The 55,829-nt window shown below is 69.7% G+C and carries 57 protein-coding genes, 1 tRNA gene and 2 pseudogenes; 31 read left to right on the top strand and 29 right to left on the bottom strand.

What is annotated here, in order from left to right:
* Positions 1-51: 51 nt before the first annotated feature.
* The 6 genes from BJ971_RS31240 to BJ971_RS31215 form a co-directional block, all read right to left on the bottom strand.
* Positions 52-1,470: an acyl-CoA carboxylase subunit beta gene (locus BJ971_RS31240; RefSeq protein WP_203709720.1), complete on the bottom strand. Its 1,419-nt coding sequence runs from the start codon at positions 1,468-1,470 to the stop codon at positions 52-54.
* 25 nt (positions 1,471-1,495) lie between these two features.
* A complete protein-coding gene (gene fabF / locus BJ971_RS31235) occupies positions 1,496-2,722 on the bottom strand; it encodes a beta-ketoacyl-ACP synthase II (RefSeq protein ID WP_184996732.1) in 1,227 nt (408 codons plus the stop codon).
* Between the two features lies 1 nt (position 2,723).
* Positions 2,724-2,966 (bottom strand): acyl carrier protein, encoded by a 243-nt coding sequence (locus BJ971_RS31230; RefSeq protein ID WP_023359558.1) that lies wholly within the window; start codon positions 2,964-2,966, stop codon positions 2,724-2,726.
* Between the two features lie 52 nt (positions 2,967-3,018).
* The gene (locus BJ971_RS31225; RefSeq protein WP_184996731.1) at positions 3,019-3,969 is read right to left on the bottom strand and encodes a beta-ketoacyl-ACP synthase III; all 951 of its coding nucleotides are present in this window, start codon (positions 3,967-3,969) and stop codon (positions 3,019-3,021) included.
* A gap of 37 nt (positions 3,970-4,006) precedes the next feature.
* A complete protein-coding gene (locus BJ971_RS31220) occupies positions 4,007-5,179 on the bottom strand; it encodes an acyltransferase domain-containing protein (protein WP_184996730.1) in 1,173 nt (390 codons plus the stop codon).
* Between the two features lie 176 nt (positions 5,180-5,355).
* A complete protein-coding gene (locus BJ971_RS31215; protein WP_184996729.1) occupies positions 5,356-6,552 on the bottom strand; it encodes a PucR family transcriptional regulator in 1,197 nt (398 codons plus the stop codon).
* 264 nt (positions 6,553-6,816) lie between these two features.
* Here BJ971_RS31215 and BJ971_RS31210 point away from each other — a divergent pair, with 264 nt between their 5' ends.
* From BJ971_RS31210 to BJ971_RS31195, 4 genes are all read left to right on the top strand, one after another.
* Positions 6,817-7,035, top strand: coding sequence for a hypothetical protein (locus BJ971_RS31210; RefSeq protein ID WP_184999377.1), 219 nt, complete (start codon positions 6,817-6,819; stop codon positions 7,033-7,035).
* An 81-nt stretch (positions 7,036-7,116) separates the two neighbouring features.
* Complete coding sequence (locus BJ971_RS31205) at positions 7,117-7,680, top strand: TetR/AcrR family transcriptional regulator (RefSeq protein ID WP_184996728.1); 564 nt, start codon at positions 7,117-7,119, stop codon at positions 7,678-7,680.
* 45 nt (positions 7,681-7,725) lie between these two features.
* Positions 7,726-8,178: a sigma factor-like helix-turn-helix DNA-binding protein gene (locus BJ971_RS31200; RefSeq protein ID WP_184996727.1), complete on the top strand. Its 453-nt coding sequence runs from the start codon at positions 7,726-7,728 to the stop codon at positions 8,176-8,178.
* On the top strand, positions 8,175-8,942 hold the full coding sequence (locus tag BJ971_RS31195; RefSeq protein WP_184996726.1) for a hypothetical protein: 768 nt from the start codon (positions 8,175-8,177) through the stop codon (positions 8,940-8,942). The genes BJ971_RS31200 and BJ971_RS31195 overlap by 4 nt, the downstream gene beginning before the upstream one ends.
* 22 nt (positions 8,943-8,964) lie before the next feature.
* Here BJ971_RS31195 and BJ971_RS31190 read toward each other — a convergent pair whose 3' ends face one another.
* Together BJ971_RS31190 and gltX are read right to left on the bottom strand one after the other, a co-directional pair.
* Positions 8,965-9,615 carry a hypothetical protein gene (locus tag BJ971_RS31190; protein WP_239087844.1) on the bottom strand — a complete coding sequence of 217 codons (651 nt, stop codon included), beginning with the start codon at positions 9,613-9,615 and terminating at the stop codon, positions 8,965-8,967.
* Positions 9,616-9,997: 382 nt separating this feature from the next.
* Positions 9,998-11,407: a glutamate--tRNA ligase gene (gene gltX, locus BJ971_RS31185; protein WP_184996725.1), complete on the bottom strand. Its 1,410-nt coding sequence runs from the start codon at positions 11,405-11,407 to the stop codon at positions 9,998-10,000.
* Between the two features lie 147 nt (positions 11,408-11,554).
* Here gltX and BJ971_RS31180 point away from each other — a divergent pair, with 147 nt between their 5' ends.
* Positions 11,555-12,928 carry a glycosyl hydrolase family 18 protein gene (locus BJ971_RS31180; protein WP_184996724.1) on the top strand — a complete coding sequence of 458 codons (1,374 nt, stop codon included), beginning with the start codon at positions 11,555-11,557 and terminating at the stop codon, positions 12,926-12,928.
* Positions 12,929-12,953: 25 nt separating this feature from the next.
* Here BJ971_RS31180 and BJ971_RS31175 read toward each other — a convergent pair whose 3' ends face one another.
* The 3 genes from BJ971_RS31175 to BJ971_RS31165 all read right to left on the bottom strand — a co-directional run bounded on the left by BJ971_RS31175 (position 12,954) and on the right by BJ971_RS31165 (position 17,611).
* Positions 12,954-14,207, bottom strand: a complete 1,254-nt coding sequence (locus BJ971_RS31175; protein ID WP_184996723.1) for an MFS transporter — start codon at positions 14,205-14,207, stop codon at positions 12,954-12,956.
* Between the two features lie 98 nt (positions 14,208-14,305).
* Positions 14,306-17,044: a pyruvate dehydrogenase (acetyl-transferring), homodimeric type gene (gene aceE, locus BJ971_RS31170; protein WP_184996722.1), complete on the bottom strand. Its 2,739-nt coding sequence runs from the start codon at positions 17,042-17,044 to the stop codon at positions 14,306-14,308.
* A 162-nt stretch (positions 17,045-17,206) separates the two neighbouring features.
* Positions 17,207-17,611, bottom strand: a complete 405-nt coding sequence (locus BJ971_RS31165) for a YjbQ family protein (RefSeq protein WP_184996721.1) — start codon at positions 17,609-17,611, stop codon at positions 17,207-17,209.
* Between the two features lie 231 nt (positions 17,612-17,842).
* Between BJ971_RS31165 and BJ971_RS42715 the strand changes: the two are divergent.
* The 5 genes and pseudogenes from BJ971_RS42715 to BJ971_RS31145 form a co-directional block, all read left to right on the top strand.
* Positions 17,843-18,182 (top strand): annotated as a pseudogene (locus BJ971_RS42715) (MFS transporter); the annotation flags it as partial.
* Positions 18,183-18,223: 41 nt separating this feature from the next.
* Positions 18,224-20,125, top strand: a pseudogene (locus tag BJ971_RS31160) (thiamine pyrophosphate-dependent enzyme); the annotation flags it as partial.
* Positions 20,126-20,235: 110 nt separating this feature from the next.
* The gene (locus tag BJ971_RS31155) at positions 20,236-20,667 is read left to right on the top strand and encodes a DUF3052 domain-containing protein (RefSeq protein ID WP_184996719.1); all 432 of its coding nucleotides are present in this window, start codon (positions 20,236-20,238) and stop codon (positions 20,665-20,667) included.
* 76 nt (positions 20,668-20,743) lie between these two features.
* Positions 20,744-21,208, top strand: a complete 465-nt coding sequence (locus tag BJ971_RS31150; protein WP_184996718.1) for a peroxiredoxin — start codon at positions 20,744-20,746, stop codon at positions 21,206-21,208.
* A gap of 68 nt (positions 21,209-21,276) precedes the next feature.
* Positions 21,277-21,351, top strand: a tRNA-Val gene (locus BJ971_RS31145).
* Positions 21,352-21,416: 65 nt separating this feature from the next.
* Here BJ971_RS31145 and BJ971_RS31140 read toward each other — a convergent pair.
* From BJ971_RS31140 to BJ971_RS41750, 9 genes are all read right to left on the bottom strand, one after another.
* The gene (locus BJ971_RS31140) at positions 21,417-22,733 is read right to left on the bottom strand and encodes a tyrosine-type recombinase/integrase (protein ID WP_184996717.1); all 1,317 of its coding nucleotides are present in this window, start codon (positions 22,731-22,733) and stop codon (positions 21,417-21,419) included.
* A gap of 15 nt (positions 22,734-22,748) precedes the next feature.
* Positions 22,749-22,958: a helix-turn-helix domain-containing protein gene (locus BJ971_RS31135; protein ID WP_184996716.1), complete on the bottom strand. Its 210-nt coding sequence runs from the start codon at positions 22,956-22,958 to the stop codon at positions 22,749-22,751.
* Between the two features lie 294 nt (positions 22,959-23,252).
* Complete coding sequence (locus tag BJ971_RS31130; RefSeq protein WP_184999204.1) at positions 23,253-25,208, bottom strand: YfjI family protein; 1,956 nt, start codon at positions 25,206-25,208, stop codon at positions 23,253-23,255.
* Positions 25,209-25,234: 26 nt separating this feature from the next.
* Positions 25,235-25,570 carry a hypothetical protein gene (locus BJ971_RS31125; protein ID WP_184996715.1) on the bottom strand — a complete coding sequence of 112 codons (336 nt, stop codon included), beginning with the start codon at positions 25,568-25,570 and terminating at the stop codon, positions 25,235-25,237.
* Complete coding sequence (locus BJ971_RS31120) at positions 25,570-25,842, bottom strand: hypothetical protein (RefSeq protein ID WP_184996714.1); 273 nt, start codon at positions 25,840-25,842, stop codon at positions 25,570-25,572. Before BJ971_RS31120 ends, BJ971_RS31125 begins: the two co-directional genes overlap by 1 nt.
* A 135-nt stretch (positions 25,843-25,977) precedes the next feature.
* Positions 25,978-28,119 (bottom strand): cell division protein FtsK, encoded by a 2,142-nt coding sequence (locus tag BJ971_RS31115; RefSeq protein WP_184996713.1) that lies wholly within the window; start codon positions 28,117-28,119, stop codon positions 25,978-25,980.
* A gap of 91 nt (positions 28,120-28,210) precedes the next feature.
* Positions 28,211-28,372 carry a hypothetical protein gene (locus tag BJ971_RS31110; RefSeq protein ID WP_184996712.1) on the bottom strand — a complete coding sequence of 54 codons (162 nt, stop codon included), beginning with the start codon at positions 28,370-28,372 and terminating at the stop codon, positions 28,211-28,213.
* A gap of 44 nt (positions 28,373-28,416) precedes the next feature.
* On the bottom strand, positions 28,417-29,133 hold the full coding sequence (locus BJ971_RS31105) for a DUF2637 domain-containing protein (protein WP_307837428.1): 717 nt from the start codon (positions 29,131-29,133) through the stop codon (positions 28,417-28,419).
* Complete coding sequence (locus BJ971_RS41750; RefSeq protein ID WP_184999202.1) at positions 29,130-29,375, bottom strand: DUF6284 family protein; 246 nt, start codon at positions 29,373-29,375, stop codon at positions 29,130-29,132. The genes BJ971_RS31105 and BJ971_RS41750 overlap by 4 nt, the downstream gene beginning before the upstream one ends.
* 359 nt (positions 29,376-29,734) lie before the next feature.
* On the opposite strand from BJ971_RS41750, the gene BJ971_RS31095 reads away from it, so the two are divergent.
* Positions 29,735-30,601 carry a GntR family transcriptional regulator gene (locus BJ971_RS31095; RefSeq protein ID WP_184996711.1) on the top strand — a complete coding sequence of 289 codons (867 nt, stop codon included), beginning with the start codon at positions 29,735-29,737 and terminating at the stop codon, positions 30,599-30,601.
* Entirely contained in the window at positions 30,598-31,329 is a 732-nt protein-coding gene (locus BJ971_RS31090) for an HAD family hydrolase (RefSeq protein ID WP_184996710.1), read from the top strand. The genes BJ971_RS31095 and BJ971_RS31090 overlap by 4 nt, the downstream gene beginning before the upstream one ends.
* Here the strand turns inward: BJ971_RS31090 and BJ971_RS31085 are convergent.
* A complete protein-coding gene (locus BJ971_RS31085; protein WP_184996709.1) occupies positions 31,306-31,557 on the bottom strand; it encodes a GntR family transcriptional regulator in 252 nt (83 codons plus the stop codon). The genes BJ971_RS31090 and BJ971_RS31085 overlap by 24 nt on opposite strands.
* 114 nt (positions 31,558-31,671) lie before the next feature.
* On the opposite strand from BJ971_RS31085, the gene BJ971_RS31080 reads away from it, so the two are divergent.
* Both BJ971_RS31080 and BJ971_RS31075 read left to right on the top strand, forming a co-directional pair.
* Positions 31,672-31,896: a hypothetical protein gene (locus BJ971_RS31080; RefSeq protein WP_184996708.1), complete on the top strand. Its 225-nt coding sequence runs from the start codon at positions 31,672-31,674 to the stop codon at positions 31,894-31,896.
* The gene (locus BJ971_RS31075) at positions 31,893-32,144 is read left to right on the top strand and encodes a hypothetical protein (protein ID WP_184996707.1); all 252 of its coding nucleotides are present in this window, start codon (positions 31,893-31,895) and stop codon (positions 32,142-32,144) included. The genes BJ971_RS31080 and BJ971_RS31075 overlap by 4 nt, the downstream gene beginning before the upstream one ends.
* 33 nt (positions 32,145-32,177) lie before the next feature.
* On the opposite strand, the gene BJ971_RS31070 is transcribed toward BJ971_RS31075, so the two are convergent.
* The gene (locus BJ971_RS31070) at positions 32,178-32,786 is read right to left on the bottom strand and encodes a hypothetical protein (protein WP_221478877.1); all 609 of its coding nucleotides are present in this window, start codon (positions 32,784-32,786) and stop codon (positions 32,178-32,180) included.
* Positions 32,787-33,041: 255 nt separating this feature from the next.
* Here BJ971_RS31070 and BJ971_RS31065 point away from each other — a divergent pair, with 255 nt between their 5' ends.
* The 8 genes from BJ971_RS31065 to BJ971_RS31030 all read left to right on the top strand — a co-directional run bounded on the left by BJ971_RS31065 (position 33,042) and on the right by BJ971_RS31030 (position 42,333).
* Positions 33,042-33,353 (top strand): hypothetical protein, encoded by a 312-nt coding sequence (locus tag BJ971_RS31065; protein ID WP_184996706.1) that lies wholly within the window; start codon positions 33,042-33,044, stop codon positions 33,351-33,353.
* A gap of 3 nt (positions 33,354-33,356) precedes the next feature.
* Positions 33,357-33,689 carry a hypothetical protein gene (locus tag BJ971_RS31060; RefSeq protein WP_184996705.1) on the top strand — a complete coding sequence of 111 codons (333 nt, stop codon included), beginning with the start codon at positions 33,357-33,359 and terminating at the stop codon, positions 33,687-33,689.
* 15 nt (positions 33,690-33,704) lie between these two features.
* Positions 33,705-34,430, top strand: a complete 726-nt coding sequence (locus BJ971_RS31055) for a hypothetical protein (protein WP_184996704.1) — start codon at positions 33,705-33,707, stop codon at positions 34,428-34,430.
* Positions 34,427-34,741 (top strand): hypothetical protein, encoded by a 315-nt coding sequence (locus BJ971_RS31050; protein WP_184996703.1) that lies wholly within the window; start codon positions 34,427-34,429, stop codon positions 34,739-34,741. Before BJ971_RS31055 ends, BJ971_RS31050 begins: the two co-directional genes overlap by 4 nt.
* Before the next feature lie 191 nt (positions 34,742-34,932).
* Positions 34,933-37,380 (top strand): FAD-binding oxidoreductase, encoded by a 2,448-nt coding sequence (locus BJ971_RS31045; protein WP_184996702.1) that lies wholly within the window; start codon positions 34,933-34,935, stop codon positions 37,378-37,380.
* Positions 37,381-37,813: 433 nt separating this feature from the next.
* Positions 37,814-38,218 carry a Het-E N-terminal domain-containing protein gene (locus BJ971_RS31040; protein WP_184996701.1) on the top strand — a complete coding sequence of 135 codons (405 nt, stop codon included), beginning with the start codon at positions 37,814-37,816 and terminating at the stop codon, positions 38,216-38,218.
* Positions 38,219-38,355: 137 nt separating this feature from the next.
* Positions 38,356-40,623: a tetratricopeptide repeat protein gene (locus BJ971_RS31035; protein ID WP_221478876.1), complete on the top strand. Its 2,268-nt coding sequence runs from the start codon at positions 38,356-38,358 to the stop codon at positions 40,621-40,623.
* Positions 40,624-41,022: 399 nt separating this feature from the next.
* A complete protein-coding gene (locus tag BJ971_RS31030; protein WP_184996699.1) occupies positions 41,023-42,333 on the top strand; it encodes a hypothetical protein in 1,311 nt (436 codons plus the stop codon).
* 127 nt (positions 42,334-42,460) lie between these two features.
* On the opposite strand, the gene BJ971_RS31025 is transcribed toward BJ971_RS31030, so the two are convergent.
* Complete coding sequence (locus BJ971_RS31025; protein WP_184996698.1) at positions 42,461-43,270, bottom strand: hypothetical protein; 810 nt, start codon at positions 43,268-43,270, stop codon at positions 42,461-42,463.
* A gap of 556 nt (positions 43,271-43,826) precedes the next feature.
* Between BJ971_RS31025 and BJ971_RS41745 the strand changes: the two genes are divergently transcribed.
* The 3 genes from BJ971_RS41745 (at position 43,827) to BJ971_RS31015 (ending at position 44,932) form a co-directional block, all read left to right on the top strand.
* On the top strand, positions 43,827-43,955 hold the full coding sequence (locus BJ971_RS41745; RefSeq protein ID WP_260415186.1) for a hypothetical protein: 129 nt from the start codon (positions 43,827-43,829) through the stop codon (positions 43,953-43,955).
* Positions 43,956-44,142: 187 nt separating this feature from the next.
* Positions 44,143-44,682 (top strand): hypothetical protein, encoded by a 540-nt coding sequence (locus tag BJ971_RS31020; RefSeq protein WP_184996697.1) that lies wholly within the window; start codon positions 44,143-44,145, stop codon positions 44,680-44,682.
* 10 nt (positions 44,683-44,692) lie between these two features.
* Positions 44,693-44,932 carry a hypothetical protein gene (locus BJ971_RS31015; RefSeq protein WP_184996696.1) on the top strand — a complete coding sequence of 80 codons (240 nt, stop codon included), beginning with the start codon at positions 44,693-44,695 and terminating at the stop codon, positions 44,930-44,932.
* Position 44,933: 1 nt separating this feature from the next.
* Here the strand turns inward: BJ971_RS31015 and BJ971_RS31010 are convergent, their stop codons facing one another.
* A complete protein-coding gene (locus BJ971_RS31010) occupies positions 44,934-45,257 on the bottom strand; it encodes a hypothetical protein (RefSeq protein ID WP_184996695.1) in 324 nt (107 codons plus the stop codon).
* A 692-nt stretch (positions 45,258-45,949) separates the two neighbouring features.
* Here BJ971_RS31010 and BJ971_RS31005 point away from each other — a divergent pair.
* Positions 45,950-46,426: a suppressor of fused domain protein gene (locus BJ971_RS31005; protein WP_203709785.1), complete on the top strand. Its 477-nt coding sequence runs from the start codon at positions 45,950-45,952 to the stop codon at positions 46,424-46,426.
* 251 nt (positions 46,427-46,677) lie between these two features.
* The gene (locus tag BJ971_RS31000) at positions 46,678-48,225 is read left to right on the top strand and encodes a GGDEF domain-containing protein (RefSeq protein WP_184996693.1); all 1,548 of its coding nucleotides are present in this window, start codon (positions 46,678-46,680) and stop codon (positions 48,223-48,225) included.
* Here the strand turns inward: BJ971_RS31000 and BJ971_RS30995 are convergent.
* Together BJ971_RS30995 and BJ971_RS30990 are read right to left on the bottom strand one after the other, a co-directional pair.
* Complete coding sequence (locus BJ971_RS30995) at positions 48,183-49,028, bottom strand: class I SAM-dependent methyltransferase (protein WP_184996692.1); 846 nt, start codon at positions 49,026-49,028, stop codon at positions 48,183-48,185. The two genes, BJ971_RS31000 and BJ971_RS30995, sit on opposite strands and share 43 nt — an antisense overlap.
* Before the next feature lie 10 nt (positions 49,029-49,038).
* Positions 49,039-49,845: a TIGR02569 family protein gene (locus BJ971_RS30990; protein ID WP_184996691.1), complete on the bottom strand. Its 807-nt coding sequence runs from the start codon at positions 49,843-49,845 to the stop codon at positions 49,039-49,041.
* Positions 49,846-50,084: 239 nt separating this feature from the next.
* Here BJ971_RS30990 and BJ971_RS30985 point away from each other — a divergent pair, with 239 nt between their 5' ends.
* Positions 50,085-50,927, top strand: a complete 843-nt coding sequence (locus BJ971_RS30985) for a hypothetical protein (protein ID WP_184996690.1) — start codon at positions 50,085-50,087, stop codon at positions 50,925-50,927.
* Here BJ971_RS30985 and BJ971_RS30980 read toward each other — a convergent pair.
* The gene (locus BJ971_RS30980; RefSeq protein WP_184996689.1) at positions 50,900-51,853 is read right to left on the bottom strand and encodes an NAD(P)/FAD-dependent oxidoreductase; all 954 of its coding nucleotides are present in this window, start codon (positions 51,851-51,853) and stop codon (positions 50,900-50,902) included. The genes BJ971_RS30985 and BJ971_RS30980 overlap by 28 nt on opposite strands.
* A 47-nt stretch (positions 51,854-51,900) precedes the next feature.
* On the opposite strand from BJ971_RS30980, the gene BJ971_RS30975 reads away from it, so the two are divergent.
* The 3 genes from BJ971_RS30975 to BJ971_RS30965 all read left to right on the top strand — a co-directional run bounded on the left by BJ971_RS30975 (position 51,901) and on the right by BJ971_RS30965 (position 54,295).
* Positions 51,901-52,500 (top strand): helix-turn-helix domain-containing protein, encoded by a 600-nt coding sequence (locus tag BJ971_RS30975; protein ID WP_184996688.1) that lies wholly within the window; start codon positions 51,901-51,903, stop codon positions 52,498-52,500.
* A 92-nt stretch (positions 52,501-52,592) separates the two neighbouring features.
* Positions 52,593-53,120 carry a SigE family RNA polymerase sigma factor gene (locus BJ971_RS30970; protein WP_184996687.1) on the top strand — a complete coding sequence of 176 codons (528 nt, stop codon included), beginning with the start codon at positions 52,593-52,595 and terminating at the stop codon, positions 53,118-53,120.
* Positions 53,117-54,295: a hypothetical protein gene (locus BJ971_RS30965; RefSeq protein ID WP_184996686.1), complete on the top strand. Its 1,179-nt coding sequence runs from the start codon at positions 53,117-53,119 to the stop codon at positions 54,293-54,295. Before BJ971_RS30970 ends, BJ971_RS30965 begins: the two co-directional genes overlap by 4 nt.
* Before the next feature lie 55 nt (positions 54,296-54,350).
* Here the strand turns inward: BJ971_RS30965 and BJ971_RS30960 are convergent, their stop codons facing one another.
* Together BJ971_RS30960 and BJ971_RS30955 are read right to left on the bottom strand one after the other, a co-directional pair.
* Positions 54,351-55,187, bottom strand: a complete 837-nt coding sequence (locus BJ971_RS30960; protein WP_184996685.1) for a class I SAM-dependent methyltransferase — start codon at positions 55,185-55,187, stop codon at positions 54,351-54,353.
* Positions 55,188-55,220: 33 nt separating this feature from the next.
* A complete protein-coding gene (locus tag BJ971_RS30955; protein ID WP_184996684.1) occupies positions 55,221-55,694 on the bottom strand; it encodes a GNAT family N-acetyltransferase in 474 nt (157 codons plus the stop codon).
* Between the last annotated feature and the right edge of the window lie 135 nt (positions 55,695-55,829).

Below are 55,829 nucleotides of genomic sequence, written 5' to 3'. Positions count from 1 at the left end.
AGGAACGGCGAAGGGGCGCCCCGGCCGGGGCGCCCCTTCATCGTCTGTGTGTCACAGCGGGATGTTGCCGTGTGCGCCGCGTCCGGCCGGCGCCGCCGCCAGGGCCTCGGCGATGCGGCGGCGGGTCTGCTCCGGCGTGATCACGTCGTCCACGACGCCGATCTCCAGCGCGCGGGTGACGCCGCCCGCCGTCTTCAGCTGCTCCTGGATGAGCGCCTCGCGCAGTGGCTCGCGACTCTCCTGCGGTGCCGCCGCCAGCTGCTTGCGGTGCAGGATGTTCACCGCCGCGCTCGCGCCCATGACGGCGATCTCGGCGCTCGGCCAGGCGAACACGGCTGTGGCGCCCAGGGAGCGGGAGTTCATCGCGATGTACGCGCCGCCGTACGCCTTGCGGGTCACCAGCGTCACCCGCGGCACGACCGCCTCGGCGAAGGCGTGCAGCAGCTTGGCACCGCGGCGCACCACGCCGTCCCACTCCTGGCCGACGCCGGGCAGGTAGCCGGGCACGTCCACCAGCACGATCAGCGGCACGCCCAGCGCGTCGCACATCCGCACGAACCGCGCGGCCTTCTCGGCGCTGGACGCGTCGAGACAGCCGCCGAGGCGCAGCGGGTTGTTGGCGATGACGCCCACCGTGCGACCGCCGAAGCGGCCGAGCGTGGTGGAGATGTTCGGCGCCCACTTGGCGTGCAGTTCCACGCCCGGCTCGTCGAGCAGGGCCTTGACCACCGGCTTCACGTCGTACGCCCGGTTGGCCTCGGCGGGCATCGCCTCGGTCAGGTCGTGGTTTCCGGCGCCCTCGGCGACGTCCGCCGGAGTGAGCCGGCCCTGGCGGCCGAGCAGGACGGTGAGCTTGCGGGCCTCGGCCAGCGCGCTCTCGTCGTCCTTTGTGGTGATGTGCACGACGCCCGAGCGGCGGCCGTGCGGCTCGGGACCGCCGAGGCGTTCCATGTCGACCTGTTCGCCGGTGACGCTGCGGACCACCTCGGGCCCGGTCACGAAGATCCGGCCGGCCTTGCTCATGATCACGATGTCGGTCAGCGCCGGCCCGTACGCGGCGCCGCCGGCCGCCGGGCCGAGCACCACGGAGATCTGCGGTACGCGCCCCGAGGCGCGCACCATCGCCGCGAACACCTGGCCGACGGCGTCGAGGGCGACGACACCCTCGGCCAGCCGGGCGCCGCCGGAGTGCCAGAGACCGAGCACCGGCACCCGCTCGCGGACCGCCGTGTCGATCGCGTCGACGACGTGCTGGCAGCCCTCGACGCCCATGGCGCCGCCCATCCGGGTGGCGTCGGTGGCGAAAGCGATCGCGGGCGTGCCGTCGACCTCGCCGCGTGCCCACAGCACGCCCGAGTCGTCCTTGGGTGCGAGCAGGCGCAGCGAGCCGGCGTCGAAGACCGCCCGCAGCCGGCCCTCCGGATCGCGGTGGTCGACTTCTACGGCGGGAGGATCCGAGGTCAGGGTCACGGCGTACTCCGATTCGGCCGGATGGTCACGCACGGGTGAAGACCAGGGCCACGTTGTGGCCGCCGAAGCCGAACGAGTTGTTCAGCGCGGCCGGGATGTCGAGCGGTCGCGCCTTGTGCGCCGCCACATCCATGTCGAGAGCGTCGTCCGGGTCGTCCAGGTTGATGGTCGGCGGAACGACGCTGTCCCGGATCGCCAGGATCGTGGCGATCGACTCCAGCGCCCCGGCCGCGCCGAGCAGGTGCCCGGACATCGACTTGGTCGAGGTGAGGACCGGGTGGTTGCCGATCGCGGCCCGCAGCGCGGCGATCTCGGCCATGTCACCGACTGGTGTGGAGGTGGCATGCGCGTTGACGTGCACGATGTCGGACTTGGACACGCCCGCGTCGGCGAGCGCCTTGGTGATGGCCCGGATCGCGCCCGCGCCCTGTGGGTGCGGCTGCACGATGTCGTAGCCGTCGGAGGTGATGCCGGCGCCGGCGAGCCGGGCGTAGACCCGGGCACCGCGGGCGGCGGCGTGGTCGGCGCGCTCGAGCACGACCGCGCCGGCGCCCTCGCCGAGCACGAAGCCGTCGCGGCCCTTGTCCCAGGGGCGGGAGGCCTTCTCGGGCGCGTCGTTGCGGGCGGACATGGCCCGCATCGAGGCGAAGCCGGCGATCGGCAGCGGGTGGATCACGGCCTCGGTGCCGCCGGCCATGACCACGTCGGCCCGGCCGGAGCGGATGATGTCCAGGCCGAGCGAGATCGCCTCGGCGCCGGTCGCGCAGGCGCTGGCCATCGAGTGGACGCCCGCCTGGGCGCCGAGCTCGAGGCCGACCCAGGCGGCGGGGCCGTTGGGCATCAGCATCGGCACGGTGTGCGGGCTGACCCGGCGCGGCCCGAAGGCCTCCAGGATGTCGTCCTGGGCCAGCAGGGTCTGCGCGCCGCCGATGCCGCTGCCGAAGCTGACGGCGAGCCGCTCGGGGTCGAGACCGGAGTCCTTGAGGCCGCTGTCGGCCCAGGCCTGGTGGCCGGCGATCAGCGCGATCGCCTCGGAGCGGTCGAGCCGGCGCAGCTTGACGCGTTCGATGACCTCGGAGGGGTCGACCGCGAGCTGTGCGGCGATGCGTACGGGCAACTGCGCGGCCCACTCCTGGGTGAGTACCCCCACCCCGGAGCGGCCGGCCAGCATGGCGTCCCAGGTGGACGCGACGTCCCCGCCAAGCGGGGTCGTCGCGCCGAGCCCGGTGACGACGACGTCTGTTCTGCTCATGTCAGTGGTTCGCCTCGATGAAGGAGACGGCGTCGCCGACGGTCTTGAGGTTCTGGACCTCGTTGTCGGGGATCTTGACGCCGAACTTCTCCTCGGCGGCCACCACGACCTCGACCATGGACAGCGAGTCGACGTCCAGGTCGTCGGTGAAGGACTTCTCCTCGGCGACGTCGTCCGGGTTCACCCCGGCGACCTCCTCGAGGATCTCGGCGAGGCCGGAGGTGATCTCAGCGCGGGTTGCCATTGCGGTGGGTTCCTTTCATTGTGGGGGTACTCGCGGACAGTTCTCAGCCCCGTCAGGGGCAGCGGACAACCTGTCCCGCGTAGGTGAGGCCGCCGCCGAAGCCGAAGAGCAGGACCGGGGCGCCCGAGGGCACCTCGCGCCGCTCGACGAGCTTGGACAGGGCCAGCGGCACGCTCGCCGCGGAGGTGTTGCCGGATTCGATCAGGTCCTTGGCGACGACGACGTTCGGGCCGAGGCCGAGCCGCTTCACGATGCCGTCGATGATGCGGGTGTTTGCCTGGTGCGGCACGAACGCCGCGAGCTCGTCCGGCCGGACGCCGGCGCGCTCGCAGGCCTGGAGCGCGAACGGCGCCAGCGCGGTGGTCGCCCACCGGAAGACGCTCTGGCCCTCCTGCTGGATGTAGGGCTGCCAGCCCTCGATCCGCAGCACGTCGCCCTTCTCCGGCGCCGAGCCCCACAGCACCGGGCCGACGCCGGGCGTCTCGCCGTCGGCGGACGCGGAGACCACGGCCGCGCCCGCGCCGTCGCCGAACAGCACGGCGGTGGTGCGGTCGGTCCAGTCGGTGACGTCGGACAGCTTCTCCGCGCCGATGACGATGGCGTTGCGGCTGGCGCCCGCGCGGATGGCGTGGTCGACCGTGCCCAGCGCGTACGAGAAGCCGGAGCAGGCCGTGTTCACGTCCATCGCGGCCGGCGCGGAGATGCCCAGCCGGGCGGCGACCCGGGAGGCCACGTTCGGGCAGCGGTCGATCGACGAGCAGGTCGCCACGACGACCATGTCGATGTCGGCGGCGGTGAGCCCGGAGCCGGCCAGGGCCTTCTCCGCGGCGAAGGTGGCCATGTCGGCGACGGACTCGGCGTCGGCGACGCGCCGCTCGGCGATGCCGACCCGGTCCCGGATCCACGCGTCGTTGGTCTGGACGATCTCCGCGAGGTCGTCGTTGGTGATCACGCGCGAGGGCTGGTAGTGGCCCATCGCGACGATGCGGGAACCCGCGTTCATCGTGCTGCTCCTTCGATCGCGACGGACTGGGTCAATCTCACTGGAGCAGTCCGCCGATGCGGGCGACCGGCTGGCCGGGGGCCACCGGGTCGTCGTGGTGGGCCAGCCACTCGGTGAGCACGCCGGCGCCGTGCGCGGTGATCTCGACCGGGCCCTGGCGGGTCACCACCTGGCCGACCACCTGACCGGTACGCACGTCGGCGCCCTCGTCCAGGCCGTCGGCGGGCCGGAACACACCGGCGCTTGGCGCCACCACGACCCGGAATGCGGGGGTCGGCTCGTGAGTGGAGACCGTGCCGTGCCGGGCGATCAGGTCGCGGGCGGCGGCCAGGTCGTCCGGCGTGTTCAGCGTGACGATCTCCGGGGCACCGTCGCCCTTGAGCTCGCGTTTTACCAGGCCGGCCAGGGTCCCGGCCGGCGGCAACTCGATGACGCCGGTGACGCCGAGGTCGCGCAGGGTCCGCATCACCAGGTCCCAGCGGACTCCGGCGGTGACCTGCCGCACCAGGCGCTGCAACATCTCGCGGCCGTGGATGACGGCCGCGCCGTCCAGGTTCGACAGCAGGATGCGGGCCGGGTCGGCGACGGTGACGCCGCCGGCGACCGCGCCGAGTGCCCGCTCGGCGGGCGCCATGTAGGGGGTGTGGAACGCGCCGGCGACCGACAGGCTGATGATCCGCGCCTTGGCCGGCGGCTCGGCGGCGAACTTGGCGAGGTCCTCCAGCGCGCCGGCGGCGACGATCTGGCCGGCGCCGTTGCGGTTCGCCGCGTGCAGCCCGTGCTTCTCGATCGTGGCGATCACCTCGTCGGCGTCGCCGCCGAGGACCGCGCTCATGCCGGTCGGCTTGATCGCGCAGGCGGCGGCCATCTCGCGGCCGCGGACCCCGGCGAGGGTGATCGCGGCCTCGGCCGGCAGCACGCCGGCGAGGGCGGCGGCGCCCAGCTCGCCGACGCTGTGGCCGGCGACCAGGCCGACGTCGTACATCGGCAGGTGCTCGGCCGCGAGCAGGGCGGCGGCGACGAGCAGGGGCTGGGTGCGCGCGGTGTCCTTGATCTCGTCGGCGTCGGCCTCGGTGCCGAGGTGGATCAGGTCGACGCCGGCGAGCGCCGACCACCAGCGGAGGCGGGCCTCGGCGCCGGGAAGGTCGAGCCACGAGGAGAGGAAGCCGGGCTTCTGGGAGCCCTGGCCGGGTGAGAGGACTGCGAGCACGTTGCTGACTCTTCCGGATGGGGGCGGGTTGCGGGGTTGCTGCGCGCCACCAAACCCTACGACCAACGTTGTAGGTTTCCCACAAACACTCCCGAAAAATGTCCTATTCTGGGGTGAATTAGTGGTACCTCATAGTGCTTAATGATCTTTCAGATCGGGTTCGGGCCGGCAGTGATTTAGCTCGCAGGGTCGAGCCGGCCGATGGCGAGCGCGAGCCGCAGCGCGAAGGCGTCCCGCCCGTCCAGGGGAGACAGCCCGGTCACCTCGGCGACCCGCCGGAGCCGGTACCGCACGGTGTTCGGGTGCACGAAGAGCTCGCGGGCCGCGCTCTCCAGTACCCCGCCGGCGGCGAAGAACGCGTCAAGCGTCTCCAGCAGCCCGCCGCCGGCCCGCACGACCGCGCCGTACGCGTCGTGCCGCAGCGCCCGCCGGGCCTCGGAGTCGCCGGCCAGGGCGCGCTCCGGCAGCAGGTCGTCGGCGGCGACCGGGGTCGGCGCGCCGGGCCAGGCGGGCGCGGCCCGGAAGCCGGCCAGGGCGGCCCGGGCCGACTCGGTGGCGTGGTCCAGCGACGGCACGGCGGGCCCGACCACGATCGGCCCCTCGCCGAAGCTGGCCGCGAGCTGCCCGGCGGTGGCGAGCGGATCGGCGGCCCCGCCCATGACGATGACGAGCCGGTCGCCGTGCACCCCGCCGATGACCTCGACCCGGGCGCGCCGGGCCGCCCGGTAGACGCTGTGCAGCACCGCGGTGATGTCGCCGCCGGGTGAGCGCCCCACGACCACGGCGACGGGCGGCGCGTCCGCCCAGCCGAGCGCGGCGGCCCGGCTGGCGAGCACGTCGGAGGAGTCGCCGCGCAGCAGGGCGTCGACGAGCAGCGCCTGGAGCCGGGCGTCCCAGGCGCCCCGGGACTCGGCGGCGCGGGCGTACACCCGGGCCGCGGAGAAGGCGATCTCCCGGGAGAATTTGAGGATGGCCGTCGCGAGCGCCTCCTCCTCGCCCGCGGCGGCGAGGCTGGCCACCTCGGACTCGGCGACGTCGATGGTGACCTTGACCAGCTGGACGGTCTGGGTCAGCGTGATCGCGCGGGCCAGCGCGCGCGGCGCGGCGGCGAAGACCTCGTCGGAGATCTCCTGGGTGCCGGCCGCGGTGCCGCCGGAGCGCAGCCACTCCACCAGCGAGCGCACGCCGGCCTGTGCGACGAGCATGACCCAGGAGCGCTGGTCGGCGGGCAGGTCCCGGAACCACGGCAGGGTCTCGTCCATCCGGGCGACGCTGGCGGTGGCCAGTGCGCCGGCGCGGCCCTCGACACGACGCAGCGTGGCGGCCAGGGGCGGCCGCCGGCCCGCACCCCCGGTCTTCGCTGGCTTCGCCACCGGCCCAGCCTGTCACGATCCTGTTCGCCGTGGTCGGAGCGGGCCTTGAGGTTGTACCGTTCCGCGCGGTCACGCGTACATCTCAATTCTGTACCTTTTGGGGAATTTGTCCGTAATAGCGGTGCGCCTCGGCGCCGATTTCGGTCGGTGACCTGGCAGTGTGTCGTCCTAGTGCCCCGTATCCGCCCGTTCCAGAGGTAATACCGGGCGCCGCGGTGCCGATGAGACCAGGTACCGAAAAGACCGGCAGGGAAGGAGGCAGTGATGACGGAGCGCGAGGACGGCCAACTGTGCGCCGACGCGGAGCAGGTGGCCGCGGAGGAGCCGCTCACCCCACTCGCCGTCGAACCGGCCGGTGAGATCCCGCACCGGGTCGGCTGCCGCACTGAGCTTCGCGGCTGGGCCGGCGCGCACCTGCACGGCGCGGTCCGCCCGCGCCGGCGCGCCGCGGGCCGCGGGCGCCCGCCGGGTCGCTGGTGCTGATCTCACTCGGTTGAGTGACTGCTTGCGGTGTGGCGCGCGCGTTCCGTGACGTCGGTGCCCCCGTCCCGACACCGTGAACGGGTGGACGACAAGAGACGGCTCATCCTCGACCAGGCACTGGCTCTCGTCGACGAACAGGGCCTCGGTGCCATGTCCATGCGCGCCGTCGCGGAACGGGTCGGGCTCACCTCGATGGCGCTCTATCCGTACGTCGGCGGCAAGGACGCTCTGCTCGACGGGCTGGTCGACCTGCTGCACCTGGAACTCGGCACCGAGTACGGCGAGGACCCGGCCGGCATCGACTGGCGCCAGCGGCTCCGGGCGCTGGGCCGGGCGGTGCGGGCGCTCTCCCGCGCGCATCCCGGCGCGTACCCCCTGTTGCTGAACCGGCCGTCCGCCGGCGCCTCGGCGTCCTGGCTGACCGCCGCCCTGCGGGGCTGCCTGCACGACGCGGGCGTGCCCGCGGACCAGGTGCCGCGGCAGACCCGGATGATCTGCGCGTTCCTGCTCGGGTACACCGTCGGCGAGGTGACCGGCGGCCTGCCCGTCGACGACGCGGCCGGGCACGGCGACGCCGCCGCCGAGTTCGACGCGGACCTGGACGACCTGGTCCGGCTGGTGGAGGTCACCGTAGGCGTTGGCTGAGCCGGTTCCGCGGCGACCGCGCGCGGTGGTGGCCTATAAAGAGATATGTCCGATGGGTACGTTACCCAGCGCTACGTCCATCTGCGTCGTACGGCGTTCCTGATGTGCGGCGACTGGGCGCGCGCCGACGACCTCGCCCGGACCACGCTGGCCCGGTTCCTCAACGAGCCCGATGCCGGCGACCCGGACCTCTGGGTGTACGCGGACTTGATGGGCGGCGTCAAGAAGCCGCGCGGCCGCCGCAAGCGGGTCTTCGTCGCCCCCGCGGACAGCGAGGCCGGCGGCGACGCGCACACCGTGCTGGTCCTCGACGCGCTGCACAGCCTCGCACCGCGCTGCCGGGCGGTGCTCGTCCTGCGCCACTTCTGCGGACTGGCCATCGACGAGACCGCCGGAGCCCTCGACCTCGACGATGGCCGGGTCCTGGCACTCGAGGCCGAGGGTCTTGGCGCCTTCGCGTCGCTGCTCGCGACCGCGCACCCGGCCGGCGCGCAATGAGCGCCCTGCTGACCGACGTCCTGCAGCGAGCCTGCGAGAGCGAGCCGCTGCCCGGCGACGACGCCACCGCCGACATCGTCGCGCGCGCCGATCGGCTGCGCCGCCGCAGCGCCTGGAGCCTCGTGCTCGCCGGCGTCGCCACGGTAGGCATCGTCATCCTGCTCGGGTACACCGCCACGACGGTCCTGCTGCCCGGCCCCAAGCCGCCGACGACCGCCGCGGTGGCCGTACCCCAGCCGCGCCCCTCGGGCGTCCTCGACCCGGTCCTGGCGAAGCTGGCGCCGCCGATCGACGCCAAGGGCTACACGATCGTGCCGGCGGATCCGGCGTCGGGTCCCGGCTGGCGGCGGTACGTGGTGCAGGACCGGGACGGTGCGCCGCGGGGCATGGTCGAGGTGCTCGTCTTCGACGCGGAGGCCGGGCTCTGCCTGCCCGTCAGCGCCGACCCGAGCGCCTGCGCCCTGCCGGACCGGACCGCCGCGGGCGTCGAATACGCCCGCTACTCCACCACCGACGACGTCGACTGGCAGGTGAACCAGGTGATCGCCCGCCGGCCGGTCGACGGCCGGACCGTCGCGGTCATGGCAACCGGCGAGCGCGGCACCGGCAGCGCGGAGGCGGGCGAGCCGCCGCTGACCATGGCCGAGACGGCGGAGGTCGCCACCGACCCGCACCTGCCGGACGCGTTCGGGGTGGGCGAGCGGTGCAACCGCCCCGCCCCGTCCTGCCCGATCCTGAAGTTCCCGGTCCGCCCGAGCGACTGACCGCGCGCGGGCGGGACCGGGGTCAGACCCGGCGGCGGATCAGGTAGGCGATCCCGGCCAGGCCGAGCAGGATGACGACGAGCACCGCCGTGTTGAGCAGGACGAGCCGGCGGAAGTCGGCGAGGACGTGGTTGACGTTCTCGACCGCGTCCATCTCGTCGGCGGCCTCGACGTCCTCGCCGATGCCGCCGCCGATGCCGCCGCTGACCACGTCCGGCTTAGCCTTCAGCGGCACCCCGCTCAGGCGCAGCGACTCCGACATGGTCAGGCGGCCGTAGAACCAGCCCGCCGACTTCTTGCCCGTCGGCTGCTTGGCCGGCCGATATGCCCGGGGCCCGCCGGCGGCGTTGGGGTAGAGGTCGTACACCTGGGTGGGCTTGTCCTTGGCCAGGACGGTGACGACGAACTTCGGGCCCATCTTGTCGGCCTTGGGCCGCGACGTGGTCGGCGGCGTGCTCGCCAGCCAGTTGACCTCACTCAGCAGCCGGTTGAAGAGGTCGTCCCGCTCGGCCTGCTGCACGATGATCTTCTGGCCGGGGAAGTCTCCGGCGATCTGCACCGCGGTGGGCTTGGCCTGCGCCTTGGGCGCGGTCACGGCCGAATCGGCGAGCGGGTGTGGTGCGGCCCACCCGGGTGCCGCGGCCAGCCCGGCGCTGAGTGCGACACCTGCCACGAATACACCGGCCGCCGATAGAAATCGGGCGATCACCCCTTGAACCACCGTCCGGCCTCCCCGCCCCCGATGAAAAACTGCGCGCCGGTCGTGCCGGTCCGGCCCGGTCGGGCCGTCGCCGGCGCGGCCGTCCTCACAGCTTTCCCTCAGATGGTCTCGGCCGCATCTCGGACCGGGACGAATTGGAGCTATCTGGGATCGGCTGCGATGGCGAGGACGGTCGCTGATCAGCGGGCGAATAGTACCTAGGCGTGGCAAGTTCCGGCGTGCACGGTCACCCGTGCTGCTGACGTTCATACCCCATAGGACGTCGGAGCTGGTCAAGATGTTGCTTGGTGCGGTACGCGCGCGCCGTGTGAACGGCGCGCGCGTACAGAAACGGTCAGCCCAGTTTGGCGCGGGCCGAGGCCAGCCGGGCGAGCGTCCGCTCCCGGCCCAGCACCTCGAGCGACTCGAAGAGCGGCAGGCCGACGGTGCGACCGGTCGCGGCCACGCGTACCGGTGCCTGGGTCTTGCCCAGCTTGAGCCCGCGCTCCTCGCCGACCTTCTCGAGGGCCGCCTTCAGCGGCTCGGCCGACCAGTCGGCCTGCGCGCCGAACGCCGCGGCGGCGGCGTCGAGGATGTCGGCCGCGCCCTCCTTCATCGCCTTGTTCCACGACTGCTCGTCGGAGACCGGCTCGTCGAGGAAGAGGAAGTCGACGTACTCGACGATCTCGCTGAGCACCGCGATGCGGGTCTGCGCCAGCGGCGCCACCGCGGCGAACACGTTCGGGTCGAAGGCCGCCGGGTCCCACGGCGGCGCCGGGATCGTGTCGGTGCCGCCCAGCCAGGGCGCGCACACCGCGGCGAACTCCTCGGCATCCAGGGCGCGGATGTAGTCGCCGTTGAACGCGCGCAGCTTCTTCACGTCGAAGAACGCGGGCGAGTGGCTGACCTCCGAGAGCTTGAACTCCTCCTCGACGACCGACCACGGCACGATCTCCCGGTCGCCGGAGGGCGCCCAGCCGAGCAGCATCAGGTAGTTGCGCATCGCGGCGGCGAGGTAGCCCTCGTCGCGGTAGGACTCCAGCGCCACCTTGTCGCGCCGCTTGGAGAGCTTCTGCCGCTTCTCGTTGACGATGACCGGTACGTGCGCCCAGACCGGCGGCTTGGCCCCCAGCGCCTCCCACAGCAGCTGCTGCTTCGGGGTGTTGGGCAGGTGCTCCTCGGCGCGGATCACGTGGGTGATGCCCATTGTCATGTCGTCGACGACGTTGGCCAGCAGGAAGACGGCCGAGCCGTCGCTGCGGGCGATGATGAAGTCCTCGATCAGCTTGTTCTCGAAGGTCGGCTCGCCGCGGACCATGTCGACGACCACGGTGTTGCCCTCGTCGGGCGTGCGGAAGCGCAGCGCCCGGCCCTCGCCGGGGCCGAGGGCCCGGTCGCGGCAGAAGCCGTCGTAGCCGGTGTGCTTGTTGCCCGAGCGGGCGACCGCGTCGTCGCGGGTGCAGCCGCAGTAGTAGGCGCGGCCCTCGGCGTAGAGGCGGGTCGCGGCGGCGGTGTGTTCATCGGCGTACGTCGACTGGTAGTAGGGGCCCTCGTAGGTGCCGCGCTCGATGCCGATCCAGTCGAGCGCCGAGAGGATGCCCTCGGTCCATTCGGGACGGTTACGGGCGGCATCGGTGTCCTCGATGCGCAAGACGAAGACGCCGCCCGTCTGCTGGGCGACGATCCAGTTCTGCAGCGCCGAACGGGCGCCGCCGACGTGGAACATTCCGGTCGGAGAAGGGGCGAAGCGTACGCGAACTGTCACCCGCCCAGCCTACGGCGCTCGTCGAGGTCTTTGTCAGCGACCTTTTATCACGTCGTATATTGACGACTATTAGTTAATCTTCTTAATATTTAACCGCTCGATGTCATCCCCGACGGCGTCCCCGGCGCCGGACAGAGAGGTTCCCCCATGAGACGACAACTGGCCGCAGCCGCGTTCGCGGTGCTCGTGGCCGCCACGGGCACGCTCGCACTGCAAGGCAGTTCCGAGGCGGCCGTCCTGCCCGGCAACTTCAAGAGCGTCGGCTACCAGCCGTCGTGGGCGGGCAACGTCAACAGCATCCAGTACGGCAAGCTGACACACATCAACTACGCGTTCGTGCTGCCGAACTCCAACGGCACCCTCCAGGCGGTGCCGGACCCGGGCAAGCTGACGTCGCTGGTCTCGCTCGGCCACCAGAACAACGTCAAGGTCGGGCTCGCGCTCGGCGGCTGGAACGACGGGAACGACTCCGCGTTCGAGGCGCTCGCCGGCAACTCCGGCGCACGCACCACCTTCGTCAACGCCGTGCTGGGCCTGGTCACCCAGTACAACCTCGACGGCATCGACATCGACTGGGAGTACCCCGACCCCGGCACCTCGGCCAACAACTACACGGCCCTGATGCAGCAGCTCAGCACGGCGCTGCACGGCCGGGGCAAGCTGCTCACCGCCGCGGTCGTCTCCGAGGGCGGCACCGCGAACGGCGTGCAGCCCGCGGTCTTCGCCATGGTCGACTGGCTCAACATCATGGCGTACGACGGCGGCAGCCCGCACGCCAACTACGACTGGTCGATCGCCAGCGTCAACTTCTGGAAGAGCCGCGGCCTGCCGGCCGCGAAGGCGGTGCTCGGCGTGCCGTTCTACAGCCGGCCCGGCTACCGGACGTACGCGCAGATCGTCGCCACCAACGCGGCCTTCGCCAACCAGGACTGCGCCACCATCAGCGGCGTCAACGAGTGCTACAACGGCCTGCCGACGATCCGCCGCAAGACCCAGTGGGCCATGGCGAACGCCGGCGGCATGATGAACTGGGAGCTCTCCCAGGACGCGACCGGCGCGAACTCGCTGGTCAGCGCGATCTACACGACGGCGACCGGCGGCGGGCCGACCACCCCGCCGACGAACCCGCCCTCGGGGCGCACCGGCCGGATCACCGGCATCGCCGGCAAGTGCGTCGACATCGCCGCGGCCTCGTCGGCCAACGGCGCCGCGGTGCAGCTCTACGACTGCAACGGCACCGCCGCGCAGACCTGGACGGTGGCCACCGACGGCACGCTGCGGGCGCTGGGCAAGTGCATGGACGTCGCGGCCGCGGGCACGGCGAACGGCTCGCTGGTGCAGCTGTACGACTGCAACGGCACGGGCGCACAGCAGTGGCAGGCGCAGAGCGACGGCACGCTGCGCAACCCGGCCTCCGGCCGCTGCCTGGACGCGTCGAACAACAGCTCGGCCAACGGGACCCGCCTACAGATCTGGGACTGCTTCGCCGGCGCGAACCAGCGCTGGGTGCTACCCGCCTAACCGCGTCACTCCGTGCGGTCTCCGGCTAGGGGACCGCACGGATGCGGACCACCATCACCGCGCCGAGCAGCGTCACGACCGCCGTCAGCGCGTACAGGGTCGGATAGCCACCCAGGTGGGTGACCAGCGGCGCGGCGATCGCCGGGCCGAGCACCTGCGGGGCCGCCGTCGCGATGTTGATGACTCCGAGGTCCTTGCCCCGGTCCACCGCCGTCGGCAGCACCTGCGTGATGAGCGCGTTGTCCACGGCCAGGTAGACACCGTAGCCCGCGCCGAGCAGGACCGAGCCGACCAGCGCGACCGGCCAGGTCGGCCAGATCGCCAGCAGCAGGGCCGCGATCGCGATGACCACGCCGGACCAGATCACGAAGATCTTGCGCCGCCCGGACCGGTCCGACAGCCGCCCGCCGATCACGGCGGTCGCCACCATGCCCAGCGTGTACAGCAGGATCATGATCAGCAGGCCCTCGTCCGGGTCGGCGAGCTTGACCCGGTCGGTGAGGAAGTACAGCAGGTACAGCGTGCCGAGCGCGTTGCCGAGCTGCACCAGGAACCGGGTGCCCCAGGCCCAGGCGAAGTCGGGGTTGTCGCGGAACAGGCGCCAGATGTTGGTCCGCGACGTCGGCCGCTTCACCTCCGGCGGCAGCGGGTCGTCGGGCGTCAGCAGCGCGAACGGCACGGCGAGCGCGACCAGGACCACGGCCATGGCCACGTACCCGGACGCGACGCCGGTGACGACCGCCGTGCACAGCACCGCGCCGAGCACCAGGCCGAGCGCCTGCGGCATGCCGATCCAGCCGGAGACCGCACCGCGCTGGCCGACCGGCACCCGGTCCGGAACCGCGGAGGTCAGCGTGGCCAGCATCATGTTGAGCCCGACCTGGGTGCCCGCCCAGCCGAGCGCCACGCCCGCGATGTTCTGCTGCCCGGACAGGGCAAGCAGCGACAGGCAGGAGATGGCGGCGCCGGCCAGCGTCCACACGTGCCGGCGCCCGTACACCCGGCCGCCGATCCGCAGCCGGGTCCGGTCGGAGAGCGCGCCCGCCGCCGGGTTGACGATGATCGCGACAAGCGCGCCCAGCGCGGTCACACAGCCCAGCGCCGCCTCTTTGCCGACGATGCCGATCTCGGTGATCTGCTCGGGCAGCAGCACCTGCACGGGCGTGAAGAACGCCATCCAGAGGCCGAGGTTCGCGGCGAAGAGCAGGCCGACCCAGGAGCGCCGTACCGGCACCGTCGGTTCGGCCAGCGCGGCCGGCGTGCCCTGCGTGACGCTCATGGCACCCCCGGGGAGAACGCGAAAGATCCTCGGACCCTAAGGGATGGGAACGGAAAAGGGGAGCCCACCCGGGGCTCCCCTTTTTCTCGGCCGTTCGATCAGCTGTCGCCGCCGGTCTCGCCCACCGGGGCGGCCGTGACGTCGTCGATCGCGTACTTCTTCGCGGCCTCCACCGGAACGTGCATCGGCACCTTGCCGCGCAGCGCCAGCTGGCGCAGCGTCGCCACCGTGATCGACTCCGCGTCGACGTGGAAGTGGCGGCGCAGCGCGTGCCGGGTGTCGCTCATGCCGAAGCCGTCCGTGCCCAGCGACGTGTAGTCGTTCGGCACCCAGCGGCTGATCAGGTCGGGCACGGCCCGCATCCAGTCGCTGACCGCGACGACCGGGCCCTCGGTGCCCTCGAGCTTGGTCTGGATGTACGGCCTGCGCGGCTGGTCGCCCGGGTTGAGCAGGTTGTGCTCCTCGGTCGCCATGGCGTCGCGGCGCAGCTCCGTCCAGGACGTCACCGACCACACGTCCGCGGCGACGCCCCAGTCCTGCGCCAGCAGCTGCTGCGCCTTGAGCGCCCACTGCACGCCCGTGCCGGAGGCGAGGAGCTGCGCCTTCGGGCCGGTCGCCTCGGGCGCCGGCGAGTATCGGTAGATGCCCTTGAGCAGGCCCTCGACGTCGACCTCGGCCGGCTCGGCCGGCTGGAGGATCGGCTCGTTGTAGATCGTCAGGTAGTAGAAGACGTTCTCCTGCTGCTCGCCGTACATCCGGTGCAGGCCGTTCTCGACGATGTGCGCGATCTCGAACGCGAACGCCGGGTCGTAGGCGACCACGGCCGGGTTCGTCGCCGCGATCAGCAGCGAGTGCCCGTCCTCGTGCTGAAGGCCCTCGCCGTTGAGCGTGGTCCGCCCGGCGGTCGCGCCGAGCAGGAAGCCACGGGTCATCTGGTCCGCGGCCGCCCACAGCTCGTCGGCGGTGCGCTGGAAGCCGAACATCGAGTAGAAGATGTAGAGCGGGATCATCGGCTCGTCGTGCGTCGCGTACGAGGTGCCGGCCGCGATGAAGCTGGCGGTCGAGCCGGCCTCGTTGATGCCCTCGTGCAGGATCTGGCCGTTCGTCGCTTCCTTGTAGGAGAGGAAGAGCTCCCGGTCGACCGACGTGTACGTCTGGCCGTGCGGTGAGTAGATCTTCTTCGTCGGGAAGAGCGAGTCCATGCCGAACGTGCGCGCCTCGTCCGGGATGATCGGCACCCAGCGGGAGCCGAACTCCTTGTCGCGCATCAGGTCCTTGAGCAGGCGGACGAAGGCCATCGTGGTGGCGACCTTCTGCTTGCCCGAGCCGCGCTTGACGTCGCCGAAGGTCTTCGAGTCCGGGATCGCCAGCGACTTGTGCTTGGTGCGCCGGGTCGGCACGAAGCCGCCGAGCTCCTTGCGGCGCTCCAGCATGTACTGCAGCTCGTCGGACTTCTCACCGGGGTGGAAGTACGGCGGCAGGTACGGGTTCTCCTCGAGCTTGGAGTCCGGGATGTCCAGGTAGAGCCGGTCCCGGAACTGCTTGAGGTCGTCCAGGGTCAGCTTCTTCATCTGGTGCGTGGCGTTGCGGGCCTCGAAGTGCGAGCCGAGGGTCCAGCCCTTGATCGTCTTGGCGAGGATCACGGTGGGCTGGCCGGTGTGCTCGGTGGCCGCCTTGTAGGCCGCGTACAGCTTCTTGTAGTCGTGGCCGCCGCGCTTGAGGTTCCAGATCTGGTCGTCGGTCATGCCCTCGACCAGCTTGCGGGCGCGCGGGTCCCGGCCGAAGAAGTTCTCCCGTACGTACGCGCCCGATTCGCCCTTGTATGTCTGATAGTCGCCGTCGGGCGTGACGTTCATCAGGTTGACCAGGGCGCCGTCGCTGTCGGCGGCGAGCAGCGGGTCCCACTCGCGGCCCCAGACGACCTTGATGACGTTCCAGCCGGCGCCGCGGAAGAACGCCTCCAGCTCCTGGATGACCTTGCCGTTGCCGCGCACCGGCCCGTCGAGGCGCTGGAGGTTGCAGTTGATGACGAAGGTCAGGTTGTCGAGCTCCTCGCGGGCGGCCAGGCCGATCGCGCCGAGCGACTCGACCTCGTCCATCTCGCCGTCGCCGAGGAAGGCCCAGACGTGCTGGTCGCTGGTGTCCTTGATGCCGCGGTTGTGCAGGTAGCGGTTGTAGCGGGCCTGGTAGATCGCGTTCAGCGGGCCGAGGCCCATGCTGACCGTCGGGAACTCCCAGAAGTTGCTCATCAGGCGCGGGTGCGGGTAGGACGGCAGGCCGCCGCCCGGGTGCGACAACTCCTGGCGGAAGCCGTCCAGGTCGTGCTCGCTGAGCCGGCCCTCGAGGTACGCCCGGGCGTACATGCCCGGCGAGGCGTGGCCCTGGAAGAAGATGTGGTCGCCGCCGCCGGGGTGGTCCTTGCCGCGGAAGAAGTGGTTCATGCCGACCTCGTAGAGGCTGGCGGACGACGCGTAGGTGGAGATGTGGCCGCCGACGCCGATCTCGGGCCGCTGCGCGCGGTGCACCAGCATCGCGGCGTTCCACCGGATGAAGGCACGGATGCGCCGCTCGACGAACTCGTCACCGGGGAACCAGGGCTCGCGCTCGGGCGAGATCGTGTTTATGTAGTCCGTCGACGTCAGGGGCGGGACACCCACCTGTCGCTCCCGGGCCCGTTCGAGCAGTCGCAACATCACGTAGCGTGCGCGCTTGGCGCCGCCGTCGTCGATGACTCCGTCGAGCGACTCGACCCACTCGCTGGTTTCCTCGGGGTCGATGTCCGGAAGCTGGCTCGGCAGGCCGTCGCTGATCACCGGGCGCTTGCGTTCCGTGGCCACAGGCATTCCTCTAGGTCGGTGTCGGGCCGTGCGCTCATCGTGTGAACCGCACGGGAATAGGTCCATCCTGCCCCCTGCCGGTGGCTGGCGTCACGCCTACCGCGCTCGTTCGCGACGCTCGACACAGGTACTGACCAGTAACTTCGTGCCGGTCGGTTCGTATCAGCCCGCGAGGAAGCTGAAGCGGATCTGTCGCTGCGGATTGTCGCCGTTGGGATCGACGAGACAGATCGACTGCCAGGTGCCGAGCGCGATGCGCCCGCCGATGACCGGGAGTGAGGCGTACGGCGCGATCCAGGCGGGCAGCACGTGATCGCGGCCATGCCCGCGCGACCCGTGCCGGTGCCGCCACCGGTCCTCGGCCGGCAGCAGATCGTTGACGGCGGTCAGCAGGTCCTCGTCCGATCCGGCACCGGTCTCGATGATGGCGATCCCGGCGGTGGCGTGCGGCACGAAGACGTGCAGGAGGCCGTCACCGCGCCCGCTGACGAACTGCTCGGCCTCGCCCGTGATGTCCAGGACGGCGGGCCGGTCCCCGGTCCGCACGGTGATCACGGTGGTGTCCATGACGGGACTCTAGGTGAAGAGGTCCAAAGCGAGGAAGAACACGCACACCACCACGAACCAGCAGGCGCATTGCGCGACCCGAATGACCACCGCCATATCGCCGACTCCACCACCGGGCGCGGCCGACCCGCGGCGTTTCCGGCACACCTCACCCCCGGGCCGCAGGTCTTTCGGGTGAAGCGGCACCGCCGCCGGAACCACGCGCGGTGGCGGTGCTCGCCACCGTCGGCAATGCTGGGTCGCGTGACCACCCCGCAAAACCTCGACGAGCGCTTCCGCGACGCCGTCTCGGCCCTCCAGCCGGGCGAGCCGCGGCGAACGCCCGACGAACCGGTCCGCGACGGCACCGCCCTGACCGGCGCCCGGACCAGAGAACTCTTCGACGCCCAGCTCGCCAGCCGGCACCTCGACCTCGCCGCGCGCTGGCTGCGCAGCTTCAACGAGGGCTTCTACACGATCGGGTCGTCCGGCCACGAGGGAAACGCGGCCGTCGCCGCCGCGCTGCGCCCCGACGACCCGGCGCTGCTGCACTACCGCTCCGGCGCGTTCTACTGTGCTCGCGCGTTCCAGGCCGGCCTCGAAGGCGACGAGGAGTCCGAGAAGGACCCACTCATCGAGGCCGCCCGCGACGTCCTGCGGGGCGTGGTCGCCTCGGCCGCCGAGCCGATCGCCGGCGGCCGGCACAAGGTCTTCGGCCGCGCCGACCTACAGATCATCCCGACCACCTCGACGATCGCCTCGCACCTGCCCCGGGCCGTCGGCCTCGCCTTCGGCATCGCCCGGAACCCGCGCGCACCCTGGCCGGACGACGCCCTCGCCGTCGCCTCCTTCGGCGACGCCTCGGTCAACCACGCCAGCGCGACCGCGGCCTTCAACGCGGCCGGCTGGTACGACCACGCCGGCCAGCGGCTCCCGCTGCTGCTGGTCTGCGAGGACAACGGGTACGGAATCAGCGTCCCGTCGCCCGAGGGCTGGACCGCGGCGACGCTGCGCGCCCGGCCCGGCATCCGGTACTTCGAGGCCGACGGCTGCGACGTGGCCGCCACCTACGACGCCGCCCGCGAGGCCGCCGACTGGGTCCGCGAACAGCGCCGGCCCGCCGTGCTGCACCTGAGCATGGTCCGGCTCATGGGCCACGCGGGCGCGGACGCCGAGATCGCGTACCGGTCGGCCGACGAGATCGCCCGCGACCTGGCGCGCGACCCGCTGGCCGGCACCGCACGGCTGCTCGTCGAGGGCGGGTCCGCCACCCCGGAGGAGCTGATCTCCCGCTACGACGAGGTCGGCTGGCAGGTACGCAAGGTCGCCGAGGAGGTACTGGGCGAGGCGAAACTGGCAAGCGCGGGCGAGATCGTCGCGCCACTGGCGCCGCGCCGCCCCCTGCGCGCGGCCCGCAACGTCGCCGACGCGGCCGACCGGGCCGCCGGACCGGGCTCGGCCGCCCGGCTACAGGCCTTCGGCGGCCGGCTGCCGGAGCAGGGCGGCCCGCTCACCCTCGCGCAGACCATCAACGCGACCCTCACCGACGCCCTGCTGGCCGAGCCCGGCGCGATCCTGTTCGGCGAGGACGTGGCCGCCAAGGGCGGCGTGTACGGCGTCACGAAGAACCTGTCGGACCGGTTCGGCACCGACCGGGTCTTCGACACCCTGCTCGACGAGACGTCCATCCTGGGCCTCGCCCTCGGCGCCGGCCTGTCCGGGCTGCTGCCGATCCCGGAGATCCAGTACCTGGCGTACCTGCACAACGCCGAGGACCAGCTGCGCGGCGAGGCCGCCACCATGGGATTCTTCTCCCGGGGCGCGTTCCGCAACCCGATGGTCGTCCGCGTCGCGGGCCTCGCCTACCAGCAGAGCTTCGGCGGACACTTCCACAACGACAACTCGGTGGCGGTCCTGCGCGACATACCCGGCCTGGTGCTCGCCGTACCGGCCCGCCCGGCGGACGCGGCCGCGATGCTGCGCTCCTGCCTGGCCGCGGCGGCCGTGGACGGCAGCGTCTGCGTCTTCCTCGAGCCGATCGCGCTCTACCACACCCGCGACCTGTACGAGCACGGCGACAACGAGTGGCTGGCGCCGTACGCGGGCCCGAGCGACTGGCCCGGCGGCCACATGCCCATCGGCCGGGCACGTACCTACCCGGTCGGCTCGGCGGACAACCTGACAATTCTGACGTTCGGCAACGGCGTACGGATGTCGCTGCGGGTCGCGGCCCGCCTGGCCGCGGAAGGCTACGGTTCGAGGGTGGTCGACCTGCGCTGGTTGTCGCCGCTGCCGGCTGCCGACCTGGTCAGGGAGGCCTCGGCGACCGGCCGGGTCCTGATCGTCGACGAGACCAGGCGCTCCGGCGGCGTCGGCGAGGGCATCCTCGCGGCCCTGGTCGACGGCGGATTCGTGGGCGCGGCCCGCCGGATCGCCGCCGCCGACTCCCTTGTTCCGCTGGGTCCGGCAGCGCAACATGTCCTGATCGGGGAAGATGCCATCACACAGGGTGCCCATGCCCTGCTGGCACGGTAAATTGCCTCACACTCGGTGCGCCACTTGCGCGGAGCGCCGCAACTGTGTGGACTACCCAGACCAGGTGGCCGGCATTCCGGCCCCACCACGGAACAAGGAGGCATTCGACAGTGAGCGCGACCGCTGGTCAGGCCGATGGCGTACGTAGCCCGGCGGACCGGTTCGGGATCGAACCGGGCATGGTGGTCATGGAGATGGGCTACGACGACGATGTCGACGAAGACCTCCGTGACGCCCTGGCCGAACGTTGTGGCGAGTTGGTCGACGAGGACACCGACGAGGTGGTCGACGCGGTACTGCTCTGGTACCGAGACGGCGACGGTGACCTTTTCGAGCTGCTCACCGATGCTTTGGGGCCCCTGGCCGACAGCGGAGTGGTGTGGCTGCTGACCCCGAAGGCCGGCCGCGATGGCCACGTCGAGCCGAGTGAAGTCAGCGAGTCCGCGCCGACCGCCGGCCTTCAGCAGACCTCCACGGTGAACGCGGGCCAGGACTGGACGGCCGCCAGGCTGGTCTCACCCCGCGGCGCCAAGAAGAAGTAGCCCGCGGCGCTGTTCCGGCCGGCACCCCTGCGACGGGTGACCGGCCATTCGACGTGCGCGGGGTTAGGGTGGGCTGGTGTCGATCAATGTGGGTGCCCAGGCACCGGACTTCACCCTGAAGGACCAGAACAACCAGGAGGTCAGCCTCGCTGACTTCAAGGGCCGCAAGGCGGTGCTGCTGGTCTTCTACCCGCTGGCCTTCACCGGCACCTGCCAGGGCGAGCTGGCCGAGATCCGCGACAACCTCCCCGAGTACGCGAACGAGCACGTCCAGGTGCTGACGGTGAGCGTCGACTCGGTGTACAGCCACAAGGTCTGGGCCGACCGCGAGGGCTACGAGTTCCCCCTGCTGGCGGACTTCTGGCCGCACGGGGAGGTGGCGCGGGCGTACGGGGTCTTCCACGCCCAGGCGGGCTTCGCCAACCGCGGAACCTTCGTGATCGACAAGGAGGGCGTGGTCCGCTACGCCCACATGCAGGGCCCCGGCGAGGCCCGCGACCAGAAACCCTGGCGCGAGACCCTGTCAGAGATCATCTCCTGACCCGCCGCGCCGCAAGCGAACCGGGCGCGGCACGGTAGGATGACGGCTCCGGTTTGCCACACGGAACCGGGCGCGTAGCTCAGCGGGAGAGCACTCGCCTTACAAGCGAGGGGTCGCAGGTTCGAAACCTGCCGCGCCCACCAACCCCCACCAGCACAAACAGCGGGCACCAGGATCACCGGTGCCCGCCGCCGTCTCAGTTTCCGTCTCAGTTGTCCGTCGCGAGGCCTTCCTTGGGCCTCCACAGCAGGCCCTCAACCTGTTGCGCGATGCCGGCGACCAGCTCGGCGGTGACGTGCTGGTAGCGGGTCGTCATCGACATCTGCGACCAACCCATGACCTCCATGACGGCCCGCGTCGGAACGCCCAGGACGAGCAGCATCGTGGCGGCCGTGTGCCTGGCGTCATGCAGCCGGGCGTCTCGGACCCCGGCTGCTTGCAACAGGGCCTTCCATGCGCGTTGGTCTGCTCCGCGATCGATCGGACGGCCACTCGGCTGGGTGAAGACCCAGTCGCCCCTCTCCCACAGTGGGCCGGCTGCCTCCCGCTCCTTCTCCTGCGCGGCCCGATGTTCGCGGAGTGCCTTGAGCAACGGCGCCGGAATGCCGACCGCTCGCTTGCCGGCCCGTGACTTCACGTCAACCTCGACCAGGCCGCCACCATGCCGCTTCGGGCACTTCATGGCGTGCCGCACGCAGTCCGGCTCACAGGGCGGTGGGCAGGTCCTTCCGTGCCGATTACACGGCTGCCTACAGGATTGCCTCTTGTGAAGCCTTTCGCCGCACGCCGCCGGATCGGCGCAACCGTGCTGCCACTTCTGCCGCTGTAGTTGCTTCGGAGTGCGAAGCACCCCCTTATCGAGGTCGACCCGGTTCCACCGCAACCCGAGTGCTTCCCCTTTCCGCAGCCCGAGAGCGAGGGCCAGCGCGAACCGGACGCCGTTTCGCTGAGTCGCGGCCACCGCCAAGAGACGTTGAGCCTCATCTACCGTGAACGGGTCAATATCGTGATCGTCCAGCCGGGGCGCTTTCGCCAGGCTGGCGACGTTGCGCGAGATGTGCCCGCGCCGCAAAGCCTGATTGAGCGCCGTCTTGACAGTGCGGTGTGTCTGATGCGCTGTCCCTGCGGCGGCACCCTCGCGCATCATGCGCGCGTACAGGCGTTCCAAGTGTTCCGGTTCCAGCCGGTCCAAGCGATGTGCGCCGAGGCCGGGAATCAGATGCTTGTACACGGCGGCGCGGTAACCCACCATCGTGTTGTATCGAACCGACGGAGCGGCGATGGTCTCCACCCAATGTGTAAGCCACTTCGCAACGGTCCACTTTTGTCCGGCCTTCCGAACATTGCCGGAGTCACGTTCCCGTTCCAGCTTTCTGACGGCCCGGCTGACCTCATTCTCGGTCTTTCGCTCGACGTGCCGTCGATCGGGGCTGCCATCATCCCTGATGCCCATCGTGACGCGGCCGTGCCATTTCCCGTCTTTGCCGAGATAGATCGTCGATTCGCCGTTAGCCTTCCGAGGCATCTTGACCAACTCCTCTCAGGCGGCGGCCGGAACGTCTGCGGGCTGTTCCAGCAATTGCGTCAGGTACTCGGCAATGCACTTGGCTGGAACACGGCGGGATCGGCCGATCGTGACCGAGCGGACTTGTCCGCTCATGACCAGTTCGTACATGGCGGTGCGGCCGATCTTGAGTTGCCGGGCAGCCTCGGCGACGGTGTAAACGAAGTCCTGGCTCTGGGTTTCCACTTCGGCTTCCCCATTCCGATGCGTGCGATGGTGCTGGAGCGGTTCTCATTGGCGCTGTGAGCGCCGTTCGTCGTCGCGGCGCCCTCCGGGGGTGTCGCCTGGGGGATGCGCGAGGTGGGCTCCTGCCGGCCCGCTGAGAGCGCCATGGCCGCAGGGTCCGGACTGCCTCGGTACGAAGGCCGAAGTCCCCGTGCGGCACTGAGCGGGCCGGAAGGGGCCTGACACAACTGACAGAACTGACAGAACCTCGGTCGGGATGGGGTTGTGTCAGTTGTGTCAGTTCCGTCAGGGCCATCACGCGGACCGCCGGGCAGCGTCGAGGGCGTGCACGGTCGCGACGGGCCGGTGAACGTCGGGGTGCACGAGGTAGCTCGGGGACGGCGGCCGTCCGCCGGCTCGTTTCGGTGCCGGCGGGTCAAGCTGACGCAGGTAGCCGTGGGCTTCCAGGACGGCAAGCACGGGATCGAGGTCGGCCATCGTCTTGAACTGGCTGGAATGCACGGCCCGGAACAGTTCCCGCCGGGTGAATGCGGTCGAGGCGGTGCGTTCGATCCAGGCGAGCACCTGCCGGGCGTTGCGGGTGCTCTGGTCGGCGCCCATGTCGTCGAACGCGGCCAGGGCGTGCGCGGCGTAGTACTCACCGATCATCGCCGCCCGTTCGAGCGTGTCGGCGCTGACCGGTTGTCCCCATCCGTCGCGCAGGTTCTCGGCGAGATGGATCAGGCCAGCGATCCGGACGACGGCGCCGGTGTACTTCGATCCCCAGTCCACGATGTGCGCCCACGCCCCGCCCGGCGCGAGCCGGGGCTCTACCGCGCGTTCGATATCGAGCACGAGGTTGTTGGCGTCGGGGGTGAGGACCAGCACGGCCGGGTCGGTCCACTCGGCGAGGGTGAGGACCAGGGCGTGCAGGTTGGTCAGGTAGTCCGCCGAGACCTGAGTGGGAATCGAGTCGGCGCCGATTTTGCGGCGGCCGACGGTGTTCTCCGGTAGGGCGAACAGGATCCGGGCGAGCAGGCCCAGCCCGCGGAAGCCGGGCATGCCGGCGATGTCGCGCAGGATCTCCGGCTGCACCGCAAGGCCCATGGTCAGCGCGGGTCTGTCGATGTGTTCGGTGTCGCGGGACTGGCGCCCGACCCGGAGCATGTCTCCGGCGTGGCCCTTCAGGAACACTTCCAGGTTCGGCGTGCCCGAGTATCGGCCGGCGATGGTGGCGAAGATCCCGCCCTCCGGCGACAGCACCGCCAACCGGCCGCCCTGCGCGGCAAGCCACGACGTGGCGGTCTCGCTGGTCACGTCGTCAGCGACCAGGACCGGTTTGACCGGCACCGTGATCGCTTCGGCGTTCATCGCGGCGGCGGTCGCCTCAGCGATCAGCGTGTCCCGCCCCGACGGGTCAGCGTTCGCGGCGGCGAGAGCCGTCTTCTCGGCCGCTTTCCCAGCGACCTTGGCCATCAGTTCGGCTTCGATGATCGCGGGCGCGGCCCGCTCGATCAGGGTCTTCTCGGCGGCGAGGATCGGCGCGACCATCGCGGCGAACACCGCGGACTTCCGCGAGCCGGGCGGCAGGACCACGACGGTGTAGAGGTTGGTGGGTTCACGCCATGAGCCGCGTACCTCCACCTCGGCCCGGCCTCCGGCAGCGGTGGACAGGCACGCCAGGGCGATACTCCCGGCCAGGTCGACCGGTGTCTGGGTGAATTCAGCCACCGCGAACGCCTGCTCCGCGAGCCAGCCGGGCAGCAGTTCGGCCGGGAACGGCGGAAGGTGCCGGCCACGACCGAGCGGGATCAGCGGTGACCACCCACCCGGCACGTCGGCATCGTCGAGCAGCGCCCGGCCGGTCGCCACCACCTCGGCCGCGTCGGCACCCGAGGCAGCGAGGGCGGCGAGCTGGGTGCCGAGGTCGGCGACCTTCCTCCGGTTCGCCAGGTCGGCGACGATGCCCGCGTAGTGCTGGGCGTTGGCGGCAGACGGAACCTCGGCGGTGAGGGTGTGCAGGTACGGTGCCCCGCCCACTCGGCCGAGGGCGCCGGCCTCGGCCAGGTGGGCGGTGACGGTGATCGGATCGGTGGGGGTGCCAGCGGCGTGCATGGCGCACATGGCCTCCCACAGCACGCCGTGCGCCGGGCGGCCGAAGTCGCCGGGCGCCAGCGTGGCGGCGAGGTCGGCCATCAGGTCGGGGGCGAGCAGGGCGGCACCTATGACGGCCTGCTCGGCGGCCAGGTCGTACCCGGCTTGGGTCACCAGTCGACTCCTTCAGATTGGGCGGGGGTTCAGGCGGCGCGGCGGTCGATCGCCTGTAGCGGGTCACGGTGCTGCAGCCGGGCTATGCGGGGCACGACCTCGGCGAGTAGCTCGCGCATCAGGTGGAGTGCGGTGGCGAGCTGCCAGCGGGCCACCTTTTCGTTGCTGTGCAACGGGATCCGGGCACGGATCTCGATGTAGTCGACGTCTGCGGCGCGGACGCGGGTGAGCCACGCCCGGCCACCGATGCCGTCGGCGGTCAGGTCGGCCGAGCGGTGTTCGGTGATTCCGCACCGGTGATCGCGGGCGCACCACTTGGCGTGTGGGATCTCCCGGCGGGTGAGTCGGGCCATCGTGCGGGCCATCAGCGGGTGCCCTTGTCGTGGAGCTCGCGGAAGGTGTTGATGATTCGGCGGCCGATCCGCAAGCGGCGCCCGTCGCCGCCGCAGCGGCGGCACAGGCCGAACGCGCGGCCGAACGGCGACCGGCGCTTGCCGCTGCCCTTACAACGTCGGCAGGCGCCGAACGGCCAGATCCAACAGCCGACGCCGTAACACAGCGTGGCGATCACGAGAGCGAGGCAGAGCAGGCCGGAGAGGCCGGCGGTTGGGGTTGCGGTCGCGGCGAGGGTGGACACAGGAAGCCTCCACAGGCAGGTTCAGGGGTTTGACCAGGGATGGGAGCGACCCGCGACCGGTCGGTATATGGCCTGACCAGGCCGGTCGCGGGTCGAGTCGCGTTGCCGCGACCGGTCGCGGGTGCGCCGCGACCCTCAGGCGGCCTTGCGTCGGCCGATTGCGGCGTCGATGTCGTCGGTCTTGGCACCCTTGAGGGCCTTGCCGTTCCGCTTGACATCAACGCTGCGTACACCGAACGCCCGGACCTGAGCCGAGATCGACTCGGCCGTGGTGTCCGCGTACGCCTCGGGGAGCCGCTCGGCGAGCCGGGAGGCGATCTCCTCCCACTGCGCGCCGGTCTCGCTGCGCTCGATCACGCTGCGGACATCGGCGAGCACGTCCCGGGCGATCCGGGTGACGTCTTCCCCAGCCGCCATGCCCGTGAGGGTCCCCGCGGCTTCCCGCAGGGCGCGGGCGGCGATCAGGATCTTCTCGGCGTCGTCGGCGTCAGCGAGGTACGTGCGCACGGTCGGGGTGGCATCCGACGCGCCGCGCAGGATGCCCACGCCCTTGTAGCTGGGTAGCAGCGTCGAGCTGTCGTGTCCCTCGGAGTACGCCCCCGAACCGAGCACCAGGTCGGACACTTGCCACGACCCCGTGCGCAGGGAGAAGCGGACCTGGTGGTTGTCGCGGAAGGATACGAACTGCTGGGCGACCTGCCCCGAACCGATCCCGCTCGGCCGCTGGGTGGCGTCGACGAACCCGACCCCGGCCGCCGGGGCGACCTTGACCAGGTACACCAGCAAAGAGGCGATCTCCTTGCTGATGTCGCCGAGGTCGAAGTACTCCTGGAACTCGTCCAGGAATACCAGCCGGACCGGCATCTTGTACTTCGGGTTCCGGGCGATCTCGCGGGTGAGTTTGCCTTCCGGGCAGACGTCCACTGGCAGTTTGGAGAGTCGCTCGTAGCGGTCCTGCACGTCGGCCTTGATCTCCCGCAACGCCTCCAGGACGATCTCTGCCGGGTCGCCGTCGCGGGTCATCGCCAGGCCGAACGCGCACCGGTCCGCGACCAGGGCGAACTTACGCCAGTCGGGCTTGCCGCCACCGTCGAGCACGGTGAGCTTCACGTACGGGTCAAGTGCGGCGTACAGGGCGAGGAGTCGGGCCGCGAACGTCTTGCCCTGCCGGGGCTGCGCACCGATCAGGATCGAGTTCCACAGCAGGTCAACGAAGACCTTGTTGCCGCGTTCGTCCAGGCCAAACGGGGCAGGCTGCCACACGTCGGTGGGCTTGCACCGCAGCAACGGCGTACGGCCGGCGCCTGCCGACAGCGGGTCCCGATCGGCGACCCACAGCGTGTGCCTGCGGTGCGAACTGACGTCCCGGCTGATGAACACCTGCGAGATCGCGACGTCCAGGCCGGACGCGATCGCACCGCGGGCCTTTACGGCCTCGTCGAACGTCTTGCCGTACGGCAGATCGATCGACACCTGCGACCCCGTACCCGAAGGGTCCCGCGCCATGGTCGAGCCGAAGCCGATTTGCTGGTGCGGCTTGTCCGGATGCCCGAGACCGGCCGCGTAGTAGGCGCGGAGGATGATGTCCGGGTTGACCCGCCGGAACCGGCCCGCCACCGTGGCCGGGGTGATGATCGGCCGATCGTCGGGGCGGCCGACGTGCGCCAGAAACGCCACCACGGCCGTGACGACCAGGGCGAGCACCCACCATGGGGCGGTCGCCCACAGGATCGGCCCGCCGATCACGACCGTGAGCAGCTCTGCCGACAGGACGATGAACCGCCACATCCGGGTGCCCTTGGCCTCGCGGTGCAGCTTGAGCCACATCGCGGGGTCGTTGGCGTCGGCGGCGGCCTGCCGTAGTGAGTACTGCTCGGTAACCCACCACCACTTGATCTGCCGGCCGGCGAGCCGGAACACGCCGACGAGAGCCCAGAACGCGGCGAGGATCGCGTACCACGGCGATCGGAGCGCGTGGAAGCCGCATCGGTAGGCGAACACGGCGAGGGTCTGGCGGATGCTGTGTTTGATGTTCGGCCACGTCGACCAGCCGACCGGCACGATCGGCACCCGCCGGGCCGCACCGGACGGCGGCGGCTCGACTGGCATCCCGGCCGGGGCCGGCGCTTCGTCCAGGGTCACCTCAAAGTGGGTATCTCCGGGCTCGCCGTTGCGGCGGGTACGGGCCGCGTCCAGGTCAACGACATTCTGGACGTCGGCCTCGGCGGCGGTCCAATCAAAGTTGTTGTCGTCAGGGGGCGGGTTCTGCGGGACCATCAGGTTCTCTCCTGTGGGTCGTCAGGACTTTCGGAGGGACCGGCGGCACAGCACGGTTTCTCAGGCCAGTGGGCTGTGCCGCCGGGCATCGTCAGAGCGGGCGCGGCGGAACCTCGCCGCAGATCAGGGCATCCAGCACGGCGGTCATGTGCTCGGCGACGTTCTGCCAGTCCGTGTCTGCGTCGAGCTGGCTCTCGGCCCAGGCACGCAACACCCGCAGCTCGGTGCGCAAGGTGCTCAGTTGGTTGGTCATAGCGGTCACGGTGTCCATCAGTTCTCCTCGCACGAGTCAGGCCATCAGGCAGCGGTAAGGGCCGGGGTTTGCGCAGGCTCGGGGGCGGATGGTGACGCGTTGGTGGCGCGCAGCGCGGCGAGGTGACGCCGCGCGGTCGACTCCGAGACGCCGGCCTTCTCGGCGATCTGGGCGACGCTCGCGCCCCGGTTGTTCGCGGCGACCTTGGCAACCTTGACGGCCGATGCGGGACGTGGCCTGACGCGCTTGACGGGCGCCTTCTTGACCGGCGCAGCCGGGGCAGGTTCGACGACCTGGGCGGGTGGCGGCGTGACGACCGGGGCCGTCACGGCCGGGGCGGCAGGCTTGGCCGGCCCCTGGATGCGGCGGATCCGACCGCCGATCTCCACCAGCGAAACTGAGGCGATCACGATCAGGCCGTCCACGCTGAACGGGATCAGGTACGGCGATGCGCCCGACTCGCCGTAGTGGGCAGCGACTCCCGCCATGTGCCAGTACGAAACCCATGCCGCGATGCCCGCGATGACCGCGGTTGCAGCGAGTCTGGCGACCGCGCTGGCGCCTCGGCTCACGGGGACCCGAGAGATCAGCTCGACGGCCAGCAGCAGTGACAGCGGCGACCACGCGGCGATCGCCTGACTGATCGCGTTGTTCTCGGCGTGCAGCACGTTCCCTGCCAGCGACGCGGCGATCCCGAGGGCGAACACGGCGCGGATCGCCCATCCGAGCCGCTTGAGCCGATTGAGGTCGGAGGTCATCATGCGACCGCCTTCCGCAGGGTGGGAGGCGCGGCCAGCTCGGCTGCCACGCGGGTGACCTTGGCCTCCGCCCGGCGCTTGCGGCGCCAATCCAGCGCGGTCGGGCCGCCATGGTCGGCGGCGTTGATGAGGTTGATCTCGGCGTCCAACAGGTCCAGCTCGGCGGCGATCAGCGGCCACTCGGCCTCGATCTCGGCCAGCTCGGCAGCCGACGGTCCGTCGGTGATGCGGTGAAACTTCCTCACGGGATTTCCTCCAGGGGGCAGGGCCGGCGCGGCAGCGAACGCGAGAACGTTGGCCACCGCGCCGACCTGCGGATTCATGGGAAGGTGTGCACGAGCCTGAGCCGTGCGTGGCGACCTTTTCGGCGCAAGAAATGCGCTACGGGGAGGTGCGGCCCACTGCATCCAGTTGTCAGAGAACAAGTCGGACCCAGCGGTGTCATGGCGTGCGGCAACCCGTGCCGCCGTTCCCGTCCTTGCTGGCCTCTTGGCTTACCTGGCTAGCCAGGTCGACCGAGATCAAGGTATGCCGACATGGCTAGTCAGGTCAAGACCAAAAGTAGAACTTCCCTAACTTGGCTAGTCAGAGCTACGGTGTAGTGGTGACCGAGAACCTTGACTTCCTTGGCCAGCTAGACCCCGACGACCCGAAACAGGCGTCCCAGCAGATCGCCAACAAGCTGCGCGCGGCCATCCTCACGCGACGCCTGGAACCGGGCGACAAGCTTCCGTCGCAGCCCGACCTCGCGGCCCGCTACGGCGTGGCCCGCGAGACCGTGAAACGCGCCCTTGAGCTACTGCGTGCTGAGCGGCTGATCGTCACCCGCCAGGGAAGCGGCGCGTTTGTGCGCGCTCAGACCCAACGCGCGGTGGAACTTCGTCCACACATCGAAGCCTCGTTCGAGCGCCCGCACGTCACCATCGACTTCGCGGGATTCTCCGGTGAGACGCTGAGAGACGCCCTCGCCGAAGCGCTCGACAAGGTCAGGGTCGGCCGGCTTGCGCCTGAGACGATCGCCGTGCGGGTACTGATCTCCGACATGACCGCACCGATGGCGTTGCCCGCACGCGCCGAGACACAGTCGGACGATCCGGCCGTCCGAGAACGCGCCGAGCGGATCACCCGCCGCGCCGCCGACGGCATCATTGACCAGGTCGCCGAGCTGGGCGACCTCGGCCTCATCCGCTCCACCACCGTCGAGGTCCGGATGCACCGCGCCTCACCGCTGTTCAAGCTCTACATCCTCAACGGCGAGGAGGTCTTCTACGGCTTCTATCCCGTCGTCGAGCGCACTGTTTCGATCAAGGGTGAGCCCATGGCGATCTACGACCTGATGGGCAAGGACGTGCCGCTGTTCCACTACGCCGTAACCGACGACGACGCCTCTCACGGCACCCAGTTCGTTGAGGCATCCCGCCAATGGTTCGACTCCGTATGGTCGACGATCGCCTACCGGTACGACGGATGAGCGCCGACCTCGATCGGCTGTTCGCCGATGTCGACGTCATCCTGCTCGACTTCGACGGACCTGTGTGTGGCATCTTCGCTGGCTACCCGGCACATGACGTGGCGGCCGAACTGGTGGAGCTCCTGCATCAACACCGGGTCGAGGTGCCAGGCAGTCTGGCCAGCGAGACGGATCCGCTTGAGGTGCTGCGGTGGACCGGATCGACCGGTAACCAGAGCATCATGCGCATTGTCGAAGATGCGCTGTGCGAGGCAGAGCGCCGCGCTGTCCAGACCGCGGCGCCTACGCCCTACGGCCGGGAAGTGATCGTGGCTGCCCGACAGGCAGGGCTACCGGTCGCCGTGGTGAGCAACAACTCGGCCGGCGCGGTCGCCGCGTATCTCGCAGCGCACCGACTCACTGGACACGTCACTCCAGTGATCGGCCGCGCGTATGCCGAGCCGGAACGGATGAAGCCGAACCCCGAACCGATCACGCGTGCCGTTCGCATGCTCGGCGCGGCACCAGGTCGAAGTGTTCTGGTCGGCGACTCATTGTCGGACATCGACGGAGGCAAGGCGGCCGGCGTCCGCGTCATCGGCTACGCCAACCGGCCGCCGAAGGTCGATGCCTTCCGCAAGGCCGGGGCCGATGTGGTGATCACCAGCATGGGGCCAATCGCTGAAACGCTTGTCAGGAGGTGCGAACAGGCCGACGCGCAGGAGTCACTCGGTCGGGGCGGCCGGTGAGGGTGCTACATAGGTGCCTCGCTGGGGCACGGTGAAGACCAACCCGCGTTCCCTGAGCACGGCAATCGCGCGGCGGACCGTTCCACGTGCAATGCCGAACTCTTGAACAAGCTGCAACTCACTCGGAATGGGCCGGTTTGGCGGCCACTCGCCACGTCCGATCCGCTCGACGAGGATCTCGACGAGTTGGAGATAGGACGGTACTGGCCCGTCCGGCTCAATCACCATCTCAAGCTAAACGACCGTCATTGAGCGGATACCCGCAACTACATATTTGTACGTTCAAGAACAAGCTTGTACAAGCAGATACCAGAATGAGTCATCGACCCTGGAAGGCAAGTTATGGATGAGCACGTTCCCGAACGGCCATCGTGGGACTGCGGCAAGTGCGGTGAGGCATGGCCATGCGCCAACGCGAAGTCGGCCCTCGCGCACGAATACCTCGGCGACCGGTCGTCGCTGATCGTCTACGTGGGCATATGCCACTGGGAGGCGTTCGACGATCACGCCGCCGCCGGCACGATCCCGGATGACCTGGCCGATCGCTTCTTCGGCTGGATCCGGTGATTCCCATGCAGCCAGGACGCGACGCCTTCCTCCGAGGGATCCAGCTTGCTCGGACCCCCCTCGGCGGCTACGGGGTTTACTGGAACGGCACCCTGATCGGCTGGATACACGCCAGCATCGGCAACAAGTGGAACGGTTACGTTCGCGGCCGTAATCCAGGCGACACGGGCCGGCCGATTGGCCGCTTCACCCAACAGGAAGCCGTCCGCCGGATCGCGCTGGCGGCCGGCTGGAGCGAGGCGGATTGACGCGAAGGGTGGCGCCCTCGGCGAGGGTGCCACCTATTGGCAGGCATCCTGACGCACGTAACCCCCGCACCAGGCTGGCGCTTCGACTGACACGACCTGCCACCCGTCGTCCTCACGAGCCCTGAACCGCCAGGTAAACGCCTTGCTGCGGTAACTGGTCGCTGGGCCGCCTGTGTCCCACCAGGTCGCGGAGACGTCGGCGGTAACCGCCGCCTGTCCGTCATCAAGCGGCCCGACCGCCAAGGCGCCGAAATCGAGCCGGGCCGGCGGTGGATTGGTGCTGTCCATCGCCTTCCGGTAGGCGCGCCACTCCGCCACCAGCTCGTCCTGGTGGTCATCGTCGAGGACGGGCAGCAGGCCATCCTCGGTGTCGTAGCCGAGAGCCATGAGGTATTCGTTTGCTGCGGCATCCGGCGAGGGTGCTCCGCGGCTTGCTTCGACGGTCTCACGGATCGCCCATACCACCGGTACGCCGACCACGGTCCCACCGCAGCAGAACACGAGCGTAGGTAGGAGTACGAACGTCGCCCAACGGCGGCCCGACGACCAGCTATTGAACCGGGCCGCTTTGCGGTGCTCCCAACGTACGTAGCCCGATGTAAGCCGGGTCCAACGGCTGGGCTCCTGCCCGGTCGTGATCATCCGAGCACGGTACGCAGCATGGTCAACATTGTCGATGCGGAAATGGTCTCCCGCCTCCGATGTAGGCATTGTCAGTTGACGTTCGCCGCTGGACACCTCGCGGAAGCGACGATCCGCTTGCCCGGCAACGTTTCTCCTGTTCAAGAGGCAGCACTGAGACCTCACGCATCGACGTTTGCCGCCGTCTCGGGGCGTCGTAGACATGCTCAACCTTGGTACGGTCAGGTCGGGCGACCAGGGAGAGGTAGAAGCGGCGTGACGGGGACGGCGGTTGAGCTTCGGCGGCTGGTGGGCAAGTTCGTGCTCTTCTTCGTGGGCTGTTGGCTCATCGTGCTCGTCGCCGGCGTGGCCGGCGCCCTGCGCGGCGCGTCGGTAGAGCCGCTGCGATTCGCCATCCTCTTGATTCCCGGCTGCGCGTTCGTGCCCGCGGCCTACTACGCGGTCGGGCTGCACCGCAGCGACGACCCTGGGCAGCTGGACCGAATATGGCCAAAGGCGATTGTGTATGGCCTGGCCGGCCTGGTCCTGCTCTTCGGAACGGCCTACGGCCTCTACGAGATGGGGTAGACCATGAGTTTCGGCGTCGAGCCCGCTGACCTCCGAGTCTTCGCCACCACACTCCAACAGGCGTACTCCGATGCCGACGCCGCAAAGGCGTACGTGCATGCGCACGGCAGCTTCAGCTTTCACGAGACGGGCATCATCGGAGTGCTGTCCGGAGCGCACTCGGAGTGGGTAGGCAAGCTCGACGAGATGCTGAACCATCTTCAGGCCCTGACCGACTCCTCCAGCCGTGCGCTCAACGAGATCGCCACCCAGTACGAGGCAAGTGACGAGGACTCGGCCGCGCGAGTCGATGCCACCTATCCCGTCGCGCTACGGCCATCGGTGAACCGCGACTGACCACGGGGAACAGACATGTCCGAGGCAACGCAGTATCTGGTGGCTCCGGGGGAGCCCGACGAGAGCGTGACGAACGGCTTCACCAACCCGCTCGACGTCTTCAACTACGTCAGCCCGTCTGCCTGGGTCAACGATCTGATCGAGACGACCACGGGCATCGACATCTTCGGATACGCGACAGACGCGCTCACGGGCGAATGGGTAGCGCTCTACAAGTTCGGTGACGCCATGGCCAGCCTCGCGCAGACCATGCAGCAGATCGGCATCGACATCCAGTCCGGCGTGATCAAGGTGGACCAGACCTGGGACGGCAACGCCAGCGACGCCGCCTACAACTACTTCTCGACCCTTGCCGCCACGGTCAGCGGCCAGCAAGCCGCCCTCAACGCCGCCACGAAGGGCTACCACGACGCGGCCCGCGGCGCGTGGCAACTGAGCAACCAACTCGGGAACCTGCTCCAGGCCATCGCCGACGAGGCGATCATCATGGGCATCGCGGCGGCCGCCGGAACCGTGACAGCCGAGACCGGCGTCGGCGCCGTCGCCGGCTACGGCGTAGCCGCCTACCAAGCCATCCAGATCATCAAGCTGGTCAACAAGGCGTCGCAGATCATCAACACCGCCGGAACCGTGATCCTGGCGGCCTTCGGAGGCGGGATGGCCTTCGCCGGCCAAGGCGGCGACCTGTCCGCCGTGCCACTGCCGGCAACCCCCTACTCCGCGCCGAAGGCCAACCCATGAGCGACGAGCAAGAGCCCATCGACCACCAGCTCCAGCAGATGACCACCAACCCACGTCTAGCCGAAGCGACAAAGGAAGCTCTGAAGCGATTGCGCCAAGGTGGGGCCGGACCCGAACTGGCCGAGATGGCAACCGAGGTACTCGAAGGCCGCACCGATCTACGCACGGTCGGCCGCAGCTCCGTGTACGCGGCCCAGCTCACCGAGGCTGCCGACCGCTTCCGCGACTGGCAAGCGAGCCTGACTCCAGAGGAACGTGAAGCACTCGACCGGAGCACGCACGAGTACCTCGGCGACGCCGAAAACCGCTGATCGGTCTGATCAGGGGGCCGAACCCAGTCTGCCCGACAAGTAGCCCGCCCGGCCCAGCCAGCCATAAAACCCTCGGCGTAGGGACAACGGAACTGGCGACAAGGCCAACAATCTCGGTCGATGGGGTAGTACAGACCTTGCTGGGGAAGCCTGGCCTTTCCTAAGCCTTCTATCGACCGTACGGTGAGGTGATGGTAGAGGTGCTCAACGATGATCAACTACTAGATCGATACTCGTCCGCCGAATTTAGAACGGCGCTGAGACGCCTATTGGATGTTCGGCACCTCGCTGAGCACTGCATCATCACGTCCAAATATAAGATCACGCAACCTATGTATGACCCGGTGGCTCTTACGGCCGAGGGGCAACGGATTGTCGAAAAGATGGTTAAACGTGGAATTCCTTATCCGCGTGCCCGATTCATATGTCTGCTTGAGCCATTGCAGGCCGATCTTCTAGTGGATCCGTTAGCAACCGACATTAATCGCCTTGTAGAAGTGTTATCGAAACAGGTGGCCAGTAGTAGTTCCGTCAAGCAATCCGACGAGCAGGTAATCCGGTACCCTTTTACCTACGGCCGCCTCCTCTACGACAAGTGCCACGACCTCGGCTTTAATGCAAAGAACCAGATCTCACATCGCGAAACGTTGGAGCTTCTGGAAGGAACGCCGCAAGGCGTTTTTCAGGTTGGCAATTTCGTGACTGGCCCCTATGGCATAATCGAGTCCTCCCACAAACGATTTTGTCCACCTGTCAAGTGGGTAATGTATCATTGCGCGGACGTCACGTGCACGATGCTTCATCGGCATCTATTAGAGACAGCATATGACGCCGATATAAATGAAGATCATTCCAAGGCCGCCAAGCTGCTAGATCACGAATATCCGGACATCAGTGACTGGCCAGGCTACTTTCGCAGGTCGGGTATGTATTCCGGTGATATGTACAACGACTTCGCTGGAGACGGGCTCGCCGATCTGCTCGGTGATGCGTTGTCTGAGCCCGAGCTGCGTCTCTTCTTTTCCAAACTTCTCAACAGTGGGCCTGCGCTACGGGAGACGCTACGGAAGCTTGGCGGACCGAGCGGAAAGGCTGGCGACATAGCAAGTCGGCTTGATTCTGCCCAGATGCTCCAACTAAGTCTCTGCACCTCGGATCAAGAAATGTTCGCTGCCCTCGACGCGTTAGTTCTTGCAGGTGAAATTGTTATTCCCGACGGTGAAATCCGCGTTCCAGTAGTAAACGGTCTCAAATACACGGGGGCATTCGACCTTCAAGCCGAGCTGAGTAGACACGGCGTAAGAATTCAATCGGAGGACGCCTCCCTGTCGACGCTTCGATTGCGGCGGCTCGTGCGGCAGATGTACCGATTTGATAGCGAGGACGACCGATTGGAACTCGCGTGGCACCTGGAGCTGCGGCACGAGGGCACAGACACCCTTGACGCGGTCGTCGAGCAATACTTGAGGTCAAGTACGCCCCGTCACGCTGTATCGAAATTGCTCCTGGCTCGGCGCAGCAACTTCATTGTTGCTGCTGAACGCCTCACTTTGGCCGACAAGTTGATGAAGTCAGATGACGACCGCATCAACGGAGTTCTATGGAAACTTGGATTTTCGGTGGAGGACTTCAGGGATCCCCATCAGCGATTCTGGGCGCTACACGACAATTTGATCGCGCTTACTCGGCAGACAACACTTCGAGGTCGGGTCGGCCCAGACGAAGACGACGTGCGAAGTGCGGCCGTGAACTACTTCGTCGCCTTGGAAGACATTCTGAAGGATGCACTGATGTTCACGACGTGGGCATTGACTACAGATCATTATTCGAGCGATCGTCGTTTTACTTACCGTGATGAGATCGACGCACCGCGCGCGCTCGATACTCTGAGGGCTCGGGCCGAAATTGAAGTGGATGCGGATGGCAAACCGCGTCTCACGATCGAAGACCGGATTTCGCTCTACCCAATGATGAGAGGTTTCGGACTATTGGCGAAGATCCTACGCGCCTACCAGGGCGCCGCGAGTCAGCACGTACGCGCCAATAATAGAATTCCTGAGTGGTTTAAATCACAGGAGCTGCAACGATTTCCCTTCGGTCACACAGTTCCCTTCCTTGATTTACTTCCTGATAGCCAGACAGACATCCTCCGAACCCTGGATCACATCTCCACCAGGCTAATCGGCGCAGAGGTTAGTGATGCACGGAATGATTGGCTTCATTCGCGGCGCGATCGTGTCGAGACCGAAAGGCTTCGCTCGAGCCTAGACGCGGTGAGAGATGCGGTAGAGGCGATTCAGGACAAAGGATTTTCGCGGCAGATCTTCCGCCGAGTTCGAACGCAGCGGGACGAAGCAGCGCGAGCGACGGTCGTTCTCTCAGACAATCGCGGCCAGGAACTTCTGCTACTTTGGCCATCAGGCTTAGGTTGGCTGGGCTTGCCGGGCGTCGACTTACCGCAGCACGTAATGACGTCTGCGCAATTCGCAGAGCCAAGTGAAGTTCTTCGATTTACTACTCAAGAGGAGTCTGCCTTCGCAAAGATGTGGGCCGATTACCCGAGGCGTCCTCGAAAGTCAACGGGCCCTACGTCTTCGCGGATCTATGATTCAGCCATCCCGTCGGAGTTGGGGGATTAGGCCTGAATCCGTCGCTGACAATAGGATTTGCGCGCTCTACTCCTGGACAGTCGGGGTGTGCTCCGTCTCAATCGTCGTCTCAGTTCCGCGCAATCCGATCGCCGGGCAGTCGCTCTCCTAAACCACGGCCGCCAAGCGGCTACGCGGGCTCGGCATCCTGTCCGAAGGAGGCCCGCGTCTCCGCCCTGCGGCAGCTCGTGCTGCAGGCTCCTGCGCCGGCCGTCGCTGACGCGCTCGACTTCCACCAGACCAACACCGCCCGCCAGGTCATCCACGCCGATGGCACGTGGAACCGCTACTCCGCCTCTCGCCACATCTCGTAGCGGGCGGAACCAGCCTCGCGCTGGCCGGGGCCGGATCATCGTTTTGGTAGTCCTGTGGTCACGGGATGCGACACTGAGGTTTTCGCCCGCCGACGATTGGGGTGGTGGCGATGTCGGGTGTGGAGTTGATCGTGGCGGCGTTGGCGGCTGGGGCGAGCGCTGGGATGACGAACACGGCGACTGCGGCGGTGCAGGACGCCTACACCGGGTTGAAGAAGCTGCTGGGCCGCTGGGTCGCCGGCCGGGAGCAGGCGCCGCAGGTGCTGGAGGCTGACGAGACTGACCCTGATGTGTGGCAGGCACGCCTGGGCGAGGAACTCACCTCCTCCGGTGCGGCGGCCGACGAGCAGGTGCTGGCCGCCGCCATGCGGTTGTTGGCACTGGCCGACCCGCAGAAGGCGAAGACCATCAACATCAAGGTGGATCAGAACTACGGTGCGGTCGGCGAGTTCTCCGGGCCGGTGACCTTCAACCAGGGGCAGCCGGTCCCCCCAGCACCGCCGGCAGCGAGCTGAGGTCACCCGCTCCCGGCCTTACGACCGACCCGCAGACGGTCACCGTCGGCACCAGCTACGGTCCGGCTGGTGTCTTCCACGGCCCGGTCCACATCGGCGGGCGCACAGCGATCAGATGGCCGCACCGGGTGGGTGTGGTGCCGGCGCTGGCTGACGGCTTCCAGCCCCGCACGGTCGGGCACGACCTGGACGCGGTGGTTGGCGCCAGGCAGATCGCAGTGCTCACCCAGGTACTGTCCGGGCTGGGCGGCGTCGGCAAGACCCAGCTCGCAGCCGGTCACGCCCATCACGCCTGGGCGACCGGCGAGGTGGATCTGCTGGTGTGGGTCACTGCCGCCAATCGGCCGGCCATCATCGCCGGTTACGCGCAGGCCGCAGGTGACGTCACCGGCGTCGACGACCCGGACCCTGACCTCGCCGCGGCCAGGCTACTGGCCTGGCTCGCCACCACCAGCAGGCGGTGGTTGATCGTCCTCGACGACCTGCAAACCCCGGCCGACCTAGCCCGTCTCTGGCCACCGTCCACCAGCACCGGCCGGACACTGGTGACCACCCGCCGCCGAGACAACGCCCTCACCGGCACCCACCGACAGGTAGTCGATGTCGGCCTCTACACCCCGGACGAGGCGGCCAGATACCTGGCCGACAAACTTCACCACGATCCCAGGAAGCTGCAGGAGGCCGCCGAACTGGCCGCCGACCTCGGCCATCTGCCCCTCGCTCTGGCACAGGCAGCCGCCTACCTGCTCGACCGCGGGCTGACCTGCGCCACCTATCGCACTCGCCTGGCCAACCATCGCAAGAAGCTCGCCGAGCTGTTCCCAGAAGCCCACGCTCTGCCTGACGACCATCAGGCCACCGTGGACGTCACCTGGTCACTGTCCATCACCGCCGCGGACCATCTCACCCCGACCGGGCTCGCCCGACCCGTTCTCGAACTAGCAGCCATGCTCGACCCCAACGGCATCCCCACCACCCTTTTCGCCACCGCCGCCGCCCTCGCCTACCTCGCCCGCCGCCGCACCCAAATCCACACTCCGGAAGAGAGAGGTGGCAACGACGAGGTTGAGGCCGACGATGCTGGCGACGCGCTACGCAACCTGCACCGGCTCAGCCTGATCACCCTCGACCCGAACGCCGGCACCCTGCGCATCCACGCCCTGGTTCAACGCGCTATCCGCGACCAACGCACCCGTGCTCAACGCTCTACGGCGGCGCACATCGCCGCCGACGCCCTGCTCGCCATCTGGCCCGGCATCGAACGCGACCCCACCATCAGCCAAACGCTGCGGGCCAACACCGCCGCCCTACGCCAGCACAGCGGCGACAGCCTCATCAGCCCGAACACCCACCCGATCGTGTTTCGGGCCGGAAGCAGCCTCGGACACACCGGTCAAGTCCGCGCCGCCGTCACCGCGTTCGAGCAGCTGCTCGACGACTTGCTGCGGGTGCTCGGCCCCGACCACCCCAACACCCTGGTCACCCACGGCTACCTCGCCCACAGCCGCGGCGCGGCCGGCGACCCGGCCGGCGCCGCCACCGCCTTCGAGCAGCTGCTCGACGACTTGCTGCGGGTGCTCGGCCCCGACCACCCCAACACCCTGGCCGCCCGCCACAACCTCGCCCGGTGTTGCGGCCTGGCCGGCGACCCGGCCGGCGCCGCCGCTGCCTTCGAGCAGCTGCTCGACGACGACCTTCGGGTATTCGGCCCCGACCACCCTCAAACCCTGACCGCCCACGGCGATCTCGCCCGCTGGCGGGGCGAGACCGGCGACGCCGCAGCCGCCGCCACCACCTACGAACAGCTACTCACCGACATGCTGCGGGTGCTTGGACCTGACCACCCCGACACTCTGGTCGCACGCGGCAGCCTTGTCTCCTGGCAGGGCAAGACCAGCGGCCCGGCCGCCGCCGCTACGGCCTTCGAGCAGCTGCTCGACGATTTCATGCGGGTGCTCGGCCCAGACCATCCCGAGACCCTGCTCACCCGCAACAACCTCGCTCGGTGCCGGGGCGAGGCTGGCGATCTGGCCGGCGCCGCTACGGCCTTTGAGCAGCTGCTCGACGACTATCTTCGGGTGCTCGGCGCCGACCATCCCCACACCCTGGCCACCCGCAACAACCTCGCATCCTGGCGCAGCCAGGCCGGCGATCCGGCTGGCGCTGTCACCGCCTTCGAGCAGCTGCTCGACGACTATCTTCGGGTGCTCGGCGCCGACCATCCCCACACCCTGGCCACCCGCAACAACCTCGCATACTGGCGCAGCCAGGCCGGCGATCCGGTCGGCGCCGCTACGGCCTTCGAGCAGCTGCTCACCGACTTGCTGCGGGTGCTCGGCGCCGACCATCCCCACACCCTGATCACCCGCAACAACCTTGCTCACTTACAGCACCCCCAGCACTGATACGCGGCAACCTTTCGTACCAGCTTGAGGGACTAGGCAAACGAACAGGCCGAGGCAGCGAAGACGGAGGCCACGCAGATCCGTGTACAGCTCACCGATAGCCAGGGGCAGCTCCGGGGTCCGCCCGAGCCGTGCTCTGCTCCTGTACGGGCGGGGCGTGCTCCGTCTCAATCGCCGTCTCAGTTCCGCCCAGTCCGACCGAGGTTCACCGGTGTTCATTGAGGTCCGTCGAGGTCCGTCGTCTGTGCCCCGCCCCTGGTCGAAGGTGGTCACCGTACCGCCCCGGACGTCCCTGAATGAACGTCGATCGATCTTACAAGCGAGGGGTCGCAGGTTCGAAACCTGCCGCGCCCACCCACATCCCCACCAGCACGAATAGCTGGCCAGTACTGTGTTGCGGTGACGGATCTTCCCACCCTCGGGATGGTGCGGTACCCACCCGATGCCGGCGCGACGTGGAAGCTTGCGGACGACGGCGGCCAGGACGCGGTGGTGGACGCATTCCTCGGCGCCTGGCGGCGGCTCGACCGCCAGGGCGACCGCACCCGAGTCCGGTCCGCGCTCACCCATTACCAGGGCAGGGCGCTGTTGATCTACTGCCGGCGCCGCTGGATGGACGGCCGAGAGGGTGCCTTCGACGCGCTCAGCGTGTTCGATTTGAACCGGCTCGGCCAGATCCGTGCCGAGATCGAGTTCACCGCCACCGTCACCGTGTTCATCTCGGCCGCACGGAAGAAGGCTCCGGCTATGGCGGCGGCACCCGCCTTACTCGTCGCGCACAAGACGATGGCGGCTCTGCTGAAAGACCTGATCAGTCGACCGCCGGACATCGCTGACCTCGGCCACCGCTGGGTCTGGGTAAAGCATCCCGGCTGGGTGTTGCTGCCTGACAGACATCCCGAACGTCCGGACTCCGTCCGTGATCCGTGGCCACTGGTCAGAATGGCTCAATCGGCTGAGTCCCGGGGATACCGGGTAGAGACGGTGGCCCTGAACTACGACCTCCCCGCGGTGCTCCTCGACGCGGCGGCCGACGATCCCGCCGTTGCCATGGCGCTGGACCAGGTCCGGGAACGTAGCGGAGTACGCTGCGGGCCCGGCCCGATCCAACAGGGCGGCATGACCGCCCACCTGTTCCGCACCGTCACCGTCGGGGCAGCCACGACGATCGCCGACGCGGTTACCGGCCGGTCCACCGCGGAAACCGCTGTCTACGCCCACTCTGCGCACGGGGCATGCGTCATCTACATCGTTGAGGGCTGCGGCCTGGACTACGGCGGCCTCGACGACACCCGCGAGATCCTGTATCTCGCGGGCACCCAGGCGGGCGAGAGCGACGAAAGGGAGATACCCATGCCGGTTCCCGGACCACGCAAGCTCATCGACACATTCCTGATGATCGAGGTCCGGTATGGCGACGGGCCGCTGCACCAGTGGTGGCTGGCGGGCCCGCCACCGCACGGCACCCACCCGGACCCGGTGGGCGCCTGGCAGGCCCTGGTCACCGACGGCGACCCGTTCCGCGGCTTCCAGGCGAGTACCCAGGACTACCACGGCCCGGAATGGGCCACGGTCCGTGGCTTCTGGCGCGGCACCTGGGTAGAGCACAGCTTCGGGCGGCATGTGGGCGCCGCCGCGCACCAGTGGGAAAATCTGCGCCCGTTCCTGGAACCCACCGAGTTCCGCCCGGTCCGGGAGACCCCGGAGTGAGAAACCGCGCCACCGAGGCCGACCGCGGAGGCGCGATTTCGCAGGTTCGAAGCCTGCCGCGCCCACCCATCCCCACCAGCACGAGCAGCTGGCACCGGTGATCCTGGTGCCCGCCGTCGACTGCCTTCTACAATCGCGCGTATTCGCTGGCTAGCAGCTTTTCGGTGATCTCAGCGGTTGCCGCTTGCCGGTTGGCGGCGGCGAGGACGAACACTGCCAGGTCGCCGGCGGGTGCCGCGCTCAGGGTGACATATGTGTCGTCCAAGTCGCCTGTGTCGTCCAAGTCGCCGACGGGTTCCGTGAAGATGATTGACCGGCCACCGGGAATCCCGGTCACCGCGTTCTCCTTCACTTCGGCGTCCATAGTGTTGAGTGAAAGCAGGTCGCGCTGGTAGCGGGCGGCATTCTCGGCGCCTCGGAACTTCATGAGGCGTACGGTGATCAGAACGCCGTCTGCTCGCAGCCATCGGCGCTGGTAGCCGACGACGAATTTGTAGCGCCTCAGATATCTGTAGTCGCCGGTGACTTCGGCGGCGGCCTCCTTGTCAAGATCCTGGCTGGCCGGCTCCGAGGGCAGCGGGATCGCGTCGGTCGGCGCAGAGATCATGTATGAGCTCAGGACCTCGTCGTGCGGCTTGAACGTGCCGGTGATGACCACATCCGGCCGGGAGTCCCGGAGGCTGACGACGACGCCGGCAACGAGAGCGGCGGCGACCAGCCCTCCGCCGGCCGCGATGGCGATCCGCCGTAGGCGCCGCTTTCGGAGCTGACTCGGCGTGGTCTCGACCAGGTCGTACGCCCAGCCGCAGACGCTGCTGGGGTCGGGCGGTCCGGCGTCTGGTGGTGCCGTTCCGGCCGAGGCGGAGGAAGAGGGGGCGGCGGCAGGGGACGAAGGCGGCTGCTCGGCGGGGGCGGGGGATGGAAGATCGACACTCACGGCCGTGATTGTGACGGTAGGTGGGCGGTACGCCAACCCCGACCAGGCCCTCTGTCGCCGCGTTCTGTTCGCTTCCGCCGTGCGTGCGCGCAGAGTCGCTGCATCACTCCAATGAGCATTTTCAACCTGGCCTCGAGCCAGAGGTATCCGAGCCGTTGATCACCGCCGGGAGCTGCCGCCCCGGCCACGTTGAAAAAGGCTCAATGAGCACTCACCCCCTGGTCGCCCGCGTGCTCACCGCCGACCAACGTAGAAAGCGTTTCCACCCCTGGCGGCCGGGCGAATGGTCCGCCTCAATCGTCGTCTCAGTTCCGCACAGTCCGACCAGCGAGGGTCGCAGGTTCGAAACCTGTCGCGCCCACCCATCCCCACCAGCACAAACAGTGGGACTCCGAGATCACCGGTGCCCGTCGCTGTCTCAGTTGTCCGTCGCGCGGCCTTCCTCGGTCTTCCGCAGCAGGCCCTCAACTGCGGACGGTGGACACCGGCCATCTTGCGATGGCCGATGCGTCGCTCCGATGCGAACCCCCGCTTGCGGGTGGCGCCCGTCATAGCGATGACCGCCGCGATTGTTGCCGCCAACCGCGGGACCCGGCTGTTTGGCCTCGGGATGCTATTCGGTACGGGGATCGGCACGGTGCTTGGCCTCGTCATCGGCGAGGCGTTGGGCATGGATTTGGTTTGAGCGGCAGGATCGAAAGCCGCCGCGCCCACGATCACCTGGGCGGGCCGGGGTGATCGTCATTTCTGCTCCGGGGCCGAGTCCCGGGAGGCCCACGGTGTGGCTGGGTGCCGGCGCCCCGCTTCCCGCAGCGGGTGGGTCGATGGTGACGGGGCGACTACGGGCTGTTGCGAGAGAGTGTCATCATGCGATGGCGATGGTCGTTTCGGTGCTTGCTTTGGGCATTACATCAACCCTGACCCGGGCTCAAGTGCGGTCGATGCACAAGGCCAATGAACTCCCCGTCATGATCGAGTTGCTGATCAAGGAGTACATCAACGAGGAGTTTCAGGCGCAGCATCGTCTGGTAACCGAGACTCTGCCCACTGTGGACGCGTCCTTGGGTTTTGAGGGGCTGCCGGAACCTTTGCGAGCCGCCGCGTACCGTACCGCTTGGTACTACAACGCTACTGGTGGGCTGATTGCGCTTGGCACGGTAGAGGAGCACATGTTCGTTCGCGGTATCAATTACCGGGTGCGCAATGCGTGGAGTGCCATGGAGGCGCACATTCTTGCTGAGCGCGACCTGCGTGGACAGCCGTTCCTCGATGGTTTCGAGCACTTGGCCGCCCGTTGCTTCGCGAACGATCCGAAAGTTCTTCAGTCGAGGTTCGAGAAAGTGCCGGCCATCGCGAAGAGGGCCAGCCTCGAGCTTCGGAATTCGGGCGACGGTTGGGGATCAACGTCGTAGCATCTCGGTCGTGTCCGACGATTCAGAGCCGCCGACTGACTGGCGATATGAGGAGCTGCGGCGGCTCGGTGAGCTTGAACGCCGCATGACGGTCGAGCTGGCGGACACTCGTGACGCCATCGCGCGGCTCGTCGGTCAGGTTCTTCCGCACCATGCCCGACCGGATCGGATCGAGGGCGTCGTTCACGCCAGTGGGTACTCGCGGTGGATGATCGAACGCCTTCGTGACGGCAAGATGTGGCTCCGCTGAGTCAATCGCCGATGAACAGGAGCCGTCGGTGATGGGGGCGCCCGGGCGCGCTTTCGAGCAGCGAGGCAAGCCGTAAGACGGCCATCGCCGCCGCTCGCGTTGGCTCGTCCTGGGTTCGGTCGGCGACGGCTCTGAGTTCTGCCGCCAAGGTGGCCGTCTGACGCTGGTTGAAGCAGGTGTCGTCGTAGGGATCCACTCCGGTCAGCAACGGATACAGGCCAGGCTCCGTCGTCACGAAGGAGCAGAGGGCACCTACGTCCACCGGGCCGTTGAGCCACTCAACCACCGCACCGCTGTATTCCTCGACCCGCACACCGATACCCACCGTTCTATCGTGCCGGGTCCGCCGACGATCGCGTTGGCCTGGGCCGTCAAGCGTGAGGTGGGATGCGAGCAGTCTAGGGGCGTGGGTGACACGTCCGGCTGGAAGATGGCGGAGGTTAATGGGTGCGCTGAGTTCGTCCGCGTGCCCTACAGTCGATCGTCAGGCTTGCCCAACGCGCGGGATGCCGGGTAACCGCGCGTCACTGAACCCAAGGATGGCTGCACCGTTCGAGTCGGGCCAGGCTCCCGGATATTCATCGTCTGCCACCAGGAGATTGAGATAGGAGGTTCGGCGCTCATCCTGCCAGCTCCGGATCAATTCAGCCCGCGCAAGTGAGCGCTGCAAGCCCGCTTGGCGCCATGAACCTATCAAGACGCCAAGGAGTGCCGCAATGCCAGCCACGAAAGCTGGCACAACCGATTTCATGAGGATTCTTCCCGTTGCTAAGGCGATCGGCAGGTAACGATACATTAACCAATCCGTTTGGCTGCGGCTAGTACTCGAACAGTTGGCACCATAAGAACTCGATCAATCGGCGCAGTTCAGCGATCTTTATCGAGTACCGTCTTGGGCAAATGGGGAGGAGGTCGTTTGCGTTGACTCCGGCAGGGCAAGCGTTGCGGCGGCACCTCACCGGGCTGTTCAGTGAGGGCACCCTGTTCGCGCCGACCGCCGGACCCATTCGGACGTTGGTGCCTGACCTGCATATTCTGCGGCTGCCGCAGCAAGGGACCGGTCAGCTCTACGCCACGGCGGGTCTGTGGGACGCCACCGCACGGCATGGCCACGGTCTGGAGTTCGTGCTCGCCGCTCCCACCACCGACGACGCGATCCACGTAGAGACCCTGACCATGGTGGCGTATTACCACGCCAGCAGCGGTGACTACGTCCTCGACCACGGCCACACCGTGCCGATCGGCCGGCCCTGGCTGCCCGGGTCGCGCTGCGATCATCTGCTGGTCAGCCTGCCCTACCCCTGGGGGCCGGAGCTCGAGAACTGCGACGTCCCGGGCGGGCACGTCCGGGTGCTGTGGCTGCTCCCGATCACCGCGGCGGAGAAGAGGTTCCGGCACAGCCACGGCCTGGAGGCTCTCGAGCAGCGCTTCGAGGACGCCGGCATCATCCCGGCCGATCCGTATCGCGGGACCGTCGTCGACGATCCGAGCTGACCTTCTTCATTCGGGCGGGATGAGCCGGGGGCCGGGGCTGTGGTGGAGGCTGGCGCGGAACGGATGGCGATCAGCGTTGACCACGATCTTGCGGAGGGTTCATGAACGGCTGGCTGATGTGGGGCTTGTTCCTTCCCATTCTTCTCGTGGTCGCGGGTGTGATCACGATCCGGCGCAAGAACGGTCGACGCTGACGGAGCGCGGGACCCTGAACCGCTTCAGTCCGTGCAGCCTCCGCCGATAGGGGGCTCATGGACTGTGTAGGGGCCCGCACGGCGACCAGCGCCGAGCAGTTGTCGGCCGCCCTGCTCGAGGTCGAGGAGTCCAGCCTCTGGGACGTCGATGCCGGTCACGCCGCTGTCGAGCTCGAGCGGCAGGCCGAGGAGCTGGGCGATGAGGTGCTCATCGCGCGTGCCCGCCTGTGCCGGGCGAACTTTCTGGTGCGGACCGACGGTGTCGGGGCGGCCGCGCGGCAGGTGTACGACATCCATCGGTGGGCGCTCGAGCACGGCGACCGCCGGCTGCGGTCCCGGTCACACCTGGCGTGCGCGAACGTCGAGCGGCTGCTCGGCGACCTGACCAGGAACCTCGAGCACACCATGAGCGCGGTCGAGCTGCTCGACGAGACCGCCACCCCGTTTATGCGGGTGTGGCATCACACCAGGCTGGCCGACGCGCTCGCCGCCACCGGCGCGATCGAGGCGGCGCGGCCCCGGTACCGGCAGGCCGAGGAGTGGGCCCGCGAGCTGGGCCAGTGGCAGCGGCTCGTGAGCCTGCTCAACAACTGGGCCAACTACGAGTACGCCGCCGGCGAGTACCTGCGCGCCAGCGAGGTCGTCCGCCGGCTGATCGAGGACGCCGCCCGGTACGGCGTCGAGCTGGACCCCACGGCGCTGGACACGGTCGGCCTGATCCAGATCGGGAACGGCGAGTACGCGGCGGCCGAGCAGACGATGCGGGCCTGCATCGACCTGCACCAGGAGGGGTACCGCGACACCGCCGACGATCTCGCGGAGTTTCTGATCACCCTCGCGCAGGCGCAGCGCGGCCTCGGCGCCTTCGATCGGGCGCAGGCCAGCCTGGACGAGTCGCGCGTCCTGTGCGTCGCGCGCGACCTGCAAGAGATGCTGGTCCGGCTGCACCAGGAGCAGGCGGAGCTGCATGCCGCGCGCGGCGAGTTCGCCGAGGCGTTCGCCGGCTACAAGACCTTCCACCTCGCGCAGGAGGCACTGCGTTCGCGGCAGCGGCTGGACCAGGCGCAGACCCGGCAGGCCATGTTCGAGACCGCGGAGGCCCGCGAGGCCGCCGAGCACTTCCGGGAGCAGGCCCGCCGCGACGCCCTGACCGGGCTGCGCAACCGCCGGTACATCGACGAGGAGCTGCCCGCCCTGATCGAGGCCGACCCCGAGCTCACCGTCGCGATCGCGGACCTCGACCACTTCAAGCGGATCAACGACCAGCTCTCGCACGAGGTCGGCGACCGGGTGCTGGTGCAGGTGGCCCGGCTGCTGGAGGCCGAGCTGGCCGCCGCGGTGCCGGACGGGTTCGTGGCCCGGCTGGGCGGGGAGGAGTTCCTCATGGTCCTGCCCGCGACCGCGGTGACCGCCGCGACCGTCCGGCTCGACCGAATCCGGCGTGCCGTCCGCGGTTACGACTGGGCGGAGATCACCGGCGCGCTGCCGGTCACGATCAGCATGGGCGTGGCGGGCGCGCACGAGGCGCAGGCCACCACGCTGTCCGCCGCGGACCGCAACCTTTACATCGCCAAACGCGCGGGGCGCGACCGAGTCGTGGCCTGAACGACGCGGCCGCAGGCCAGCAGCGCCGAGGTTCGCAGGCCGTCGCCGAGGCCGGCGCTCGCGCGGTCGTAGGCCGCGCGGATCCGGGCGACCGACTCCGCCGGCAGGTCGCGCATCAGCACGCCCAGGGTGCTCAGCCCGTTGGCCGGGCCGGACCACCAGGCCTCCGGGTCGACCCGGTGTGTCCAGCTCACCGTCTCGACCCGGACCGCGTCGAGGCCCGCGCCGCGCAGCAGCGCGGCCAGCCCTTCCGGCGTGCGCGGGAAGTCGCGGCCGGCATCGAGCCGGGGCGGGCCGGCGGGCAGCGTCACGCCGGAATCGGCGACGACCTCGCCCCAGAACGCTTGCAGCGGCGGCTGCGGGAACGGCCAGATCGACGCGGCGACGTGGCCGCCGGGCGCGGTGACCCGGACCAGCTCGCGGGCCGCCGCGGCCGGGTCGCCGACGTGGTTGAGCACGAAGTTCGCGGTCACGGCCTCGAACGACCCGGCGGCGAAGGGCAGGTCCGGCAGGACCGCCGGCCGGACGTCCGCACCGGGTACGGCGAGCCGGGCGGCCTCGACCATGCTCGGCTCCGCGTCGACGGCGGTGACCAGGGCGCCGAGCCCGGCGGCGGCCGCGGCGAGGGTGCCGGGGCCGGTGCCGACGTCGAGCATCCGCTTTCCGCCGGTGACCCGGGCCAGGTCGAGGAGCTGGTCGGCGACGGCGCCGCACAGGGGCGCGAAGCTGCCCTGGTAGGCCGCGGCGCGGCCGGCCCACATCTCCCGCTCGTGCCGGTCGAAATCAGTGGATGCGTCGGTCACGCACGGAACCCTAGGTGGTGGGTACGACGAGTTCAGTGATCGTCGCCACCACCGGGCGGTAGGCCTCCTCGGGCTCCTGCGGCCAGCCCGCCGCGTCCCAGGTGCCGAGCCGGTAGATCGCCGCCCGGACCAGCATCTGCTCCCACTCCGGCAGGTGTGCCCAGCGGTCGATCACGCCGGTGCCGGCGCCGTGCCACACCATCGCGTCGACCGCCGCGACCGCCGACGCCCAGGCCGGCGGCCGCCAGTACGCCGGCCAGTCGATCACCGCGGGCGGCAGGCCGTCGGCGAACAGGACGTTGCCGAGCAGGTCGCCGTGGACGATCTGTTCGGGCAGGTCCGCCGGGCGGCGCAGGGCCAGCAGCTCGTCCAGCAGCCGCGAGGGCCGGCGCGGCCCCGGCGGCGGGACGTCGGAGAAGGCCAGGCTCTCCCCGTACGCCCAGGGGTTGTGCCGGGTGTCCAGGAACGCGGGGCGCGGCACCGCCGTGAGCAGCTCGTGGAACGCGGCACCGACCCGGATGACGTCGTCGACGCGGCGCTGGTCGGGGTGGCCGGCGACGGCCTCGGTCGCCTCCCAGCCGCCGGCCAGCCAGTCGCCGTCGGCGGCGCGCAGCGGGCGGGCGATCCGCAGGTGCGGCGACCGGGGGAGGGCGGCAAGCACCGCGGCGCGCCAGCGGACCTCGTCGTCGCCCTCGGACGGCTTCAGGACGACGTCGCCGATCCGCCAGGTGCCGCCCTTGCCGCCTGCCAGCCGTACCGGATGGCCCTCGGCGCCGAAGGCCGCACGCACCGCGCGCGGCGGTCCCAGATCATCCATGTGTGGTTGCCGTTCTCGACGTGGCGGACAGGCCAGGTTACCGGCAGCACGCCTGGTCGGACCCCCTTTTCCCGAGCGCCGAGGCGCCCGCAACCGCGCTGCAACCGAGCGCGGGCTCAGGTAGGGCGGCGCCCACCCGATTCGTGAGTCACCGGCGGACGGCTCCGCCGATGAGCGGGCCCGGGCGAACCCCCTCGGCATCCGGGCCCGCTCGGCAAACCCCGGCGGAAGGGGCGCACGTGGGTCTGCACATCGGCTTCGACGCCGAGAAGATCGTCGTATCGCCGTACCCGTTGGAGGTGCGCGGTGGGCGGGCCCGGCGCTCCCGGCTGGGGTCGGTGACCGAGGTCGTGCCCGCGCCGGCGAGCGGGCGCGGCCGCAAGGACCGCGCGCGGACCGCCTCGCAGCTCGCCCTGGTCCTGGTGCTGCTCTCCGCGGTGCTCAGCGTGTTCGGCGTCTCCGGGTGGTCGGCCGCCGCCGGGTCGGGCGTGATCGTCGCCGCCGTCGTGCTCTGGCAGGCGCGGGCCGCCCGGGTCGGCAGCATCGCGCTGCCCCGCGGCGAGGGCGCACACGTGCTGTACGCGGCCGAGGAGCGGACCGCCTTCGAGCGGGCGGTCGTGGTGGCCCGGCGGGTGCGCGGCACCTGGCCCGCGCTGCACCACATGATCGACCCGGACGACGCGGACCGGAACCTGGCCGGCGCTCTGGAGCAGCTCGCCGCGGTCATGTCCCGGCGCCAGCAGATCCGTCAGCTGCGCGAGGAGCTCGCCGGCGCCGCACCGCACGGCCTGCCCGCCGGCAGCCCGGCCGTCCGGGCTCTGGCGGAGCAGCGGTTGCGGGTCGAGGGGCTGTGGCGTTCCACGGCGGGTGAGGCCAACCGCATCCTGGCGAGCATCAACGCCGCCGCGCTCGCGGGCGAGAACCTCATCCGCGAGCAGCGGATCGGCGAGACCGCCCGGGAGGCGGAGCTGGCCATCTCCCGGCTGACGGTCGACCCGGCCGGGTCCGACGCCGGGCCGGAGCTGGCCGAGCGGACGGCCGCGGTGATCGCGGCCTACCGCGAGCTGGCCGCCGGGCACTGACCGGTACGCCCGGCCACCGCGCGGGCGGTGTCTTCCATGATCAGGTCCATGTTCAGCTGCGCCGCCACGTGCAGGCCCGCGGCGGCCGAGCTGACCACCTGGGCCATCTGGTCGGTCACGTTGCCGGCCACCCAGACGCCCGGGACCTCGGTCCTGCCGGTCGGCTCGGCGACCACGGCGCTGCCGAAGTCGTTCTCCGTCGCCGTGAGCCCCAGCGACGCGAGCGGTTCGGCGTTCGCCGTGAACCGCGGCGCCACCACCAGCACCTCGCGCGCCAACACCGTTCCGTCGCCCAGGCGTACCCCGGTGAGCCGGTCGTCCTCGACCACCACCTCCGCGACCCGGCCGGGCAGCACCGCGATACCGCGGGCCGCGAACTGCTCGCCCTGCTCGGCGTCCGGCTCCGGTGCCTCGTGCACGAACAGCGTCACGTCGTCGCTCCACTGGCGCCACATCAGCGCCTGGTGCAGCGACATCGGGCCGGAGCCGAGGACGCCGATTGCCCGCCCGCGCACCTCGTGGCCGTGGCAGTACGGGCAGTGCAGCACCTCGCGGCCCCACCGTTCGCGCAGGCCCGGCAGCTCCGGCAGCTCATCGGTGAGCCCGGTGGTGACCAGCAGGCGCCGGGCCGAGAAGGTCCGGCCGTCCGCCAGCGTCACGGTCAGCACCTCGCCGTCGCGGGCGGCCGAGGCCACGGTCGCCTCGATCAGCTCGCCGCCGTACCGCTCGACCTCCGCGCGACCGGCGGCGCGGAACTCCGCCGGCGTGATGCCGTCGCGGGTCAGGTAGTTGTGGATTCCCTCGGCCGGCGCGTTGCGCGGCGCTCCCGCGTCCACGACGAGCACCTTGCGCAGCGCCCGGCACAGGGCGACCGCGCCGCTCAGTCCTGCGGGCCCGCCGCCGATCACGATCACGTCATGAGTCATGCCTCCACCGTCGCCGGGCCTCGCTCGGGGTGGCAAAGTAATTTGCCATGACGGCAAACGAGCAGGACGTGCTCGCCGCGGTCGGGCCGCGGCTGCGGGCGCTACGGCAGGAGCGCGGCACCACCCTGACCGCGCTGTCCGAGACCACCGGGATCTCGGTGAGCACCCTCTCCCGGCTCGAGTCCGGGCAGCGCAAGGCCACCCTCGAGCTGCTGCTGCCGCTGGCCCGGGCCTACCGGGTGCCGCTCGACGAGCTGGTGGGCGCCCCGCACACCGGGGACCCGCGGATCTACGCGCGGCCGATCAAGCACAGCAGCGGGCAGACGATCCTGCCGCTCAGCCGCGGGTCGGCCGGCTTGCAGGCGTTCAAGCACCTGATCCCGGCCGGCCCCGTTCAGACGCCGGAGCCGCGGACCCACGAGGGGTACGAGTGGCTCTACGTCCTCAGCGGCCGCCTGCGCGTGGTGCTCGGCGAGCACGACATCGAGCTTCCGGCGGGCGAGGCGGCCGAGTTCGACACCCGGGTACCGCACTGGTTCGGCAGCGCGACGGGCGAGGCCGTGGAGTTCCTCAGCATCTTCGGCAGCCAGGGCGAGCGCATGCACGTCCGGGCCCGTCCCCGCCGTACCGGCCCCGCATCGGGCTGATCGGAACACGGTTGCTCCGCCGTGACAACCGGCGGGCGGGCAATCGCGTCCTATCTTGGCCACCGACGCGCGGTGGCACCGGGGGAGGACGTGTGGACAAGGGCCTTGAGGAGGCGTTCCAGGGTTTCGTCGCGGCCCGCTCCGGCGCATTGCTTCGTACGGCGTACCTGCTGGTCGGCGACCGGCACGGTGCCGAGGACCTGTTGCAGACGGCGCTGGTGAAGACGTTCGTCAGGTTCGGCGCCATCCGCGACACCGGCGCGCTCGAGGGCTACGTGCGGCGGACCATGGCGACCACCGCGACGTCGTGGTGGCGGGGCAGACCCTTCCGGGAGCGGCCGGTGGAGCGGATCCCCGACCGGCCGTGCGACGCCGGGCCGGATGCCGGGCCCGGCGCCGGGATCGAGCAGGACGCGATGTGGTCGCACCTGCGGGCGCTGCCGGCCAAGCAGCGCGCGGTGCTGGTGTTGCGCTACTACGAGGGGCTGGCGGAGGCCGAGATCGCGGAGGTGCTCGGCATCTCCCGCGGCACGGTGAAGAGCCACGCCTCGCGCGGCCTCGCGACGCTGCGCCAGCGGCTGGGCGAGGAGCGCGACGTGGCCGAGGCGGTGACATCATGATCGACAAGGAGCGACCGGTGCAGGGTGAGAAGACGGATCCGTTCACCGAACTGCTCTCGGCCACGCTGGAGCGCCGCGCCGGCGCGGTCGACGGCGGGCCCCGGTTCGCCGCGGCCGACGTGGTTCGAGCCGGAAACCGCCGGATTCGGCGGCGGCGGGTGGTGGCGGGAGCAGCGGCGGCCGCGGTGGTCGCGGCGGTGCTGACCGGGTCGCTCGTCGCCCGGCCGTCGGCCCTGCCGCCGAGCCGGCCACAGCCGAGCCCGTCGCCGTCGGTGTCCGCGGCGGTGCCGGTGGATGTGCTGGCCGGCAACACGGTGTACCGCGCGGACGGCAGCAGGGTCGCGCTCGGGCTGCCCGGCGGCCGGATCGCGCGGGAGGCCGTCCGCGTCCGCTCGGGGTGGGTGGTGACGGCGGAACCGTCACCCGACGCGCTCGACGAGGCATGGTTCGTCCCGGATGACGGCGAGCCCCGCTCGGTGGGCACGGTGTTCGGCGGGCTCGCGGTCTCCCCGGACAACGGGGTACTCGTGGTGGCGCACGACGGCGACCGCGTCGGTGCGTACGAGCTGCCGTCGCTGCGCGAGATCGGGCGGCGGACGTTCGCGGAGGGCATGGGCCCGATCGTTCTCGGCGCCACCGACGCAGCGGCCCTGCTGGACGGGGCGTCGGGGGACGGGACACCGATACCGGGCGCGGTGTGGGACTTCCGGACCGGCTCGGGCACGACGATCGGCGCGGACGTCGAAATCTGGGGGATGTCGGACGCCGGTCAGGTGCTGCGCAGGGAGGGCGACTGCGTGCGCCTCGTTCCGGTCACGGAGACCCCGCCGCGGAGCCACGCGAGCTGCGGCGGCGAGCTGGGGCCGGCACGGGTCCGGCGCGGGGAGATCTCGCCGGACGGCAGGTGGGCGTCGCTGGAGGTCGGGCCGGCCGACGCGGCGGCCGATCCGACGACGGCGCTCGCCCGGACCGCCGACCTGGCGGCCGGACGGTTACTCCCGGTACCGACCGGGGGTCCCGCCGGTGCGGGATTGTCCTGGCTGACCGGTGACACCTTCGTCCTGGAGACGCCGGCGGACGGCCGCCTGTGGTGCAGGGCGGGTGACCGTTGCCGGGCGGTGGTCGAGCCGCCCGGGCTCACCGAGTCGACCGTGGTGAGTCCGCGCGGCGACTGATGGTCGCCGCGCCTGGCTCCCGCCCGCTCGCGGGACGGGAGCCAGGTCCGCGGCGCTAGCGGACGGCGGTGTGGATGGTCGCCGCGCGGAGCATGAAGACGTCCGGGCGGCGCAGCACGCTCTCCGGGTCCTCGGGGTCGGTGAGCTGGTCCAGCCGCTCCGCGTCCCCGTCGGCCAGGTGGCCGTCCAGCATCTCCCGGGTACGCCGCAGCGTCCGCGCCAGCTGCCGGCGGGCCGCCTCGTCCAGCGGGGCGGGCAGATCCAGCATGAAGCTGCGGCTTTGCACCGCGCTCAGGCCGGCGTCGGCGAGCAGTTCCGGCCAGGACCGCGGCGGCTCGATCGCTCCCATCGGGTGCGAGTGGCTCTGTGACAGGGCGCTGTCCACCGCGTTCATCCGCGCCGTCATGCCGCCGTCCGCGTGCGACGGCAGGAATTGCAGCGGCAGGCCGCCCTCGCGCAACGCCAGCAATCCGCCGGGCCGGAGCAGCGCGGCGAAGGCCCGTATCCCTTCTGCCGGATCCGGCAGATGGTGCGCAACGCCGCTGACCCATATCAGGTCGGCGGCCGGCAGGTCCGCGAGACCGTCCGGCAGCTTGATCTCGCGGGTGGCGAACCGGTCCGTCAGGCCCAGCCGCTCCGCGCGCGACCGGGCGAGCGCCAGCAGAGGTGCCGCGCCGTCCGCGGCCAGCACCGTCGCGCCGGGAAGCAACTGTGCGAATCTGCAGGCCGCGACCCCCGGCCCGCTGCCGACATCCAGGACGAGACCGGCCCGTGGCACGCGCTCGGTGAGCCAGCGCAGGGCCTGGTCGATCATCGGCGCGTTGATCTCCGCGTCGGCGATCAGGTCGGGACCGTACTCGCCCCAGTCCACGTGATCATGCGTGTGCGTCATGCCGCCATCCTCCCCGGAGAGTGGCGGTCATGGTTACCTCGTCCGGTTCAGGTCCTTCGCGTACCAATGATCCGCGTACGGCTGGTCGCGGTGCGGCGGGATCTCGGCGTAGCCGTTGGCCGTGTACATCGACCGCGCCTCGGTCAGGTCCGTCCTGGTCTCCAGGCGCAGGGTGCCCAGGCCGCGCTCCCGGGCCGCCTGCTCCACAGCGGACAGCAGCCGGCGCCCGATGCCGAGCCGGCGGGCACGCGGGTCGACGTACATCTTGGTTATCTCGGCGGTACCCGGCTCGGCCGGGCGCAGCCCGGCGCAGCCGACCGGCACCTCATCGCGGTACGCGACGAGCAGCACCGCGATGTCGTCCGCCGGCTCGTCGGCGAGCGCCTCGTCCACCGCCGACGCGGGCATCGGCCGGCCGTGGTAGCGGTCCACGATCTCGCTCAGGTAGGACCGCACCAGGGCGACGGCATCCGGCGCGTCCGGCTCGATCGCACGGATTGTGATCATGGCTGGATCGTCCCAGTGCCCCGCGCGGCCCGCGACCGGATTCCCCCGCGGCCGTCGGCCGATCGGCGGAGCCGCCCGGTACGGCATCTGCGTAGGGTGATCACGTGTTCACCAATTCGGGTGACTCGACTACCG

The organism is Amorphoplanes digitatis, assembly GCF_014205335.1.
GTDB lineage: Bacteria > Actinomycetota > Actinomycetes > Mycobacteriales > Micromonosporaceae > Actinoplanes > Actinoplanes digitatus.
This window is presented reverse-complemented; position numbering and strand designations above follow the sequence as displayed.

What these genes read in the sequence shown, in the direction of transcription:
- BJ971_RS30990 (WP_184996691.1), bottom strand. Translation starts at nt 49,845, where the DNA reads ATGGATGATCTGGGACCGCCGCGCGCGGTGCGTGCGGCCTTCGGCGCC.
- BJ971_RS31230 (WP_023359558.1), bottom strand. Translation starts at nt 2,966, where the DNA reads ATGGCAACCCGCGCTGAGATCACCTCCGGCCTCGCCGAGATCCTCGAG.
- BJ971_RS31105 (WP_307837428.1), bottom strand. Translation starts at nt 29,133, where the DNA reads ATGATGACCTCCGACCTCAATCGGCTCAAGCGGCTCGGATGGGCGATC.
- BJ971_RS30980 (WP_184996689.1), bottom strand. Translation starts at nt 51,853, where the DNA reads ATGACTCATGACGTGATCGTGATCGGCGGCGGGCCCGCAGGACTGAGC.
- BJ971_RS31210 (WP_184999377.1), top strand. Translation starts at nt 6,817, where the DNA reads ATGACGGAGCGCGAGGACGGCCAACTGTGCGCCGACGCGGAGCAGGTG.
- BJ971_RS31225 (WP_184996731.1), bottom strand. Translation starts at nt 3,969, where the DNA reads ATGAACGCGGGTTCCCGCATCGTCGCGATGGGCCACTACCAGCCCTCG.
- BJ971_RS30960 (WP_184996685.1), bottom strand. Translation starts at nt 55,187, where the DNA reads ATGACGCACACGCATGATCACGTGGACTGGGGCGAGTACGGTCCCGAC.
- BJ971_RS31050 (WP_184996703.1), top strand. Translation starts at nt 34,427, where the DNA reads ATGAGCGACGAGCAAGAGCCCATCGACCACCAGCTCCAGCAGATGACC.
- BJ971_RS31000 (WP_184996693.1), top strand. Translation starts at nt 46,678, where the DNA reads ATGGACTGTGTAGGGGCCCGCACGGCGACCAGCGCCGAGCAGTTGTCG.
- BJ971_RS31140 (WP_184996717.1), bottom strand. Translation starts at nt 22,733, where the DNA reads ATGCCTCGGAAGGCTAACGGCGAATCGACGATCTATCTCGGCAAAGAC.
- BJ971_RS31040 (WP_184996701.1), top strand. Translation starts at nt 37,814, where the DNA reads ATGTCGGGTGTGGAGTTGATCGTGGCGGCGTTGGCGGCTGGGGCGAGC.
- BJ971_RS31115 (WP_184996713.1), bottom strand. Translation starts at nt 28,119, where the DNA reads ATGGTCCCGCAGAACCCGCCCCCTGACGACAACAACTTTGATTGGACC.
- BJ971_RS31020 (WP_184996697.1), top strand. Translation starts at nt 44,143, where the DNA reads ATGGCGATGGTCGTTTCGGTGCTTGCTTTGGGCATTACATCAACCCTG.
- BJ971_RS31195 (WP_184996726.1), top strand. Translation starts at nt 8,175, where the DNA reads ATGAGCGCCCTGCTGACCGACGTCCTGCAGCGAGCCTGCGAGAGCGAG.
- BJ971_RS31085 (WP_184996709.1), bottom strand. Translation starts at nt 31,557, where the DNA reads ATGGTGATTGAGCCGGACGGGCCAGTACCGTCCTATCTCCAACTCGTC.
- BJ971_RS31080 (WP_184996708.1), top strand. Translation starts at nt 31,672, where the DNA reads ATGGATGAGCACGTTCCCGAACGGCCATCGTGGGACTGCGGCAAGTGC.
- BJ971_RS30965 (WP_184996686.1), top strand. Translation starts at nt 53,117, where the DNA reads ATGATCGACAAGGAGCGACCGGTGCAGGGTGAGAAGACGGATCCGTTC.
- BJ971_RS31070 (WP_221478877.1), bottom strand. Translation starts at nt 32,786, where the DNA reads ATGATCACGACCGGGCAGGAGCCCAGCCGTTGGACCCGGCTTACATCG.
- BJ971_RS31200 (WP_184996727.1), top strand. Translation starts at nt 7,726, where the DNA reads ATGTCCGATGGGTACGTTACCCAGCGCTACGTCCATCTGCGTCGTACG.
- BJ971_RS31090 (WP_184996710.1), top strand. Translation starts at nt 30,598, where the DNA reads ATGAGCGCCGACCTCGATCGGCTGTTCGCCGATGTCGACGTCATCCTG.
- BJ971_RS30955 (WP_184996684.1), bottom strand. Translation starts at nt 55,694, where the DNA reads ATGATCACAATCCGTGCGATCGAGCCGGACGCGCCGGATGCCGTCGCC.
- BJ971_RS31180 (WP_184996724.1), top strand. Translation starts at nt 11,555, where the DNA reads ATGAGACGACAACTGGCCGCAGCCGCGTTCGCGGTGCTCGTGGCCGCC.
- BJ971_RS31125 (WP_184996715.1), bottom strand. Translation starts at nt 25,570, where the DNA reads ATGGCCCGCACGATGGCCCGACTCACCCGCCGGGAGATCCCACACGCC.
- BJ971_RS31175 (WP_184996723.1), bottom strand. Translation starts at nt 14,207, where the DNA reads ATGAGCGTCACGCAGGGCACGCCGGCCGCGCTGGCCGAACCGACGGTG.
- BJ971_RS31055 (WP_184996704.1), top strand. Translation starts at nt 33,705, where the DNA reads ATGTCCGAGGCAACGCAGTATCTGGTGGCTCCGGGGGAGCCCGACGAG.
- BJ971_RS31110 (WP_184996712.1), bottom strand. Translation starts at nt 28,372, where the DNA reads ATGACCAACCAACTGAGCACCTTGCGCACCGAGCTGCGGGTGTTGCGT.
- BJ971_RS31165 (WP_184996721.1), bottom strand. Translation starts at nt 17,611, where the DNA reads ATGGACACCACCGTGATCACCGTGCGGACCGGGGACCGGCCCGCCGTC.
- BJ971_RS31045 (WP_184996702.1), top strand. Translation starts at nt 34,933, where the DNA reads ATGGTAGAGGTGCTCAACGATGATCAACTACTAGATCGATACTCGTCC.
- BJ971_RS31060 (WP_184996705.1), top strand. Translation starts at nt 33,357, where the DNA reads ATGAGTTTCGGCGTCGAGCCCGCTGACCTCCGAGTCTTCGCCACCACA.
- BJ971_RS41745 (WP_260415186.1), top strand. Translation starts at nt 43,827, where the DNA reads ATGACCGCCGCGATTGTTGCCGCCAACCGCGGGACCCGGCTGTTTGGC.
- BJ971_RS30975 (WP_184996688.1), top strand. Translation starts at nt 51,901, where the DNA reads ATGACGGCAAACGAGCAGGACGTGCTCGCCGCGGTCGGGCCGCGGCTG.
- fabF (WP_184996732.1), bottom strand. Translation starts at nt 2,722, where the DNA reads ATGAGCAGAACAGACGTCGTCGTCACCGGGCTCGGCGCGACGACCCCG.